Annotated in this window: 50 protein-coding genes, 1 pseudogene and 1 other annotated feature (2 of these 52 running past the window's edge); of the genes and pseudogenes, 17 read left to right on the top strand and 34 right to left on the bottom strand. The window is 60.0% G+C overall.

Features of this window, described 5'->3' with window-relative positions; genetic code table 11:
- The 3 genes in view from rsmA to apaH are tightly spaced (at most 12 nt apart) and all read left to right on the top strand, a layout consistent with a single transcriptional unit that may run on beyond the window.
- A protein-coding gene (gene rsmA / locus WFM45_RS19985; RefSeq protein ID WP_004932881.1) for a 16S rRNA (adenine(1518)-N(6)/adenine(1519)-N(6))-dimethyltransferase RsmA crosses the window boundary here: on the top strand, positions 1-800 show its 3' portion. Its footprint begins 19 nt before the window's first position; the window shows 800 of its 819 coding nt (coding positions 20-819); its start codon lies off the left edge, out of view; its stop codon occupies positions 798-800.
- A gap of 12 nt (positions 801-812) precedes the next feature.
- Entirely contained in the window at positions 813-1,190 is a 378-nt protein-coding gene (gene apaG, locus WFM45_RS19980) for a Co2+/Mg2+ efflux protein ApaG (RefSeq protein ID WP_015376624.1), read from the top strand.
- Positions 1,191-1,192: 2 nt separating this feature from the next.
- Entirely contained in the window at positions 1,193-2,044 is an 852-nt protein-coding gene (gene apaH, locus WFM45_RS19975) for a bis(5'-nucleosyl)-tetraphosphatase (symmetrical) ApaH (RefSeq protein WP_015376623.1), read from the top strand.
- Between the two features lie 48 nt (positions 2,045-2,092).
- Here the strand turns inward: apaH and WFM45_RS19970 are convergent, their stop codons facing one another.
- The 4 genes from WFM45_RS19970 to WFM45_RS19955 form a co-directional block, all read right to left on the bottom strand.
- Positions 2,093-3,982 carry a PhoX family protein gene (locus tag WFM45_RS19970; protein WP_088381233.1) on the bottom strand — a complete coding sequence of 630 codons (1,890 nt, stop codon included), beginning with the start codon at positions 3,980-3,982 and terminating at the stop codon, positions 2,093-2,095.
- A 180-nt stretch (positions 3,983-4,162) separates the two neighbouring features.
- On the bottom strand, positions 4,163-4,645 hold the full coding sequence (folA, locus tag WFM45_RS19965; RefSeq protein ID WP_004932893.1) for a type 3 dihydrofolate reductase: 483 nt from the start codon (positions 4,643-4,645) through the stop codon (positions 4,163-4,165).
- A gap of 143 nt (positions 4,646-4,788) precedes the next feature.
- On the bottom strand, positions 4,789-5,253 hold the full coding sequence (locus tag WFM45_RS19960; protein ID WP_015376621.1) for a threonine/serine exporter: 465 nt from the start codon (positions 5,251-5,253) through the stop codon (positions 4,789-4,791).
- On the bottom strand, positions 5,250-6,050 hold the full coding sequence (locus tag WFM45_RS19955; RefSeq protein WP_082997246.1) for a threonine/serine ThrE exporter family protein: 801 nt from the start codon (positions 6,048-6,050) through the stop codon (positions 5,250-5,252). The genes WFM45_RS19960 and WFM45_RS19955 overlap by 4 nt, the downstream gene beginning before the upstream one ends.
- Before the next feature lie 128 nt (positions 6,051-6,178).
- On the opposite strand from WFM45_RS19955, the gene WFM45_RS19950 reads away from it, so the two are divergent.
- Positions 6,179-6,793 (top strand): LysE family translocator, encoded by a 615-nt coding sequence (locus WFM45_RS19950; protein ID WP_336957006.1) that lies wholly within the window; start codon positions 6,179-6,181, stop codon positions 6,791-6,793.
- 35 nt (positions 6,794-6,828) lie between these two features.
- Here WFM45_RS19950 and kefC read toward each other — a convergent pair whose 3' ends face one another.
- The 8 genes from kefC to pvcA form a co-directional block, all read right to left on the bottom strand.
- Entirely contained in the window at positions 6,829-8,682 is a 1,854-nt protein-coding gene (gene kefC / locus WFM45_RS19945; protein ID WP_021505358.1) for a glutathione-regulated potassium-efflux system protein KefC, read from the bottom strand.
- Positions 8,675-9,232: a glutathione-regulated potassium-efflux system oxidoreductase KefF gene (gene kefF / locus WFM45_RS19940; protein WP_004932911.1), complete on the bottom strand. Its 558-nt coding sequence runs from the start codon at positions 9,230-9,232 to the stop codon at positions 8,675-8,677. Before kefF ends, kefC begins: the two co-directional genes overlap by 8 nt.
- Positions 9,233-9,403: 171 nt before the next feature.
- Positions 9,404-12,628: a carbamoyl-phosphate synthase large subunit gene (gene carB / locus WFM45_RS19935; protein WP_033631765.1), complete on the bottom strand. Its 3,225-nt coding sequence runs from the start codon at positions 12,626-12,628 to the stop codon at positions 9,404-9,406.
- Between the two features lie 16 nt (positions 12,629-12,644).
- Positions 12,645-13,793: a glutamine-hydrolyzing carbamoyl-phosphate synthase small subunit gene (carA, locus tag WFM45_RS19930; RefSeq protein WP_004932920.1), complete on the bottom strand. Its 1,149-nt coding sequence runs from the start codon at positions 13,791-13,793 to the stop codon at positions 12,645-12,647.
- 470 nt (positions 13,794-14,263) lie between these two features.
- A complete protein-coding gene (gene dapB, locus WFM45_RS19925) occupies positions 14,264-15,085 on the bottom strand; it encodes a 4-hydroxy-tetrahydrodipicolinate reductase (RefSeq protein ID WP_121976304.1) in 822 nt (273 codons plus the stop codon).
- A 263-nt stretch (positions 15,086-15,348) separates the two neighbouring features.
- Positions 15,349-16,608, bottom strand: coding sequence for a glycosyltransferase (locus WFM45_RS19920; protein ID WP_213929263.1), 1,260 nt, complete (start codon positions 16,606-16,608; stop codon positions 15,349-15,351).
- Between the two features lie 24 nt (positions 16,609-16,632).
- The gene (locus tag WFM45_RS19915; protein WP_016929131.1) at positions 16,633-17,496 is read right to left on the bottom strand and encodes a TauD/TfdA dioxygenase family protein; all 864 of its coding nucleotides are present in this window, start codon (positions 17,494-17,496) and stop codon (positions 16,633-16,635) included.
- 96 nt (positions 17,497-17,592) lie between these two features.
- On the bottom strand, positions 17,593-18,561 hold the full coding sequence (pvcA, locus tag WFM45_RS19910) for an L-tyrosine isonitrile synthase (RefSeq protein ID WP_033631761.1): 969 nt from the start codon (positions 18,559-18,561) through the stop codon (positions 17,593-17,595).
- A gap of 191 nt (positions 18,562-18,752) precedes the next feature.
- Here pvcA and WFM45_RS19905 point away from each other — a divergent pair, with 191 nt between their 5' ends.
- Positions 18,753-19,679: a LysR family transcriptional regulator gene (locus WFM45_RS19905; protein ID WP_004932941.1), complete on the top strand. Its 927-nt coding sequence runs from the start codon at positions 18,753-18,755 to the stop codon at positions 19,677-19,679.
- A 271-nt stretch (positions 19,680-19,950) separates the two neighbouring features.
- On the opposite strand, the gene ispH is transcribed toward WFM45_RS19905, so the two are convergent.
- The 5 genes from ispH to ribF form a co-directional block, all read right to left on the bottom strand.
- Positions 19,951-20,904, bottom strand: coding sequence for a 4-hydroxy-3-methylbut-2-enyl diphosphate reductase (ispH, locus tag WFM45_RS19900; RefSeq protein ID WP_048326109.1), 954 nt, complete (start codon positions 20,902-20,904; stop codon positions 19,951-19,953).
- Positions 20,885-21,355 carry an FKBP-type peptidyl-prolyl cis-trans isomerase gene (gene fkpB, locus WFM45_RS19895; RefSeq protein ID WP_004932949.1) on the bottom strand — a complete coding sequence of 157 codons (471 nt, stop codon included), beginning with the start codon at positions 21,353-21,355 and terminating at the stop codon, positions 20,885-20,887. The genes ispH and fkpB overlap by 20 nt, the downstream gene beginning before the upstream one ends.
- Before the next feature lies 1 nt (position 21,356).
- Positions 21,357-21,866, bottom strand: coding sequence for a signal peptidase II (lspA, locus tag WFM45_RS19890; protein ID WP_004932951.1), 510 nt, complete (start codon positions 21,864-21,866; stop codon positions 21,357-21,359).
- A gap of 13 nt (positions 21,867-21,879) precedes the next feature.
- Positions 21,880-24,696, bottom strand: coding sequence for an isoleucine--tRNA ligase (gene ileS / locus WFM45_RS19885; protein WP_060558555.1), 2,817 nt, complete (start codon positions 24,694-24,696; stop codon positions 21,880-21,882).
- Positions 24,697-24,852: 156 nt separating this feature from the next.
- Positions 24,853-25,791, bottom strand: coding sequence for a bifunctional riboflavin kinase/FAD synthetase (ribF, locus tag WFM45_RS19880; RefSeq protein WP_015376612.1), 939 nt, complete (start codon positions 25,789-25,791; stop codon positions 24,853-24,855).
- A gap of 390 nt (positions 25,792-26,181) precedes the next feature.
- Between ribF and rpsT the strand changes: the two genes are divergently transcribed.
- Complete coding sequence (gene rpsT / locus WFM45_RS19875; protein ID WP_004932960.1) at positions 26,182-26,445, top strand: 30S ribosomal protein S20; 264 nt, start codon at positions 26,182-26,184, stop codon at positions 26,443-26,445.
- 71 nt (positions 26,446-26,516) lie between these two features.
- On the opposite strand, the gene nhaR is transcribed toward rpsT, so the two are convergent.
- The 4 genes from nhaR to dnaK form a co-directional block, all read right to left on the bottom strand.
- Positions 26,517-27,416 carry a transcriptional activator NhaR gene (nhaR, locus tag WFM45_RS19870; RefSeq protein WP_004932962.1) on the bottom strand — a complete coding sequence of 300 codons (900 nt, stop codon included), beginning with the start codon at positions 27,414-27,416 and terminating at the stop codon, positions 26,517-26,519.
- 192 nt (positions 27,417-27,608) lie between these two features.
- Positions 27,609-28,775, bottom strand: a complete 1,167-nt coding sequence (gene nhaA / locus WFM45_RS19865) for a Na+/H+ antiporter NhaA (protein ID WP_049187973.1) — start codon at positions 28,773-28,775, stop codon at positions 27,609-27,611.
- Positions 28,776-29,011: 236 nt separating this feature from the next.
- Positions 29,012-30,136 carry a molecular chaperone DnaJ gene (dnaJ, locus tag WFM45_RS19860; protein ID WP_004932969.1) on the bottom strand — a complete coding sequence of 375 codons (1,125 nt, stop codon included), beginning with the start codon at positions 30,134-30,136 and terminating at the stop codon, positions 29,012-29,014.
- A 106-nt stretch (positions 30,137-30,242) separates the two neighbouring features.
- Complete coding sequence (gene dnaK / locus WFM45_RS19855; RefSeq protein WP_004932972.1) at positions 30,243-32,156, bottom strand: molecular chaperone DnaK; 1,914 nt, start codon at positions 32,154-32,156, stop codon at positions 30,243-30,245.
- A gap of 324 nt (positions 32,157-32,480) precedes the next feature.
- On the opposite strand from dnaK, the gene satP reads away from it, so the two are divergent.
- Positions 32,481-33,080 carry an acetate uptake transporter gene (gene satP / locus WFM45_RS19850; protein WP_048326269.1) on the top strand — a complete coding sequence of 200 codons (600 nt, stop codon included), beginning with the start codon at positions 32,481-32,483 and terminating at the stop codon, positions 33,078-33,080.
- Positions 33,081-33,124: 44 nt separating this feature from the next.
- On the opposite strand, the pseudogene WFM45_RS19845 reads toward satP, so the two are convergent.
- The 3 genes and pseudogenes from WFM45_RS19845 to tal form a co-directional block, all read right to left on the bottom strand.
- A pseudogene (locus WFM45_RS19845) lies at positions 33,125-34,431 on the bottom strand (MFS transporter).
- A 124-nt stretch (positions 34,432-34,555) separates the two neighbouring features.
- Positions 34,556-35,143, bottom strand: coding sequence for a molybdopterin adenylyltransferase (mog, locus tag WFM45_RS19840; RefSeq protein ID WP_004932980.1), 588 nt, complete (start codon positions 35,141-35,143; stop codon positions 34,556-34,558).
- 151 nt (positions 35,144-35,294) lie between these two features.
- Positions 35,295-36,248, bottom strand: a complete 954-nt coding sequence (tal, locus tag WFM45_RS19835) for a transaldolase (RefSeq protein WP_004932982.1) — start codon at positions 36,246-36,248, stop codon at positions 35,295-35,297.
- Positions 36,249-36,631: 383 nt separating this feature from the next.
- Here tal and WFM45_RS19830 point away from each other — a divergent pair, with 383 nt between their 5' ends.
- Both WFM45_RS19830 and yaaA read left to right on the top strand, forming a co-directional pair.
- Entirely contained in the window at positions 36,632-38,068 is a 1,437-nt protein-coding gene (locus tag WFM45_RS19830) for an alanine/glycine:cation symporter family protein (protein WP_004932985.1), read from the top strand.
- A 105-nt stretch (positions 38,069-38,173) separates the two neighbouring features.
- Positions 38,174-38,950 carry a peroxide stress protein YaaA gene (yaaA, locus tag WFM45_RS19825; RefSeq protein ID WP_004932988.1) on the top strand — a complete coding sequence of 259 codons (777 nt, stop codon included), beginning with the start codon at positions 38,174-38,176 and terminating at the stop codon, positions 38,948-38,950.
- Between the two features lie 46 nt (positions 38,951-38,996).
- On the opposite strand, the gene thrC is transcribed toward yaaA, so the two are convergent.
- The 5 genes from thrC to WFM45_RS19800 all read right to left on the bottom strand — a co-directional run bounded on the left by thrC (position 38,997) and on the right by WFM45_RS19800 (position 44,728).
- The gene (gene thrC / locus WFM45_RS19820; RefSeq protein ID WP_049277389.1) at positions 38,997-40,286 is read right to left on the bottom strand and encodes a threonine synthase; all 1,290 of its coding nucleotides are present in this window, start codon (positions 40,284-40,286) and stop codon (positions 38,997-38,999) included.
- 3 nt (positions 40,287-40,289) lie between these two features.
- Complete coding sequence (thrB, locus tag WFM45_RS19815; RefSeq protein ID WP_004932993.1) at positions 40,290-41,219, bottom strand: homoserine kinase; 930 nt, start codon at positions 41,217-41,219, stop codon at positions 40,290-40,292.
- Position 41,220: 1 nt separating this feature from the next.
- Complete coding sequence (thrA, locus tag WFM45_RS19810; protein WP_004932996.1) at positions 41,221-43,680, bottom strand: bifunctional aspartate kinase/homoserine dehydrogenase I; 2,460 nt, start codon at positions 43,678-43,680, stop codon at positions 41,221-41,223.
- A 24-nt stretch (positions 43,681-43,704) separates the two neighbouring features.
- Positions 43,705-43,822: a sequence feature (Thr leader region), on the bottom strand.
- Complete coding sequence (gene thrL / locus WFM45_RS19805) at positions 43,761-43,829, bottom strand: thr operon leader peptide (protein ID WP_086581142.1); 69 nt, start codon at positions 43,827-43,829, stop codon at positions 43,761-43,763. It overlaps the preceding feature by 62 nt.
- Positions 43,830-44,041: 212 nt before the next feature.
- On the bottom strand, positions 44,042-44,728 hold the full coding sequence (locus WFM45_RS19800) for a tRNA/rRNA methyltransferase (RefSeq protein WP_336956989.1): 687 nt from the start codon (positions 44,726-44,728) through the stop codon (positions 44,042-44,044).
- A 629-nt stretch (positions 44,729-45,357) separates the two neighbouring features.
- On the opposite strand from WFM45_RS19800, the gene arcA reads away from it, so the two are divergent.
- Positions 45,358-46,074 (top strand): two-component system response regulator ArcA, encoded by a 717-nt coding sequence (gene arcA / locus WFM45_RS19795; protein WP_004933003.1) that lies wholly within the window; start codon positions 45,358-45,360, stop codon positions 46,072-46,074.
- A gap of 51 nt (positions 46,075-46,125) precedes the next feature.
- Here arcA and creA read toward each other — a convergent pair whose 3' ends face one another.
- Complete coding sequence (gene creA, locus WFM45_RS19790) at positions 46,126-46,605, bottom strand: protein CreA (protein ID WP_004933005.1); 480 nt, start codon at positions 46,603-46,605, stop codon at positions 46,126-46,128.
- Positions 46,606-46,947: 342 nt separating this feature from the next.
- On the opposite strand from creA, the gene robA reads away from it, so the two are divergent.
- Complete coding sequence (gene robA / locus WFM45_RS19785) at positions 46,948-47,817, top strand: MDR efflux pump AcrAB transcriptional activator RobA (protein WP_015376605.1); 870 nt, start codon at positions 46,948-46,950, stop codon at positions 47,815-47,817.
- On the opposite strand, the gene gpmB is transcribed toward robA, so the two are convergent.
- A complete protein-coding gene (gene gpmB, locus WFM45_RS19780; protein WP_004933012.1) occupies positions 47,814-48,461 on the bottom strand; it encodes a 2,3-diphosphoglycerate-dependent phosphoglycerate mutase GpmB in 648 nt (215 codons plus the stop codon). The two genes, robA and gpmB, sit on opposite strands and share 4 nt — an antisense overlap.
- A 101-nt stretch (positions 48,462-48,562) precedes the next feature.
- Between gpmB and yjjX the strand changes: the two genes are divergently transcribed.
- A complete protein-coding gene (gene yjjX / locus WFM45_RS19775; RefSeq protein ID WP_004933015.1) occupies positions 48,563-49,081 on the top strand; it encodes an inosine/xanthosine triphosphatase in 519 nt (172 codons plus the stop codon).
- 11 nt (positions 49,082-49,092) lie between these two features.
- Here yjjX and trpR read toward each other — a convergent pair whose 3' ends face one another.
- Together trpR and sltY are read right to left on the bottom strand one after the other, a co-directional pair.
- Positions 49,093-49,422, bottom strand: a complete 330-nt coding sequence (gene trpR / locus WFM45_RS19770) for a trp operon repressor (RefSeq protein ID WP_016929152.1) — start codon at positions 49,420-49,422, stop codon at positions 49,093-49,095.
- A gap of 54 nt (positions 49,423-49,476) precedes the next feature.
- Positions 49,477-51,405 carry a murein transglycosylase gene (gene sltY / locus WFM45_RS19765; RefSeq protein WP_033631751.1) on the bottom strand — a complete coding sequence of 643 codons (1,929 nt, stop codon included), beginning with the start codon at positions 51,403-51,405 and terminating at the stop codon, positions 49,477-49,479.
- A 639-nt stretch (positions 51,406-52,044) separates the two neighbouring features.
- Here sltY and WFM45_RS19760 point away from each other — a divergent pair.
- From WFM45_RS19760 to ettA, 4 genes are all read left to right on the top strand, one after another.
- Positions 52,045-52,650, top strand: a complete 606-nt coding sequence (locus WFM45_RS19760; protein ID WP_015376603.1) for a YfiR family protein — start codon at positions 52,045-52,047, stop codon at positions 52,648-52,650.
- Positions 52,647-53,894: a diguanylate cyclase domain-containing protein gene (locus WFM45_RS19755; protein WP_033631750.1), complete on the top strand. Its 1,248-nt coding sequence runs from the start codon at positions 52,647-52,649 to the stop codon at positions 53,892-53,894. The genes WFM45_RS19760 and WFM45_RS19755 overlap by 4 nt, the downstream gene beginning before the upstream one ends.
- A gap of 38 nt (positions 53,895-53,932) precedes the next feature.
- Positions 53,933-54,430: an OmpA family protein gene (locus tag WFM45_RS19750; RefSeq protein WP_015376601.1), complete on the top strand. Its 498-nt coding sequence runs from the start codon at positions 53,933-53,935 to the stop codon at positions 54,428-54,430.
- A gap of 142 nt (positions 54,431-54,572) precedes the next feature.
- Positions 54,573-56,240: an energy-dependent translational throttle protein EttA gene (ettA, locus tag WFM45_RS19745; protein ID WP_015376600.1), complete on the top strand. Its 1,668-nt coding sequence runs from the start codon at positions 54,573-54,575 to the stop codon at positions 56,238-56,240.
- A gap of 30 nt (positions 56,241-56,270) precedes the next feature.
- Here ettA and WFM45_RS19740 read toward each other — a convergent pair whose 3' ends face one another.
- Positions 56,271-57,182, bottom strand: a complete 912-nt coding sequence (locus WFM45_RS19740; RefSeq protein WP_048326088.1) for a LysR family transcriptional regulator — start codon at positions 57,180-57,182, stop codon at positions 56,271-56,273.
- Positions 57,183-57,279: 97 nt separating this feature from the next.
- Between WFM45_RS19740 and WFM45_RS19735 the strand changes: the two genes are divergently transcribed.
- A protein-coding gene (locus tag WFM45_RS19735; protein ID WP_311265688.1) for a zinc-binding alcohol dehydrogenase family protein crosses the window boundary here: on the top strand, positions 57,280-57,671 show its start. 610 nt of this gene lie beyond the right edge of the window; only the first 392 of its 1,002 coding nucleotides appear in the window; its start codon is at positions 57,280-57,282; its stop codon lies off the right edge, out of view.

Below are 57,671 nucleotides of genomic sequence, written 5' to 3'. Positions count from 1 at the left end.
AAGGGCACTTTGCCCGCAAACGCTTTGGACAAAACTTTTTAACCGATCAGTTTGTCATCGATAGCATTGTCTCCGCCATTCACCCGCAGCCGGGCGAAGCGGTGGTCGAGATCGGCCCCGGCCTCGGCGCCTTGACCGAGCCGGTTGGCGCACGCATGGACCGCATGACGGTGATCGAACTGGACCGCGATCTGGCCACCCGGTTGGAGAACCACCCGCGGCTGAAAGACAAGCTGACCATCCGCCAGCAGGACGCCATGACGGTGAATTTCGCCGAACTGGCCGAGGAAGCTGGCCAACCGCTGCGCGTATTTGGTAACCTGCCGTACAATATTTCGACGCCGCTGATGTTCCACCTTTTCAGCTATACTCAGGCAATCCGCGACATGCACTTTATGTTGCAAAAAGAGGTGGTCAACCGTCTGGTGGCCGGCCCGAACAGCAAGGCCTACGGGCGTTTGACCGTGATGGCGCAGTACTACTGCAACGTCATTCCGGTGCTGGAAGTGCCGCCGACCGCGTTCGCGCCGCCGCCGAAGGTCGATTCCGCCGTGGTGCGCCTGGTCCCGCACACCGAGCTGCCGAACCCGGTGGGCGACGTGCGCATGCTGAGCCGCATCACCACGCAGGCGTTCAACCAGCGGCGGAAAACCATCCGCAACAGCCTGGGCGACCTGTTCACGCCGGAGCAGCTGACGGAGCTGGGCGTCGATCCTTCGCTCAGAGCAGAGAATATTTCTGTGGCGCAGTACTGCAAGCTGGCGAACTGGCTGTCAGCCAATCCGGCGCCGCAGCAATAAGGAGTTGTCGTCATGATTGATTCGCCCCGCGTGTGTATTCAGGTTCAGAGCATCTATGTGGAATCACAGTCGATCCCTGAAGAAGAGCGTTACGTCTTCGCCTATACCATCACCATCCGCAATCTGGGGCGGACCAACGTGCAACTGCTGGGCCGTTACTGGCTGATCACCAACAGCAACGGCCGCCAAACCGAAGTCCAGGGCGAAGGCGTGATCGGCGAACAGCCCGTCATTCCGCCCGGTGGAGAGTTTCAGTACACCAGCGGCGCCATTCTGGAAACGCCGCTGGGCACCATGGAAGGCCATTACGAAATGGTTGACCATCAGGGTCAGCCGTTCCGCACCGCTATTCCCGTGTTCCGCTTAGCCATTCCAACGCTGATCCATTAATTATGTCGACATACCTTATCGGCGACGTTCACGGCTGTTTCGATGAACTGAAGTCGCTGCTGGCTCAGGTTGCGTTCGATCCCGAGCGCGATCAACTGTGGCTGACCGGCGATCTGGTGGCGCGCGGCCCCGCCTCGCTGGACGTGCTGCGCTACGTGCGTTCGCTCGGTCCGGCGGTGCGCATGGTGCTGGGCAACCACGATCTGCACCTGCTGGCGGTCTACGCCGGCATCAGCCGCAACAAACCCAAAGATCGCATCACCCCGCTGCTGGAGGCGCCTGACGCCGACGAGTTGATCAACTGGCTGCGCCGCCAACCGGTGCTGCAGGTGGATGATGAGCAAAAGCTGGTGATGGCGCACGCCGGCATCACCCCGCAGTGGGATATCGACACCGCGAAAATGTGCGCGCGCGAAGTGGAAGCGGTATTGAGCAGCGACAGCTATCCGCTGTTCCTCGATGCCATGTACGGCGACATGCCGAACAACTGGGCGCCGGAGCTGAGCGGCCTGGCGCGCCTGCGTTTCAGCACCAATGCGTTCACGCGCATGCGCTACTGCTTCCCCAACGGCCAGCTCGACATGATCTGCAAAGATGCGCCGGGCAGCGCGCCGGCGCCGCTGAAGCCGTGGTTCGAACTGCCGCGCCTGGTGGATCCGGAATACACCATCATCTTCGGCCACTGGGCCTCGCTCGAAGGCAAGGGCACGCCGGAAGGCGTGATCGGGCTGGATACCGGCTGCTGCTGGGGCGGCGACTTGACGATGCTGCGCTGGGAAGACCGTCGTTACTTCACGCAGCCCGCCAATCGCGGCGAGGCGTCTGACCACGCCGGCAGACTGGCCGCATCTTGAAAATACAAAGGCGGCCCCGTGGCCGCCTTTGTTTTCTATATTATCGCCTTACGCCCCAATCACCCCGCCATCTTCACGCGTGATCATCAATACCGATGAACGCGGGCGCGGGCTGTTGTTCGGGAAGTGCGAATCGCCCTCTTCTCCGGGATGCTGTACGTTGACGAACATCGTCTTGTAGTCCGGGGTGAAGGTGATGCCGGTCAGTTCGCAGGACTTCGGCCCCACCATGAAACGGCGGATCTCGCCGCTGACCGGATCGCCCACCAGCATCTGGTTGTTGCCCTGCCCGACATAATCGCCCTTGTTGCTGTACTTGCCGTCGGTGAGGATCCACAGGCGGCCGGCGCGATCGAAGCCCAGCCCGTCCGGGCTGTTGAAGGTGTTTTCCGCCGTGATGTTCGGCGTGCCGCGGTTGACGCCTTCGGGGTGGGCGATCGGGTTGCCGCACAGCGCATAGATGTCCCAGGCGAAGACGTCGGCGGTGGCGTCGCCGCCCTCGTCCCAGCGAATGATTTGGCCGTAGATATTGTTCGGTCGCGGGTTGGCAGCGTTCAACGGCATCCCTTCCTCGCCGCGCTTGCTGTTGTTGGTCAGCGTGCAGTACGCGCGGCCGTCATGCGGGTTCACCGCGATCCACTCCGGGCGATCCATTTTGGTGGCGCCGACCTGCTGCGCCGCCTTGCGGGCGAAGATCAGCACTTCGGCCTCATCGCGGAAACCGTTCTCCGGCGTCAGGCCGTTCTTGCCGAACTCAAGCGCAATCCAGCGCCCTTTGCCCTTCAGCGGTGTGCCGGCTTCATCGCCGTCGAACTGCGCCACGTATAGCGTCCCCTCGTCCAACAGCGTGCGATTGTTGGCCGGATTGGCGGCGTCGACCACGCCTTTGGAGACGTACTTATAGATATGTTCGCCGCGCTCGTCGTCGCCCATATACACCACCAGACGGCCGTCTTTGGCCACGGTCACCGCCGCGTTTTCATGTTTGAAACGGCCGAGCGCAGTGTGCTTGATGGGCGTCGAGGTCGGATTCAACGGATCGATCTCGACAATCCAGCCGTGGCGGTTGAATTCGTTAGGGTTCTTCGCCACATCGAAGCGCTCATCATAGTCCGGCCAGTTGCGCTCCGGTTCGCTGGCCTTCAGCGTGTAGCGCTTCTGTTCCGGCGTGGTGCGATAATCGGCCTGACGGGTGCCGAAATAGGTATCGAAGTTTTCCTCGCAGGTCAGATAGGTGCCCCACGGCGTCTTGCCGTTGGCGCAGTTGCCGAAGGTGCCCAACACCTTGCGGCCACTCGGATCGGCGGCGGTCTGCAGCAGCGAGTGCCCGGCGGCCGGGCCGCTGAACTGCATTTCGCTGTTGGCGGTGATGCGGCGGTTATAGCGCGACGGGCGCTCCACCTCCCAGCGCTGGCCGTCGCCAACCCGCTTGACCGCCACAATGGAGACGCCGTGCGCCGCCTGCGATTTGCGCACCTCTTCCAGGCTGGTGGCTTTGGCGCCGCCGTGGGCGAACAGATACTGTTCGTTGACGTATTCGTTATTGATGGCCATCACGCCGTGATTGTCATCAATAGGGAAGAAGCTCATGCCGTCATTGTTGTCGCCAAACTGTTTTTCCTGATCGGCGGCGCTGTTGTTGCCCTGCGGATCGAAGGCCGGCGCGCCGTCCACCAGCGGCTCGCCCCAGGAGATCAGCACCTCCGCGCGGTAGCCCGGCGCGATGGTCACCTCGTCGGCGATAGATGCGGCGATGCCCTGAAAGCCCAGCAGCCTGTTCGGTGGCAGATCCTCGGCCAACGCCTCGGCGGAGACCGACCAGATGCCACCGCCGAGAAAGCCGGCCAGGCCGACGGCGCCGGCGCTGCCGAGCAACAGCTTGCGGCGAGTGGGATCGATCAGGCGGTCGGCGTCTAATTGCTCAATTTGCTTGGTCATAACGTGGTTACCTTTTTAGTTATGGCGCCGCGGTCAAGATTCACCAGAGTTGCCGTGGCGCTCGGAGTTGGGCTTCATACTAATCAGGTAATGTGACGGAAAGGTTACGAATGACCGGCGTAAAAAGACCGGGGGCGCAATTGCTTGCGCCCCCGGGGATAACTGGCTAACGCGCTGAGATCAGCGGCGCTGCAGGATTTCGAAACAGTAGCTGTGCGAGTTCAGATTGTCGGCGTCGTGGAACTCGCTGAACGTGGTTTCCCACTCGTCCGGCTCGTAATCCGGGAAGTGGGTATCGCCGCCGACTTCGGCGTCGATGTGCGTCAGGTACAGACGGTCGGCGCGCGGCAGCAACTGGGTATAGATGCGCCCACCGCCGATCACCATCACTTCTTCCACCTCGCCCGCGGCGGCCAGCGCCTCATCCAACGAGGTTACCCAGGTCACCCCGGCTTCGCTGCCCGGGCGGCTGCTCAAAACGATATTGTGGCGGCCCGGCAGCGGGCGGCCGATGGACTCGAAGGTCTTGCGGCCCATAATAACCGGCTTATTCAACGTGTTGCGTTTAAACCACGCAAGGTCCGCCGGCAGGTGCCACGGCATGGCGTTTTCCATGCCAATAACGCGATCCGCCGCCAAGGCAGCGATCAGGCTGATAATCATTGTTTAACCCTGTGTAGGCAGCAAAATTGGTGACACTATACGTAAAGGCCTGAGTGCCGTCGATAGGCTAATCAAGCAAGATGAATATATAAGATAGCTCTTATCAGCATATCTAATAACCAACGTTCTTCCGCCGGGAAATTTCACACGCCGGGGCGTTTGCGGTACAGCCACAGGCCCGGTAACGACAGGCCGATCGACAAGGCACCGACGATAAAACTGGCCTTAAGGAAGTTGGTGATCATGGTCTCCATCAGGGCCTCGCTGTAGCCCAGATGCGAGATCTCCACCACAGTTATCATCGCGGTATAGGCGGAAATGCCGGGGAACATCGGGATCACCGCCGCCACGGTGAACACCTTCGGATGCGCCAGCAGCCAGCGCGACCAGTAGATGCCGATGATGCCGATCAGGATCGCCGCCAGCAGCGAGGCCCACTCGATGTTCATGCCGGCATGCATCATCAGCATGCGCGAGCCGCGCCCGATAGCCCCGAGCAATGCGCAATAGCGCAGCGCGCGCAGCGGCACGTTAAACACCATGGCGAAGCCCAGCGCCGGCACCGCCGCCAACAGCATTTCCTGCAACAAGGCCCACAGCAGATTCATGACCACCCCCGCAGATCCCACAGCGACATCGCCATCACCACGCCGATACAGGTCGCCAGCGTCAGCAGGCTGGCCATCGCCCAGCGCGCCAGCCCGGTATTCACATGCCCCTTGAACATGTCGGCCACCGCGTTGATCAGCGGGAAGCCCGGCACCAGCAGCAGCACGCTGGCGGCCATCGCCACGCTCGAGGTGTCTTTAAACGCCGGCAGGCGCAGCAGCAATCCGGAGATCGACGTCGCGACAAATGCCGTCAGGCAGAAATTGATCAGCGGATTCATCTGGCGGGCGGTGAGGATCTGGCGCACCAGCATCGCGGCGCCGCTGGCGATAAAGGTCACCAGGAAGGCGTCGCCGCCACCGCCGTTGAGCATGCTGAAGCACCCGCAGGACAGCCCCACCATCAATACCACCAGCCAGCGCGGGTAGCGCAGCGGCCGGATCCTTTCAAAGCGGCGCGCCACGTCGTGCGCATCCGCCAGGCGATGCTCGGCGAGGATCACGATATGCTGCACTTCGGTCACCACCTGCATATTGATGCCGCGATCGACGTTCTTGCGGGTGGTGGTCAGACAGGCGCCGTGGCTAAGAGTGGTCAATACCACCGCATTGGCGGAGATCGAACTTTCCACGCTGTCCATGCCCAGCGCCAGTCCCAGGCGAGTTGATAACTGTTCCACCACCGTGCTCTCGGCGCCGTGCTGCAACAGCAGCAACGCACATTGAATGCACAGTCGGGTGATTTCACGCTGTTGCCGGTGCGGTTCCGGTCTGTCTGTGGCGGTAGTCTGCTGCATGGTGCTCCGTCGCGGGCGGTAGATGAATTATTATCATAGAGTCTAACAATACCTCATTGGGTTGATGCGCATCAGAGGAAGCGGCGTTATTATCGCCAGATTGCTGCCTTTTGCGCGAGACGTCTCCCATGCTTGAAACTTCGTTGTTCGTCGCCGGCATTGCCGCCCTCGGCATGCTTTCCCCCGGCCCGGATTTTTTCCTGGTGATCAAAAACGCCGCCCGCTACCCGCGGCTGGCCGCCATGATGACCGCCTTCGGCGTGATCTGCGGCGTCGCCACCCACATGTCCTATTGCGTCGCCGGGCTGGCGGTGGTGATCACCACCACGCCGTGGCTGTTCAACCTGCTGAAATACGCCGGGGCAGTCTATCTGGTGTGGATCGGCATCCAGGCGCTGCTGTCGCGCGGCGGCGGCAAAATGAACGTCAGCAATCTGCCGCAGCAGCAGGTCAGCCTGAAGAGCGCCTTTGCGCAAGGCTACCTGTGCAACCTGCTGAATCCGAAAGCCACCCTGTTCTTCCTGGCGGTCTTCACCCAGGTGCTACAGATCGATTCCGGTCTGGGTGACAAGCTGTGGTACGCGGGGATTATTCTCGGCCTGTCGGTCATCTGGTGGCCGCTGCTGGTATTTTTGATCCAGAGCGGGCCGGTGCGCCGCGGGCTGGAAAAGTCGCAGAAGATCGTCGACAAATTGCTGGGCGGCATGTTGATCGCCTTAGGCATCAAGGTGGCGCTGAGCTAAGCAAAAAAAGGGGCGCCATCACGGCGCCCCTCCCCTTATCCTTTGGCTTCCACCACTTCATCCTCCGGCGCCTTGCCGTCGATACTGCCGCGCCAGCCGGTTTGCTGCACCCGCGCCAGCCGATTCTGATCCTGCTCGATGGCCGCGCTGAGCATCTCCTTGGCCCGCTGCAGGCTGGCGATACGGAATTCAGTATCCTGGTAATTATCCAGCGTATCTTCCAGCATCTTCAGGTTATAGCGACGGAACGTGTCCGCTTTCTCGCGCGCCTCATAGGCGTCCAGCCCCAGCAGCTCCAGCGTTTCACGGCCGACGCGCAGCGAGCTTTCGAAGGTTTCGCGCTCCGGTTTTTCCACCCCCAGCTGCCGCAACTGATACCAGTGATCGACGTCGCGCGCCCGCGCCACCACCTTAAGATGCGGGAAGTGCTGCCTGGCCAGCTCGGTTAACGCCAGGCTGTCCTCCACGTCGTCGATGGCGTTGATCAGCACCTTGGCGTGAGCGGCGCCGGCGGCCTCCAGCAGATCGGCGCGCGTGGCGTCGCCGTAGAACACCTTGGTATCGAATTTACGCAGCGTTTCGATATGGTCCGGATCGTGATCCAGTACCACGGTGTGCACGCCGTTGGCCAACAGTAAACGACCGGCGATCTGGCCGAAACGGCCGAAGCCGGCGATGATCACGCTGGCATTCTCATCATCAATGACGTCAGCCGGGCGATCCTCTTTCGGCGCATTTTTCTCCAGCTGCGCGGCGATCACCAACAGCAACGGGGTGGCCGCCATCGACAGCGCCACCGCCAGCGTCAGCGACTTGGCCCATTCAACCGGCAAGACGCCGGCCAGCTGTGCGGCGCTGAAAATCACGAAGGCGAACTCACTGCCCTGCCCCAGCAGAATGGCGAACAGGCCGCGCTGGCGCTTCGGCACGCCGAGCAGCGGCCCAATCAGCCACAGCAACGCCGCCTTGATCAACATAAAGCCCAGCAGCAACGAGGCGATCAGCAACGGATGATGGAACAGCGTGCCGAAGTCGATCGACATGCCGACGCCGATGAAGAACAGCCCCAGCAGCAATCCCTTGAACGGCTGAATATCGCTCTCCAGCGCGTGGCGGTATTCCGAGCTCGCCAACAGCACCCCGGCGAGGAACGCCCCCATCGCCATCGACAGCCCGGCCATCTCCAGCAGGATGCCGAAGCCGAACACCAGGAACAACGCCACGGCGCTGAACACTTCGCGCATGCCCGAACGGGCGACGAAGTGCAGCAGCGGACGGGTGACGTAGCGGCCGAGCAACACCACCATCGTCAACGCGCCCACCACCTTGGCCGCCGACAGCATGAAAGCGCCCAGCGTGGTGGTGGCGCCGCTGCTGGCCAGCAGCGGGATCATCGCCACCAGCGGGATCGCCGCGATATCCTGGAACAGCAGCACCGCAAACGCGCTGCGGCCGATCGGCGACGGCGTCAGATTGCGTTCACTCATCGCCTGCATGGCGATGGCGGTGGATGAGAGCGCCAGCGTCAGGCCAATCAGCAACGCCACCTTCCAGTTAAGGCCAAGGAAGTAACAGAAGGCGCTCAGCGCCAGGCCGCAGCCCACCATCTGAATGCTGCCGCCGCCGAACACCGAGGCACGCAGCGTCCACAGCCGTTTAGGATCCAGCTCCAGGCCGATGATAAACAGCATCAGCACCACGCCGATCTCGGCGAAGGTCAGGATCGATTCGGCGTCCGACACCAGCTTCAGCCCCCAGGGGCCAATGATGCAGCCGGCGATCAGGTAACCGAGCACCGAGCCCAGTCCCAGGCGCACCGCGATCGGCACAAACAGCGCCGCGGAGCCGAGGTAGATCAGCCCTTCGATCATCATGTGGTGATTATCCATGGCTGGCCTCCCGGGTTTCCGCTTCGGCATGTTCCATCAGGTAGTCGACCAGCCGCTGGCGGTAGGCTTCGCCGGCGGCGAGCAGCGCCGGCTCGTTGCAGGTAAAGGTATTGTGCACGGCGAAATAAGGCAGCCAGGTCATGCCGCAATAGATCGCCGTGGCCTGTAGCGGCTGCGCCAGCGCGGCGAAGTTGGGGAAGTCGCCCAGCTCGAAGTGGTGCTCGTCGCCGCCGCTGGTCACCGCCCACAGGCAGTCTTTACCCACCAGCGCATTGCCGTCGTGGCCGTAGGCCCAGCCGTGCTCCAGCACTTTGTCGATCCACAGCTTCAACAACGGCGGGAAGCTGTACCACTGCATCGGATGTTGCAGCACCACCAGGTCGGCGCGCTCCACCGCCCGCTGCTCGGCGTTGATGTCGATATTGAAATCGGGGTACAGCTCATACAGCGAGCGCACCTCCACCTCGGGGAGATCCTTCACCGCCTGCAGCAGGCGGTGATTGGCATGCGAATGCCGGGGATACGGGTGAGCATAAATTATCAGAATCATTGTTATCGTCGTTCCTTCGTTCCTTGCCAATACACCAAGCATATACCAATCACACAGAGTGACAGTTTGCCCACTGATTGATAGCGGAAATTTTTAACGCCAGCCGACAAATTCGCTGAATAAAAAAGGGCGCTGCATCTGCAGCGCCCCTTACGTTGCGTTATCGCGCGGTTACTTGCCGATGCGCGCGTGCATTTCCTGTACCGACGTCACCTGCTCGGTCGGATCCGCTTTCAGCGCCATCGCGGTGGCGAAGCCGCCGTTCAGCGTGGTGTCGTAGTGCACCTTGTACTGCAGTGCGCTGCGGCGAATCAGCTTGGAGTCCTCAATCGCCTGACGGCCTGCCGTGGTGTTGACGATGTAGGTGTACTCGCCGTTCTTGATACGGTCCTGAATGTGCGGACGCCCTTCGTGCACCTTGTTGACCAGGCGCGGGTTGATGCCCGCTTCGCCCAGCACCACCGCGGTGCCGTGGGTGGCGTCCAGCTCGAAGCCCTGCTTCAGCAGGCTGGCGGCCAAATCGACCACGCGGGCTTTATCGCCTTCGCGCACCGACAGCAGCGCGCGGCCCTGCTTCTTCATGCCCGAGTTGCTGCCCAGCATCGCTTTGGAGAAGGCTTCCGCGAAGGTGCGGCCCACGCCCATCACTTCCCCGGTAGAGCGCATTTCCGGCCCCAGAATCGGGTCGACGCCCGGGAATTTGTTGAACGGCAGCACCACTTCTTTCACCGAATAGTACGGCGGGATGATCTCTTCGGTCACGCCCTGCTCGACCAGCGTTTTGCCCGCCATCACGCGCGCGGCCACTTTGGCCAGCGGCACGCCGGTCGCTTTGGACACGAACGGCACGGTGCGCGCGGCGCGCGGGTTGACTTCAATCAGGTAGACTTCGTTGTCTTTCACCGCGAACTGCACGTTCATCAAGCCGCGCACCTGCAGCTCGAACGCCAGTTTTTCCACCTGGCGACGCATCACGTCCTGAATTTCCTGGCTCAGGGTGTACGCCGGCAGCGAACACGCGGAGTCGCCGGAGTGCACGCCCGCCTGCTCGATGTGCTCCATGATGCCGCCAATCAGCACGCGTTCGCCGTCGCAAATGGCATCGACGTCCACTTCCACCGCGTCGTCCAGGAAGCGATCCAGCAGCACCGGCGCATCGTTGGATACGCTGACCGCAGTCTGGAAGTAGCGGCGCAGGTCGGTTTCGTCGTAAACGATTTCCATCGCCCGGCCGCCCAGCACGTAGGAAGGACGCACCACCAGCGGATAGCCGATGGCCGCCGCCTTCTCCACCGCCTGTTCGATGGCGGTCACGGTGGCGTTGGCCGGTTGCTTCAGACCCAGACGGTTGACCGCCTGCTGGAAGCGCTCGCGGTCTTCGGCGCGGTCGATGGCGTCCGGACTGGTGCCGATAACCGGCACGCCTGCGGCTTCCAGCTCGCGCGCCAGCTTCAGCGGAGTCTGGCCGCCATACTGCACGATCACGCCCTTCGGCTTCTCGATGCGCACGATTTCCAGCACGTCTTCCAGCGTTACCGGCTCAAAGTACAGGCGGTCTGAGGTGTCGTAGTCGGTGGAGACGGTTTCCGGGTTACAGTTGACCATGATGGTCTCGTAGCCGTCTTCACGCAGCGCCAGCGAAGCGTGCACGCAGCAGTAGTCAAACTCGATGCCCTGGCCGATACGGTTCGGCCCGCCGCCCAGCACCATCACTTTCGGCCGGTCGTTGGTCGGGTTGGACTCGCACTCTTCTTCATAGGTGGAGTACATATAGGCGGTGTCGGTGGCGAATTCCGCCGCGCAGGTATCCACGCGCTTATACACCGGATGCAAACCGTAGCTGTGGCGCAGCTTGCGAATTTCGCTCTCGGCGACGCCGGCCAGCTTGGCCAGACGCGCATCGGCGAAGCCTTTGCGCTTCAGAGTGCGCAGGAACTCTTTGTTCAGGCCGTTGATGCCCGCCTCGGCCACCTGCTCTTCCAGGCGCACCAGCTCTTCAATCTGCACCAGGAACCAACGGTCGACGTTGGTCAGGTTGAACACGCCGTCTACCGACAAACCGGCGCGGAAGGCGTCGGCGATGTACCAGATGCGGTCGGAACCGGCGTCTTTCAGCTCGCGGCGGATTTTGGTCAGCGCTTCCGGATCGTCCAGGCTCACTTTCGGATCGAAGCCGGTGGCGCCCACTTCCAGACCGCGCAGCGCTTTCTGCAGCGACTCCTGCTGGGTGCGGCCGATGGCCATCACTTCACCGACCGACTTCATCTGGGTAGTCAGGCGATCGTTGGCGCCGGCGAACTTCTCGAAGTTGAAGCGCGGGATCTTGGTCACGACGTAGTCGATGGACGGCTCGAACGACGCCGGGGTGCGGCCGCCGGTGATGTCGTTCATCAGCTCATCGAGGGTGTAGCCCACCGCCAGCTTGGCGGCAATCTTGGCGATCGGGAAGCCGGTGGCTTTCGACGCCAGCGCCGAAGAGCGCGACACGCGCGGATTCATTTCGATAACGATCAGGCGGCCGGTTTTCGGGTTGACCGAGAACTGCACGTTGGAGCCGCCGGTTTCGACGCCGATCTCACGCAGCACCGCCATCGAGGCGTTGCGCATGATTTGGTATTCCTTGTCGGTCAGGGTCTGGGCCGGCGCGACGGTGATCGAGTCGCCGGTGTGGATGCCCATGGCGTCGAAGTTTTCGATGGAGCAGACGATGATGCAGTTGTCGTTCTTATCACGCACCACTTCCATCTCGTACTCTTTCCAACCGATCAGCGATTCATCGATCAGCAGCTCGTTGGTCGGCGACAGATCCAGGCCGCGTTCGCAGATCTCTTCGAACTCTTCGCGGTTGTAGGCGATGCCGCCGCCGGTGCCGCCCATGGTAAAGGAAGGACGGATGATGCACGGGAAACCGACGTCAGCGGCCACCGCCAGCGCTTCTTCCATGGTGTGCGCGATGCCGGAACGCGCGGTATCCAAACCGATTTTCTTCATCGCCACGTCGAAACGGCGACGGTCTTCGGCCTTGTCAATCGCATCGGCGGTGGCGCCGATCATGGTAACGCCGAACTCGGCCAGCACGCCCTGACGCTCCAGTTCCAGCGCACAGTTCAGCGCCGTCTGGCCGCCCATGGTCGGCAGCACCGCATCCGGGCGCTCTTTTTCGATGATCTTGCGCACCACTTCCCAGTGGATCGGCTCGATGTAGGTGGCGTCGGCCATTTCTGGGTCGGTCATGATGGTCGCCGGGTTGGAGTTGACCAGAATGACGCGGTAACCCTCTTCGCGCAGCGCTTTACACGCCTGGGCACCCGAGTAGTCGAACTCACACGCCTGGCCGATAACGATCGGGCCAGCGCCGAGGATCAGGATGCTTTTTATGTCTGTACGTTTTGGCATTTTTTACTGCTCCTGATTATTTGGCGTTAGAACGGTAAGTCTCAATCAGTTCGATAAAGTGATCGAACAGCGGCGCGGCATCGTGCGGGCCTGGGCTGGCTTCCGGGTGCCCCTGGAAGCTGAACGCCGCTTTGTCGGTGCGGTGAATGCCCTGCACCGTGTGGTCGAACAGCGATTTGTGCGTCACGCGCAGGTTCGCCGGCAGATTGTTCTCATCTACCGCAAAGCCGTGGTTCTGCGCGGTGATCATCACGGTGTTGTTGTCCAGATCCTTCACCGGGTGGTTGCCGCCGTGGTGGCCGAGCTTCATCTTCATGGTTTTCGCCCCGCTGGCCAGCGCCAGCAGCTGGTGGCCCAGGCAGATGCCGAACACCGGAATGTCGGTTTCCAGGAACTGTTTGATGGCGGTGATGGCGTAGTCGCACGGCTCCGGATCGCCCGGGCCGTTGGACAGGAAGATGCCGTCCGGATTCATTTTCAGCACCTCGTCGGCCGGGGTCTGCGCCGGCACCACGGTCAGGCGGCAGCCGCGATCCACCAGCATGCGCAGGATGTTGCGCTTGGCGCCGTAGTCGTAAGCCACCACGTGGAACGGCAGTTCCGCGGCGGTTTTGGCTTCGGGCAGGTCGCCTTCAAGCGTCCAGCTGCCTTGCTGCCAGCTGTAGGCCTCTTGGGTGGTGACCTCTTTCGCCAGATCCATGCCCTTCAACCCCGGGAAACCTTGCGCCTTGGCCAGGGCCAGCGCGGCGTCCGGCGAATCGGCGGCGATGATGCAGCCGTTCTGGGCGCCCTTCTCGCGCAGCAGGCGGGTCAATTTGCGGGTATCGATATCGGCGATCGCCACGATGTTGTGACGCTTGAGGTAGTCGGACAGGCTTTCTTCGTTGCGGTAGTTGCTGGCGATCAGCGGGAGGTCGCGAATGACGAGGCCTTGGGCGTGTACTGCGGAGGATTCTTCGTCGGAAGCATTGGTGCCGACATTGCCGATATGAGGATAAGTAAGAGTAACGATCTGGCGGGAATAGGAAGGATCAGTGAGGATTTCTTGATAACCGGTCATCGACGTATTGAAGACCACTTCCCCCACTGCCGTTCCCTCTGCCCCGATGGCCCGACCGTGGAATTGGGTTCCGTCTTCCAGAACCAATAGCGCTGACTTTATCAAAACACCCTCCAAGGAATAATCAATCACAATATTTGCATATTAATTCAGATATCGAGATCTAAATCAATGCAAAAACCGTCCGCGAGGCCAATTTTTGGCAAATTGGGCGCATTTTAATGATGAGTGCCTGGCTTGTCTACCCAAACTGCCGTTTTTTGTTTTATTTTTGCAGTTCTCGGCGCTCATGCGGCTTGAGCGCCGATAAAAACACAGAAAACCGGGGCTGGAAAACGGTTGCGGGGAAGAATGACGGAAAATAGCGCCGGAATGGGACAAAAAAGACGCTGAAAAAGCCGATAGTGGAAAAAAAGGAGATGATTAGCAAAGTAAATACAGACAAATAACAGCTTTGGCAATGAAATAAAATAAACATGATATTTATCATGTTAAAAAAAAGGACAATAAAATTATTGCCCGATTATCATAGCATTATGATCAATACAACCACATCACGATGGTATGCAAATCAATTATAACTGGTCCAAATTCAACACGTCGCGCATATCAAATAAACCTTTATCCCGGTTATGTAACCAGGTAGCCGCGCGCACCGCACCGCTGGCAAAAGTCATGCGGCTGGAAGCCTTATGGGTAATTTCCACCCGTTCACCGATGTCGGCGAACATTGCGGTGTGCTCGCCGACGATGTCGCCGGCGCGAATGGTGGCAAAGCCGATGCTTTGGGGATCGCGTTCGCCGGTATGGCCTTCGCGCGCATAGACCGCACAGCTTTTCAGATCGCGCCCCAGCGCGCCGGCGATCGCTTCACCCATCGCCAACGCCGTGCCCGACGGCGCATCCACTTTGTGGCGGTGGTGCGCCTCGACGATTTCGATATCGGTATAGTCGCCCATCACCTGCGCGGCCTTCTCCAGCAGTTTCAGCACCAGGTTGACGCCGACGCTGAAGTTGGCGGCGAACACGATGCCGATATGCTGCGCCGCAGCGCGGATCGCCTGCTTGCCGGCGTCATCGAAGCCGGTGGTGCCAATCACCATCGCCTTGTGGTGCGCCACGCAAAAATCCAGGTAGTTCCGGGTGCTTTCCGGGCGGGTGAAGTCGATCAAAATGTCGAACTCGCTCGCCACTTTCTCCAGGCTGTCGCTTACCTTAACGCCCAGCGCGCCAATGCCCGCCAGCTCGCCGGCGTCGACGCCGATCAGGCTTGAACCCGGGCGCGACAGCGCCGCGCCCAACACCACGCCTTCCGCCTGCTGCACCGCCTGGATCAACTGGCGGCCCATCCGGCCGCCGGCGCCCGCAATCGCAATGCGGATTTGTGAATCACTCATGCTTGCTCTCTTCTTGATTTGACGCCTATCCCATTAGGCTATCGATTCAGGGTAACTGCCCCGCTGCAGCGCCGCCAGAGGATTCATTTCATAATTAGAAAATTATGATATTCCCCCGTTTTCATCAGCGGCGCTGTCGTGAGATTAACATTCAACCGATTTGGCGGCCTGCGACGATTGTACATAATCATGCAGTTTCCATGGCAAAAAAATGCAGAAAAAAGGCGCCGAAAACGGCGCCTGGAGAAAGGATCACAGCGAGGTCAGGCGGTAATGGCGGCCACTTCGTTGGCGATCGCCGTCAGCGCATCGTGGCGGGCATAGTCCTCACGCACCAGTGCCGCGCGCTGGCGATAGATCGGCTGCTGCAGAATGCGCGTCGCCGCCGCCAGGATCTGTTCAGGGCTTGGCGTGCTGGTGTGCAGGCTGATGCCGCAGCCGGCGGCGACCACGCGCGCGGCCGCCTCCAGTTTGTCTTCGCCGGTGCCGGCGACGATCAGCGGCACGCCGCTGTTCAGCGCATAGTTGATCGAGCCGTAACCGCCGTTAGTGATCAGCAGCGCCGTCTCCGGCAACCAGCGTTCGAAGGAGATAAACTCCCGCACTCTGGCATTGGCCGGCAGCGCGTCCATCAGCCCTTCGGTCGCCCGCCCGCCGGTGGTGGCCAACACCCGCACCGGCAGATGCGCCAGCGCCTGCAGCGTCGGCACGATCAGCTGATGCAGATCGACATTGGCCAGCGTGCCCTGAGACACGATCACCAACGGCCGACGATCGTCCTCCTCCCACAGCGCCTCTTCCGCGGCCGGTTGACCACCGCTGCGCAGCGGCCCGACGAAGCGCACGCCGCTCGGCAGGTCGTCGCGCTCATATTCCAGCGCCGTGGTGGCCAACTGCAGGAAACGCTCGCAGCCGCCGATCAACGCATCGGTGAACGGGCGATCCAGCGCCCGTCCCCCCGCCTGCACCAGCGCCACATCGAAGCTCTGCTGCACCTCATCGAGCAGCACGCGCGTTTCTTCATCCACCAGCTGCTCACGGGTCAGCGCCTGCGGCAGCAGCGCCGGCGGGATGCGCGGGCCATAGAAAATGGCGTCGCGCGAGGAATACGACAGCGGCGTGACCCCGATACCGAAGACCGGCGGCCGTTCGGCGGACTGCAGCAGCGGCAACACGCCGTAGAAGCAGTTCTCCACCATCAGCAGATCGGTCTTTTCGGCGGCGATGGCCGCACGCAGCTGACGATCCAACAGCGGGATCGGCGCGGCGAAGAAATCTTTCAGCGCCAGCGCCATCTGTGCATTGCCCGGCGGCAGCGCGGCGCGCTCGGGGAAGTGCTGCTCCAGGTGACGGTAATCGAAGTCCACCTGCGCGTCGAACGGCACGAAGCTCGCGCCCACCGCCTCGGCGCGTTCGCGGAACAGCGCGCCGGTCATCACCCGCACCTGATGCCCTTGGGCAATCAGGTGGCGAGCGATGGCCAACATCGGGTAAACGTGCCCCGGAGTGGCGACCGCCGCCATCAATATCCTTGCCATAATGCTCCTTTACGCTTCTGCGTTAGCCGGCTTCAGCGCCAGATTGGCGCACACCGGGTTGCTCTGAATATGCACGCGCTGCAAATGACGCGCGGAACGGGCGGTGAAGCCCTCACGCCCATGCAGCAGCGAGAAGTTGTCCGCCACCACCACGTCGCCCTGTTGCCATTGGTGGGCATAATAGTGACGCGGATCGTACAGATGCTGCTGCAGAGTGTGGTGGAACTGTTCCTGCTGTTGTTCCGGCACGCCGTGATATTCCAGCGCATGTTGATTGAGGAATTTTTTCCCCTCCGTCGGCGGTTCATTGTAGCGCATGATCAAGCCCCTGCCGTTCGGGTGCTGCACCACCAGCGGCGAACAGACTTCACCGCCGTAGTGCACCACCTGCTTGATGCGGTAGGTGATCGAGACCGACAGCCACTGATCCAGCAACGCTTCGTCCGCATTGGCCAGCAAGCGCGTGGTGTCGACGAAGGTCGTGCACCCGCCTTCGTCCGGCGACGGCGCCGCCACGCAGTGGAACAGCTGGAACTCGGGAATAGTCGGCTTATACATGCCATCCCAATGCAGCGGGACGTAGCTGCTGTCGAAAATATGATCCTTGGCGTCCGGATGTTCCTTCACGTCCAGCACCGCGCCAAACGGCCACATCATGATCTCGCCCCACTGCTCGGCGTAGCGCGTCAGAACCTCCCCATCGCTGAAACCGGAGTCGAATCCGCGCAGCACCAGCAAGTGATGCTCCTGCGCCAGCGCCCGCAGCGCTGCCACCGGCAGTTCGCCGATCTTTTGCCCCGGATGCTGCGGCGTCAGGATCGCGCCAAACGGGGTATTCGGTTGAATATGGCAATTAAGCGGTTGGTTATTCATCGGTGATTCTCCTTGCATCGAATGTGCTGCTCACACGGCAACGTGCCGTCAAAAACGCGTCCGCCAGGATTTCGGGCGCAAAAGCCTGCAGCGGCCTCAGGCCATCTGCGGTTGTTCGATCAGGTAATGGCTCGGCGTGCCGCGGATCTCCACCAATTCGCCGTTCAGGCTCTGCGCATCTTTACGCTTCATCAGCACAAACTGGCCGTTCACGTTGGCTGCCACGCCATGCCACGGCGTCAGCCAGTCGTCTTTGGTCGGCATCATGTGGATGCCTATCTTCAGGCTGTCGGCCGGCTGCGGGTGAATCGACAGGCGGATCGCCGCCGGGAAATGCTGGGCCAGCAGGTTGCCCCAGGCCCAGCTGCGCTGGATAACACCGCAGGCGCGCCGTTTGGCGTCTTTTTGCAGCGCGGCGTTGGAACCGCTGTAGCCCGGCAGCTGGCTGTCTTCATACAAGAAGCGCGTGATGGCGCGATACAGCATTAATCCCTGCTCGTCCTGCATCAGCTGGCGCTTGATCGCCTCTTCCGATTCGGCATAGCCGTCCACCAACAGCCGGCGCAGCAGATCGTAGTCATCGGTATGCTCCGCCAGGCCTTTGACGTCGCCGAGGTTGAATACGCTGAGATGCGTCGCGCCCACTTCATGCAGCAGGCTTTCAATCTCACGTTGATAATGGTTGATCGCTTCGTCGCTGACGCGGATCAGATCGCCGAACACGTGGCCGTCGGAACAGATAACGATATGCGCGCCCGGCGGGTAATAGAGTTGAATGCGCTGGCACAGCGAGTTCAGGAAGATCAGCGACAGCCGCTCCGCCATGTCCGGCGCCGCGCCTATCACCTTATTGGCGTTGGGTGACTTGGTCGGAAAAGCTGGCAGCACGAATTCGATGCGCTGGTCGTTTTCAATGAATGCCCGAATGCGCGGCAATTGCACCTGAGTGACCTGCCGCTCTTCTTCAGCCAGAGAAGCATCGTCGGCGATGAGGCGACGTCGATATTGCAATAATTCACGTAGGATTTTTAATGCTATTTCTTCTTTTTTCTGTGCGCTATCCACAATGAGCTCCTGTTGCGATGTGGCGCGGGTGTATTATTGGCAAGCGCAATAAGATTTATCAAAAAGAGATAAAGCGCATGCAAAATAATAATCAGCCCGTCGTTTATATGCTTCAGGCAATATAGGAAAGATGGTGCTATATTATTAGCCCGTATAAATCACAATCTAGGTTAAGTTGTGCTTAACAAACTATGAGCAATATTTTAAAACGCATGGCCATTTTCTCAAAAGTGGTCGATTGTGGCGCATTCAGCATGGCGGCAAAAGAATTGGGCATGACGACATCGGCCGTCAGCCAGCATATTCGCCAGCTGGAGGAACATCTGGGCATTCAATTACTGTTGCGATCGACGCGCTCATTGAGCCTGACCGAAGCCGGATTGTGCTTTTATGAAGATTGTCTGCTGATGATCCACGCCGCCGAGCGCGGGCAACAGCGGATCGCCGCGCTGCGCGGCGAGCTGGTCGGTGAACTGCGCGTCGCCACCTCGACCGAATTCGCCACCCATTATCTGGTGCCGGCGCTGCAGAGCTTCCTCGACGAACACCCGCGCATCACGCTGCGGTTGGAAATCCACGATGAGAGAATAGACCTCATCGCGCAACGCATCGATCTGGCAATACGCGGCGGCGCGCTGGCTGACTCCAGCTACGTCTCAACGCGGCTGGCGCGCTGCCGCGAAGTGCTGTGCGCTTCCCCGGCCTACCTGGCACACCACGGAGTGCCGGATTCGCCGCAGGCGCTGACCCATCATCATTGGGTCACCTTTACGCCGCTCGGCAATCCGCAGTTTGTTCGCCTGATCCATCGCGACGGCGGCGAGCACCGCATGCGCATGACCGGGCGACTGTTCACCAACAGCGGCATGGCGATGAAGGAGCTGGCGCTGACCGGCAAAGGCATCATTCGCAATTTCTTCGCCAACGTCGAGCGAGAGTTGCGCAGCGGCGAGCTGATTGAAATATTGCCCGACTGGCGATTACCGGAAATTAATTGCTATGCCATTATGCCGCGACGGGAGATCCAGCCATTAAAAGTCCGGCGATTGCTGGAACATATGAAGCTCTATTTAAAGGAGAAAGGATTAAACGACCTAGAACAGATTCGACAAGAATAAAATAAGAAACATCTGCAAGACTACTATTGTAATTATTGTAATCACGTTGACGACACCAGGCCCTATTTAGATTGCAGCCTAATGATATTCTATTTAATGACTTCATTCAGCCTATATAATTAATGACGCCACCGCTATTTCAAATACTCAGAATAAATTTGACTTTAGTTAGCAGAAAATTTGAATATACTCAGCATTTTATTTTTAATGCCGTTGGCATTCCAAAAAAAACGGGAAGCCTAAGCTCCCCGTTGTCATTCACTCACGCACCTCAGTCAATCTGACGGACGTCCACGCGTAGCTCTTTCGGCACTTCGAACACGATGTTCTCTTCACGCCCGCTGATTTCATGCACGTCCAGGCCGCCCAGCGCTTTCAGGCGAGAGATCACCTCCTGCACCAGCACATCCGGTGCCGAGGCGCCGGCGGTAACGCCAATATTGCGTGCTTCGCTCAGCCAGCTTTCCTGAATATCCGCCGCCGAATCGATCAGATAAGCCGGTTTGCCGACGCGCTGCGCCAGTTCCGCCAGGCGGTTAGAGTTGGAGGAGTTCTTCGACCCCACCACCAGCACCACGTCCGCATCGCCGGCCAGGTTGCGCACCGCTTCCTGACGGTTGGTGGTGGCGTAGCAAATGTCATCCTTACGTGGCCCGATAATATTCGGGAAACGCTGACGCAGCGCGTCGATCACGTCCGAGGTATCATCCACCGACAGCGTAGTCTGCGTCATGAAGCACAGGTTGTTTTCGTCCTTCACCTGCAGCTTCCACACGTCATCCGGCGACTCGACCAGGTACATGCCGCCCTGCGGATTGCTGTACTGGCCCATGGTGCCTTCCACCTCCGGGTGCCCGGCATGGCCGATCAGAATCGCTTCGGTGCCGCGGCGGCTGGCGCGCGCCACTTCCATATGCACCTTGGTCACCAGCGGACAGGTGGCGTCGAACAGCATGGTCAGATCGCGCGCCTTGGCTTCGGCGCGCACCGCCTGAGAAACGCCGTGCGCCGAAAAGATCAGGATAGAGCCGTCCGGCACTTCGGCGATCTCTTCGATAAACACGGCGCCGCGCTCACGCAGGCTGTCGACCACGTAGCGGTTGTGCACCACTTCATGTCGCACGTAGATCGGCGCACCGTACAGCTCCAGCGCACGTTCCACGATGCTGATCGCACGATCAACCCCGGCGCAGAAGCCGCGCGGGTTAGCCAGCAATATTTGCATGCGTCTCCTCCTGCTGCGGATCGATCTCCAGCACTTCGATATCGAAGGTCACCGGATGGCCCGCCAGCGGATGGTTGAAATCGACGGTGATCGAATCTTCCGCCACCGCGCGCACCACGCCCGGCATTTCACTGCCGTCGATGGCGGTAAACAGCATGATGGTACCTACGTCCGGCACGCCGGTTTCCGCGAAGTCGCGGCGCGAGAAGAACTGGACCAGATCCGGATTCTCCGCGCCGAACGCCGCTTCCGGCTGCAGGGTAAAGGCGCACTTGTCGCCCGCGCGCAGGCCGAGCAGTTGCTCTTCCAGCGGCGCCGACAGGCTGCCGTCACCCAGGCGGAACAGCGCCGGTTTGCCGCTGCTGCGGGTGGATTCGGCGGTCGAACCGTCTTCCAGTTTCAGCGTGAAGTGAACCAGCACCGCGCTGTCACTGATAACCTGAGCCGTCATATTACTCACCTTTACTCTTTGCGCCTTTACTCGCCGGCGACAGGAAACCTTCCAGCACGATCATCGCCGCACCCACGCAGATAAAGCTGTCCGCCAGATTGAAGGTCGGGTAGTGCCAATCACCGACGTAGAAGTCGATGAAGTCGACCACGAAACCGTGCCACAGGCGATCGAACAGGTTGCCCAACGCCCCGCCGATAATAAAGGCGTAGGCGATGTTGTTCAGCTTCTGCTGCGCGGTGCTGCGGTACATCATCACCAGCAGCACCGCGACGATAGCGATGGCGATGCCGGCAAAGAACCAGCGCTGCCAACCGCCATGGTCGGCCAGGAAGCTGAACGCGGCGCCGTAGTTGCGCGCGTAAAACAGGTTGAACGACGGGATCAACGGCTGGGACTGGCCCAGCGTAAAGTTAGCGAGGATCCACTGTTTGCTGCCGAAATCCAGCGCCAGCACCGCCACTACAACCCACAGCCAACGCAGGCCGGTCGAACAAATTGGTTTACTCATCAGGCGCAAGTTCTCAGGCAAAGTTACGCTTCTCGCCGTCACCGGCGACGTTGCTCACACAGCGGCCGCAGATGTCTGCATGCTCCGCCACCAGGCCGATATCGGTGGTGTAATGCCAGCAGCGCGGGCACTTCTCACCTGGCGCTGTGCTGAAGGCGATCTTCAGCCCTTTCAGCAGCTCGGAGGCCTGCGCATCGGCTGGCGCATCCGCCAATGGCGCAACGCTTGCCGCAGAGGTCAACAACACAAAGCGCAGCTCATCCTGCAGGCTATTCAGACGCGCCGCCAACTCGCTGTCGGCATACAGCGTCACCGCCGCTTCCAGCGAACCGCCGAGGCGTTTGTCGGCACGCGCCTGCTCCAGCACCTTGTTCACTTCACCGCGCACTTTCAGCAGCTCAGCCCAGAAAGCGTCGTTCATCGGCTCGCCTTCCGCCAGCCCGAACAGACCGTCGTACCACTCTTCAGTGAACACGTACTGCGCGCGTTTGCCCGGCATGAAGCCCCAGATCTCGTCTGCGGTGAACGACATGATAGGCGCCATCCAGCGCACCAGCGCTTCGACGATGTGATACAGCGCGGTCTGGCAGCTGCGGCGAGCGACGCTGTCGCTCTTGGCGGTGTACTGACGATCCTTGATGATATCCAGGTAGAAGGAGCCCATCTCGACCGAGCAGAACTGCATCAGGCGCTGCACCACTTCGTGGAAATCGTAGTTGGCGTAAGCCTGCTCGATATCCTGCTGCGCCGCCAGCGCGCGGCCGACCGCCCAGCGATCCAGCACCACCATGTCTTCCGGCGCCACGCAATCGGTGCTTGGCTCAAACCCGTTCAGGTTGGCCAGCAGGAAGCGCGCGGTGTTGCGGATGCGGCGATAAGCGTCGGCGGAACGCTTGAGGATCTCGTCGGACACCGCGATCTCGCCGGTGTAATCGGTCGACGCCACCCACAGACGCAGAATGTCGCCGCCCAGCTTGTTCATCACGTCCTGCGGGCTGACGGTGTTGCCGATCGACTTGGACATCTTGCGGCCCTGTCCGTCGACGGTGAAGCCGTGGGTCAGCACTTCCTTGTACGGCGCTTTGCCCTTCATCGCGGTGGAGATCATCAGCGATGACATGAACCAGCCGCGATGCTGGTCGGAGCCTTCCAGATACATGTCGGCGCCGTGGCCGTTAAACTCAGGGCGCACGTCGACAACCGAGGCGTGGGTGGAACCGGAATCGAACCACACGTCCAGCGTATCCGGCACTTTCACGTAGTCGGCGGCTTCCGCGCCGAGGATGTCGGCCGCGTCCAGATCCCACCAGGCCTGAATGCCGTCTTGCTCGACGCGTTTGGCCACTTCTTCCATCAGCTCAACGCTGCGCGGGTGCAGCTGTTCGGTCTCTTTGTGCACGAACAGCGACATCGGCACGCCCCAGGTGCGCTGACGCGAGATGCACCAGTCCGGGCGGTTGGCGACCATCATTTCGATGCGCGCCTGGCCCCAATCCGGGATCCACTGCACGCCCTTGATCTCTTCCAGCGACTGCTGACGCAGGCCTTTCTGATCCATGCTGATGAACCATTGCGGCGTGGCGCGGAAGATGATCGGCGTCTTGTGGCGCCAGCAGCACGGATAACTGTGCAGGAACTTCTCGACGTGCAGCAGCGCGCCTTTGTCACGCAGCAGATCGACGATCAGATCGTTGGCCTTGAAGACGAACTTGCCGTCCAGCAGCGGGTAGGTGCCGGTCAGGTAGCAGCCGTTCGGCCCTACCGGGTTGGCCACTTCCAGGCCGTATTTCTGGCCGATCACGAAGTCGTCCGGGCCGTGGCCCGGCGCGGTATGCACCGCACCGGTACCGGCGTCCAGCGTCACGTGCTCGCCGAGGATCGCCGGCACGTCGAAGTCCATGAACGGGTGTTTGAAGCGCAGCAGCTCCAGATCGGCGCCTTTGCAGCTGCCCAGCACTGTCCACTCGGTGATGCCGGCGCGTTTCATCACGCTTTCCACCAGTTCGGCCGCCAGGATCAGGCACTGGCCGTCAACCTGCACCAGTTGATAGGTGAAGTCCGGGTGCAGCGAGATCGCTCGGTTGGCCGGCAAGGTCCACGGCGTGGTGGTCCAGATAACCAGCGAGATGGCGCCGTTGAAGTGGCTCACGCCGAACTTGGCCGCCACGGCAGCCGCGTCGGCCGCATGGAAGCTCACGTCGATCGACGGCGAAGTCTTGTCGTAGTACTCCACTTCCGCTTCCGCCAGCGACGAGCCACAGTCGGTGCACCAGTGAACCGGCTTGGCGCCTTTCAGCAGGTGGCCGTTGCTGATGATCTTGCCCAGCGCGCGGATGATGTTGGCTTCGGTTTTGAAGTCCATCGTCAGGTACGGTCGATCCCAGTCACCCAACACGCCCAGACGGATGAAGTCCTTCTTCTGGCCTTCAACCTGCTCGGCCGCGTACTCGCGGCACTTCTGGCGGAACTCGGCCGCCGTCAGCTTCTCGCCCGGCTTGCCGTACAGTTGCTCAACCTTCAGTTCGATCGGCAGGCCGTGGCAGTCCCAACCCGGCACATAAGGCGAGTCGAAGCCGGCCATCCCTTTCGACTTGATGATAATGTCTTTGAGAATCTTGTTAACCGAGTGACCAATGTGAATGCTGCCGTTCGCATACGGAGGGCCGTCATGCAAAATGAAGGTTTTTTTGCCCTTTTTGGCAGTACGAATCATCCCGTACAGATCCTGTTCATACCAACGTTGCAGCATGCCAGGTTCGCGCTTGGCGAGATCGCCGCGCATCGGGAACCCTGTTTCCGGCAAGTTCAGGGTATTCTTGTAGTCACTCATGAGATTCTCGTTTCCGTTTTCGGCTATTTACCCGTCACACTTCAAGCTGCATCTTTGTCGGCCGCCCTTTCTCACCCGAATCACTTGCCTGTGCAAGCTCATCGGGGTTCGCGCGGTTGCCGCCGCGATGCAACTCGAATTGTTTAGGGTAAACGATTAAACCAGTGTTTTTAACCCGAAGAACTTCCGGGCCGTCACCACATCATTGGCGATTTGCTGCTTCAGGGCATCGAGCGAAGCAAACCGCTGTTCATTGCGCAATTTTGCGCGGAGCACCACCTCAATATGGCGCCCGTAAAGATCCATTGTGACATCCAGCAGATGCACTTCCAGCTGCTGGCGCACGCCGGCGACGGTCGGGCGCGTGCCGATATTGGCCACGCCCGGCAGCGGCTTCGGCCCCAGGCCGTACACTTCGACCGCATACACTCCTTTCACCGGCGCCACCAGACGCTTGAGCGGCAAATTGGCGGTCGGGAAGCCGATGGTGCGCCCCAGCTCGTCGCCGTGCACCACGCGCCCGGAAATGCTGTACGGGTGGCCCAGCAGGGTCTCCGCCAGCGGCAGATCGTCCTCGCTCAGCGCAGTGCGGATCGCGGTGCTGCTGATGCGCCGCTCGCCTTCGCGGAAGGTCGGGGTGCTGACCACGTCGAAGCCGTACTCTTTTCCGGCCTGCTGCAATAGCGGAAAATCGCCCTGACGCCCGGCGCCAAAGCGAAAATCATCCCCCACCATCAGGAATTTGACGCCCAGTTTTTCCACCAGCAGCTCGGCGACGAACGCCTGCGCGGTGTTGGCGGCGAAACGCGGATCGAACTTGACGCACAGCAGGTAATCGACGCCCGCCTGCGCCAGATAGTTGGCCTTGTCGCGCAGGCGCGTCAAACGGGCCGGCGCTTTGTCTGCGGCGAACATCTCCAGCGGCTGCGGCTCAAAGATCATGACCATCACTGGCAGCCCGAGGCGTTTCCCCTGTTGCTTCAACTGTTCCAGCAACGCCTGATGGCCGCGATGCACGCCGTCAAAGTTGCCGATGGTGAGCACGCAACCATGGTGGCGCGCCCGGATATTGTGAATGCCGCGAATTAGCTCCATAGCTGGCTCAAAACAGTGGAAATCGGCGGATTATACCTTGTACAGCCGGTAAGGTTAACCCGCGATTGGTGCCTTTATGTAATAGACATACCATACCGGAGATAATCTGCGCGTGAAACGGCTTCGCCGCAGTTTATCCGGCGCTGCCGGGGCGATTCTCGACCGCGGCCAACGGCTTGCGCCCGCCGCGGCAAATCATTGGCGAATTTTCTCGCGAAACACTGTATTCCCAAGAGCGAAGCTGGTAAAATCCTGCGCCATCACAACGTAGCGAGTGCCGCCTGTACAAACGGCGCTTATTTGCACAAATCCATTGACAAACGAAGGCTAAAAGGGCATATTCCTCGGCCTTTGAATTGTCCTCAATAGAATATATTTGGGAGTTGGACCTTGGCTAATATCAAATCAGCTAAGAAACGCGCCGTACAGTCTGAGAAACGCCGCAAGCATAACGCAAGCCGTCGCTCAATGGTGCGTACCTTCATCAAGAAGGTAGACGCAGCTATCGCAGCTGGCGACAAAGAAGCAGCACAAAATGCATTCCTGGTAATGCAGCCACTGGTGGACCGTCAGGCAGCTAAAGGCCTGATCCACAAAAACAAAGCAGCGCGTCATAAGTCAAACCTGACTGCACGCATCAACGCAATGCAATAAGCATTTCGTTATCTGCTTGATAAAAAAACCGGCTCAGGCCGGTTTTTTTACGTCCTGCGTTCAGTGAACCGCTAGCAGGAAAACAGCGCCGAGAAGTCTTTGTTGCAGACGCGCTGCACCGCCGGATGCTGGATCATGCGCTCGGCGAAGATGATGTAATACTCCTCCTGCACGCTGTCGATGCGCCCAATCTCCACCACGTTGTCATCGTTGTAGGTATCCTGCGCATACAGCGTCGGCGCCACGAAGATCGCATTGTGGTACATGCCAAAGGCCTTCATCAGCGCCGCATCGTCGAACTCGCCCAGAATTTCCACCTGAATGCCCTGCGTATTGAACCAGTTGAGCAGCTTGCGCCCCAGCATCGAACGGCGGCCGGGGATCAGCAGCTTGCGCTGCTCCAGGCAAGCCGGGAACGGCAGCTCCGGCGCCGGCTGGCGACAGAAAAAGCTGATGCCGCACTCGCCCAGCTTCAGCGAGAACAGCCCTTCCTGCTGGCTGGAGTCCACCGGGCAATCCGACAGGATCATATCCAGCTTGTGCTGGCTGAGCTGCTCCAGCAGCATCTCGTGCGTCGATTCAAAGCAACGCAGGTGGATCTGCTCGTTGTCCACCACCACCGCCGTTTCCAATACTTGGCTGACCAGCCGCTTCGACAGCGCGTCCGCCACGCCGACGTCGAACAACAGGTTGGACTCTTTGCGGTAGTTGACGATATCCAGCATTTCCTGGCTGAGCATAAACATCTTGTCGGCATAGCGGAACACCAACTGCCCCAGCTCCGAAGGCACCAACCCGCGCCCCTGGCGTTTGAACAGCTTGCCGTCCAACCGCTCTTCCAGCGCTTTGATCTGGCCGGTGATGGTCTGCGGCGTCAGAAACAACGCTTCGGCGGCACCGACCACGGAACCGGCCTTGCAGACCTGCCAGAAATAGTAAAGGTGATTAAAGTTGATATGCGACATCCTCACGAGCGGCTCTCCTTAACAACGTTTCGCAGCGGCAAACGGTGTGCCGTGACGAGCGACAAACTTCCTTTCCCTGCTTCAGACAACGTATAGCCCCATTAGTCCCAACGAAGAACGGCCGAAGCTGCACATATTTTATACCGTACAGCTCCGACCAGCCATTTTATTATGTGCCCTTACCGGGCACATTCAGGATTAACGCACGCGCGGCAACGCCAGACGCAGTAATCCATACCCTACCACCGCCGCAGTGGTGGAGCCCAACAGGATCCCCAGGCGGGAATAGGTGCTGAGCGCCGCATCCGCATCGCCGAACGCCAGCGAGGCGATAAAAATCGACATGGTAAAACCAATGCCGCAAAGCACCGAAACGGCAAACACCTGTTTGAAGCCGATGCCTTCAGGCAAACGGGCGATGCCCATTTTCACCGCCAGCAGGCTGAAGAGGAAAATCCCCAGCGGCTTGCCGATAAACAGGCCAGCCGCAATCCCGACCGGCAGCAGCGACGTCAACCCATCCAGCGATACGCCCTGCAAAGAGACCCCGGCGTTGGCGAAAGCGAACAGCGGCAGGATCATAAACGCGACCCAAGGGTGCAGCTCATGCTCCAGCGTTTCCGACGGCGATGGCCCCTTTTTGACGTTCAGCGGGATCATAAAGCCGACAATCACCCCGGCCAGCGTCGCATGCACCCCGGACTTGAGGATCGCCACCCACAGCACCAGGCCGACCATCATATACAGCGAGGTCTTGCCCACGCCGCGCCAGTTCATCACCGCCAGCAGCACCGTCGCCGCCGCCGCCACGCCCAGCGCCACCATCGACACTTCGTGGGTGTAGAACAGCGCGATGATGATAATCACGCCCAGGTCGTCGATGATCGCCAACGCCAGCAGGAACACTTTCAGGCTGGTCGGCACGCGGTTGCCCAGCAAGGCCATGACGCCCAGCGCAAAGGCGATGTCGGTCGCGGCCGGGATCGCCCAACCCTGGCGAGTGACTTCATCCGCGCCGTTGAACAGTAGGTAAATCAGCGCCGGCGCCAACATGCCGCCCAGTGCGGCGATCGCCGGAAACACCGCTTTGTCGCGCCCGGACAGCGAGCCTTGCATCAGCTCGCGCTTGACCTCCAGCCCCACCACCAGGAAGAAGATGGCCATCAGGCCGTCGTTTATCCACAGCAGCAGCGGCTTAGCGATCTCCAGCGAAGCTACCTTCACCATCACCGGCAGGTTAAGGAATGCCTGATAGATCCCCTGCGCCGGGGTATTGGCCATGATCAGGGCGACGATCGCCGCCGCGATCAGAATGATACCGCCCGCGGCTTCCTGACGTAAAAATTGACGAATGATGTTAGTCACAGTACGTCTCTCCAAATCTGTGCAGGACATAGCGCCCTGCGAACCACAGTCATGAAGTGAGTATAGAGGGCGTTTTAGTTCGAAAAAATAAGTTTATAAATGCTAAATAACTCGAAAAAACCGATAAAAAGCACGAATAAGTCACATTTACGTTGTGGAATTAGCGGTTCGGCGCGCAAATAAAAACCCCGGGACAGAAGCCCGGGGTTCGCACATAAGCCAACAGAAACAACAGGTTAGCGAGTCAGATCGTCAAAGAACTTTTTCACCCCGTCGAAGAAGCTCTTCGAGCGCGGGCTGTTCTTGTCGCCGGACGGGCCACCCAGGCTCTCTTCCAGCTCACGCAGCAGCTGCTTTTGCTTGTCGTTCAGATTGACCGGGGTTTCCACCACCACGCGGCACAGCAGGTCGCCCTGGCTGCCGCCACGCACCGATTTCACGCCCTTGCCGCGCATGCGGAACAGCTTGCCGGTTTGGGTCTCCGAAGGCACCTTCAGTTTCACCCGGCCGTCCAGCGTCGGCACTTCAATCTCGCCGCCCAGCGCCGCCATGGCGAAGTTGATCGGCACTTCACAGTACAGGTTGTTGCCTTCACGCTCGAAGATCGGGTGCGCCTTCACCTGCACCTGAACGTACAGATCGCCCGCCGGTGCGCCGTGTTCGCCGGCTTCACCTTCACCCGCCAGGCGAATGCGGTCGCCGGTATCGACGCCGGCCGGAATTTTCACCGACAGCGTCTTGGATTTTTCTACCCGGCCGTGGCCGTGGCACTTGTTGCACGGATCTTTGATGATCTGACCGCGGCCATGGCAGTGCGGACACGCCTGCTGCACGGTGAAGAAGCCCTGACGCATCTGCACCTGGCCCTGGCCGTGACAGGTTGGGCAGGTAACCGGTGAGCTGCCCGGCTTGGCGCCGCTGCCGTGGCAGACGTCGCACTCTTCCAGCGTCGGGATGCGGATCTCTTTGGTGACGCCACGTACCGCTTCCTCGAGGGTCAGCTCCATGTTATAGCGCAGATCGGAACCGCGGCTGGCGCGCTGACGGCGGCCTCCGCCGAAGATGTCGCCAAACACGTCGCCAAAGATATCGCTGAAGTCGGCGCCGCCGCCAAAGCCGCCGCCGCCCATGCCGCCCTGTTCAAAGGCCGCGTGCCCATACTGGTCGTAGGCCGCGCGTTTCTGGTCGTCGGTCAGAACTTCGTAAGCTTCTTTAACTTCTTTAAACTTGGTTTCGGCGTCTTGTTCCTGGTTGCGGTCAGGATGGTATTTCATCGCCAGGCGTTTGTACGCCTTTTTGATCTCACGTTCATCCGCCGTCTTGCTGACGCCGAGAATCTCGTAATAGTCTTTCTTCGCCATTCTTTCGCTTACCCTTAACATGCGTGCACGGGCGCAGAGTTGCCTCGACGCCCGTGCTGGTTTCCGGGAGCGGCACCTCGGCCGCCCCGTGCCCGCTTAAGGGCGATTATTTTTTGTCTTTAACTTCTTCGAACTCGGCGTCAACCACGTCGTCGTCTTTCTGCGCCGCGTTGTCCGCGCCGGCGTCAGCACCCTGCTGAGCCTGCTGCGCCTGAGCCATTTCCAGCAGTTTGCCGGAAACCTGCACCAACGCCTGGGTCTTCGCTTCGATCTCGGCTTTATCTTCGCCTTTCACCGCCGCTTCCAGATCTTTCAGCGCCGCTTCGATCGCCGTTTTGTCTTCCGCCGGCAGTTTGTCGCCCGCTTCTTCCAGTTGCTTGCGCGTGCCGTGGATCAGGTGATCCGCCTGGTTGCGAGTCTGTACCAGCTCTTCGAACTTGCGGTCCGCTTCAGCGTTCAGCTCGGCGTCGCGCACCATTTTCTGGATTTCGTCTTCGTTCAGGCCAGAAGATGCCTTGATGGTGATCTTCTGCTCACGGCCGGTGTTCTTGTCTTTGGCAGACACGTGCAGGATGCCGTCGGCATCGATATCGAAGGTCACTTCGATCTGCGCCATGCCGCGCGGCGCCGCCTGGATACCGTCCAGGTTGAACTGGCCCAGAGATTTGTTATCGCTGGCGCGCTTACGCTCACCCTGCAGCACGTGGATGGTTACCGCAGACTGGTTGTCTTCAGCGGTAGAGAACACCTGGCTGTGCTTGGTCGGGATAGTGGTGTTTTTGGTGATCAGCGGCGTCATCACGCTGCCCATGGTTTCGATACCCAGCGACAGCGGGGTCACGTCCAGCAGCAGAACGTCCTTCACATCACCGGCCAACACGCCGCCCTGTACCGCAGCGCCCACGGCAACCGCTTCGTCCGGGTTCACGTCTTTACGCGGTTCTTTGCCGAAGAAGTCTGCGACTTTCTTCTGCACCATTGGCATACGGGTCTGGCCGCCCACCAGGATCACGTCCTGAATGTCGGAAACCGACAGGCCAGCGTCTTTCAGCGCCACTTTCAGCGGCTCGATGGAGCGCGCCACTAGATCTTCAACCAGCGACTCGAGTTTGGCGCGAGTCACTTTGATGTTCATGTGTTTTGGACCGGTCGCGTCTGCAGTGATGTACGGCAGGTTAACGTCGGTCTGCTGAGCGGAAGACAGTTCGATCTTCGCTTTCTCAGCGGCTTCTTTCAGACGCTGCATCGCCAGCGGATCGTTGCGCAGATCGATGCCCTGATCTTTCTTGAACTCTTCCACCAGGTAGTTGATCAGACGGCTGTCGAAGTCTTCGCCACCCAGGTGGGTGTCACCGTTGGTCGCCAGCACTTCAAAGGTTTTTTCGCCGTCAACGTCGTCGATTTCGATGATGGAGATATCGAAAGTACCGCCGCCCAGGTCATAAACCGCGATGGTGCGGTTGCCGACTTCTTTGTCCAGGCCATAGGCCAGGGCCGCCGCGGTCGGTTCGTTGATGATGCGCTTGACTTCCAGACCCGCGATGCGGCCGGCGTCTTTGGTCGCCTGACGCTGGGCATCGTTGAAGTATGCCGGTACGGTGATAACCGCTTCAGTTACCGGTTCGCCCAGGTAATCTTCCGCCGTTTTCTTCATTTTTTTCAGCACTTCCGCAGAGATCTGCGGCGGAGCCATTTTCTGGCCTTTCACTTCCAGCCAGGCGTCGCCGTTGTCGGCTTCGACGATTTTGTACGGCATGATCGCTTTGTCGCGCTGCGCTTCTTCATCCTGGAAGCGGCGACCGATCAGGCGCTTGATGGCGAACAGGGTGTTTTCAGGGTTGGTGACTGCCTGACGCTTAGCCGGCTGGCCAACCAGAGTTTCACCGTCCTGGGTATATGCGATAATAGAAGGAGTGGTGCGGTCGCCCTCGGCGTTTTCCAGCACGCGTGCCTTGGCACCATCCATAATTGCTACGCAAGAGTTGGTAGTACCCAGGTCGATACCAATAATTTTGCCCATCTAAACGTCTCCACTAAAAAATTCATAATCAGTCAGGTTGCTAACCTATATGCGGGCGATTTTTTGCTTTTCAACTGCCCGATATCTCAGTGCGACCCGCGGTTAGCAGCTGCGGTTGCAAATAAGATGGGGCCATCCAACCCGGCATCAAGGGGCAAGGCGAAAAAAATTTCTTTTTTTATCGTCATTCAGATCATTGTTTCCGGTTGCGGGGATCATTATGATGCGCGCGCTCTGGTGGAAAACTTCGATTTTTTGGCCATTCAGACCATTTATGATTTTAATTCGCTGTTTCCGTTAATTTTCTGTTATCGCAGAGGACTTATGCACACCAACAAGTTGGCGAATCCCGGCCCTCTCGGCCTGATGGGCTTCGGGATGACCACCGTCTTGCTGAACCTGCACAACGCGGGCTTTTTCCCACTGAACTCCGCCATCATCAGCATGGGGATTTTCTTCGGTGGCCTGGCCCAGATCCTGGCCGGTCTGCTGGAGTACAAGAAGGGCAACACCTTCGGCATGACCGCCTTCACCGCCTACGGCAGCTTCTGGCTGAGCCTGGTCGGCCTGCTGCTGCTGCCGCGTCTGGGCCTGGCAGAGGCCACTGAAGCCCACGTGCTGGGCATCTACCTGGCGCTGTGGGGCATCTTCACCCTGTTCATGTTCTTCGGCACCCTGGGCGCCAACCGCGTGCTGCAGTTCGTGTTCGCCAGCCTGACGCTGCTGTTCGCCCTGCTGGCCGTCGGCAACATCACCGGCAACCACACGCTGCTGACCTTCGCCGGCTATGAAGGGATTATCTGCGGCGCCAGCGCCATTTACCTGGCGATGGCCGAAGTACTCAACGAGCAATACGGCCGCACCGTGCTGCCGATTGGCGAACCGGCTCCGGCGCGCGTCGCGGCCTCACCGGTCACGGCGTAATCGCCCGCCCCTGATGAAAAAGCCCTGCACTGCAGGGCTTTTTTTTAGCTGTAGGAGTCGGCTCGCCGCTCCCCGGCTTCGCTGTTCAGGTCACGATGCAGGTAGAAGCCGAGCAGCAGCCCGATGAGCGACAGCGCCAACACATAGTAAGCGGGCGCTAACGGGGTTAATTTCATGATCAATGTCACAAAAATAGGGGTTAAACCGCCAAAAATAGCGTACGAGACGTTATATGAGAACGAGATACCGGTAAACCGCACTTCCGCCGGGAATGCCCGCACCATCACGTACGGTACGGCCCCACCACGCCTACGCTGAACCCCACCAGAGCATAACAGGCGAACAGCATTTCCGGGCGCACGCCCACCGTCTGATAGAACAGCCAGCTGCAGCCGGCCAGCAGTACACTGCCGACCACCAGCGTTTTGCTGGCGCCGAAGCGATCGGCCGACAAACCGGCGACGATGCAGCCGGCGATCAACATGATGGTGGCGATGCTGTTGGCCTGCAGCGTCAAGGCCGGCGCGATGCCGAACTGCTTTTGCAGATAGGTCGGGGTCATCAGGATCACCACCACGATGCCGGCGGAGAGCAGCCAGGTCAGCAGCATCGACACCGCCACTTCCCGTTTGTGGTTGAGCACCACCGATTTCAGCGGCAGCTCCTCGGCCAGCGCTTTACGCGCCTGCATCTCGATAAAGATCGGCGTTTCCTGCAGCCAGCGGCGCAGGTACATCGCCACCAGGCCGAACATGCCGCCAAGCAGGAATGGAATGCGCCAGCCGCCGCCGGCAATGCTCTGCGGGCTGAGCGTGGTGTTGATCACCGTCGCCACCACCGAGCCCAGCAGGATGCCGACCGTCAGCCCGGCGGTCAGCGTGCCGCAGGCGAAGCCGATGCGCCGGCGCGGCACGTGTTCGGCGACGAAGACCCAGGCGCCCGGCACCTCACCGCCGATCGCCGCCCCCTGCAGCACGCGCATCAGCAGCAGCAACAGCGGCGCGGCGATGCCGATGCTGGCGTAGGTCGGCAGCAGGCCCATCGCCAGCGTCGGCAACGCCATCAGCAGAATGCTCAGGGTAAACATCTTTTTGCGGCCGACCAGATCGCCGAAGTGCGCCATCACGATGCCGCCCAGCGGGCGGGCCAGATAGCCGGCGGCGAAGATGCCGAAGGTTTGCACCAGCCGCAGCCATTCCGGCATGTCCGCCGGGAAGAACAGATCGCCGACCACGGCGGCGAAGAACACAAAGATGATGAAGTCGTAAAACTCCAACGCGCCGCCTAACGCGGCCAACGTCAGCGTTTTGTAGTCTTGCCGGTTCAGCCGGCGATTAGTGTCGTGAGGCATAGGGCACCGTCGGTAAAGGCTGTAAAAGTAAAAGCCGCAGGCTTTCTGTAAAAGAATCCTTACTATAGCGGCAAATTATTTTCACACCAGACGGACTGAGGCCGATGTCGCAGAACGCTGAAATTTAGAGGTTTATCTCGCGACGCGCGCTCTTTGGCCGAAATGCTGCTACCACCGCGGCATGCGTTTCGACGTAAGGCCCGTCGAGCAGCTGAATGCAGTAAGGCACGCTGGCGAAGATGCCGTGCACCACCGCATTGCCCTGCTCATCCTTTACCCCTTCCAGCGTTTCCTTGATCGACTTCGGTTGGCCGGGCAGGTTGATGATCAGCGCCTGTTTGCGGATCGCCCCCACCTGGCGAGAAAGAATTGCCGTTGGCACATAGTGTAGGCTGATCTGACGCATTTGCTCGCCGAAGCCGGGCATCACGCGATCGGCGATCGCCAGCGTGGCGTCGGGGGTGACGTCGCGGCGCGCCGGCCCGGTGCCGCCGGTGGTCAGCACCAGATGGCAGCCCATTTCGTCCACCAGTTCGCACAGCGTCTGTTCAATTTGCGTCTGCTCATCGGGGATCAGCCGGGTTTCCAGCTTGAAGGGCGTCGCCAGCGCGCCGCTCAGCCACTCCTCCAGCGCCGGAATGCCTTTATCCTGGTAAACGCCGCCGGAAGCGCGGTCGGAAACGGAAACCAAACCAATACGTAAAATATCCATGCGTAACCTCTACAGCCTGATGGGGTTCGAACGGGTTCGTCTCCCGTTCTGTTGTCATTGCCGAGAGTATAAGGGCTTCCCCCGCCTGCGGGGGCGTCGGGCATAAAAAAAGGTGGCCTGAGCCACCTTTTTACTGCGCGATCTGCGGGAATTACAGCAGGTCGGCGATCATTTTTTCCAGTTTGCCCTGGTCTACGGCGAACTTGCGGATGCCGTCGGTCAGTTTCTCAACCGCCATCGGATCCTGGTTGTGCTGCCAGTAGAACTCAGGTTCGGTCAGTGCGGCAGGACGCGCCTTCACTTCACCGGTATAAGACAGTTTGCGCTCCAGCGCGCCTTCGCTCTCCGCCAGCTCTTTCAGCAGCGCAGGCGCGATGGTCAGGCGGTCGCAGCCGGCCAGTTCGATGATTTCGCCGACGTTGCGGAAGCTGGCGCCCATCACCACGGTGTTGTAGCCGTGCTGTTTGTAATACTGGTAAATTTCGGTCACGGAGATCACGCCCGGATCTTCGTGCGGGGCGAACTCTTTCTTGTCGCCGTTGGCTTTGTACCAGTCGAGGATACGGCCGACGAACGGCGAGATCAGGTAAACGCCGGCTTCGGCACAGGCGCGAGCCTGAGCGAAGGAGAACAGCAGCGTCAGGTTACAGTTGATGCCTTCTTTCTCCAGCTGCTCCGCCGCGCGGATGCCCTGCCAGGTCGAGGCCAGTTTGATCAGAATGCGATCGTTGCTGATGCCGGCTTCGTTGTACAGCTTGATCAGGCGCTTGGCCTTGGCCACGCTGGCAACGGTGTCGTAAGACAGGCGTGCATCCACTTCGGTGGAGATGCGCCCCGGAACCAGTTTGAGGATCTCCAGACCGATGTTGACCGCCAGCTTGTCGGCGGCATCGGCGATTTGCTGCTCGCGATCGCTGCTCTGGCCGCGCGCCCAGGCGATGGCTTCGTCAATCAGTTTGCGGTATTCAGGAATTTGGGCTGCATTGAGGATCAGCGAAGGGTTGGTTGTGGCGTCCTGCGGTTGATACAGCTTCATTGCCGCGATATCACCCGTATCTGCAACCACTGTGGTCAGCTGGCGCAGGGAAGTTAATTTGTCGGTCATGTTGGCATTATCTCATCGTTTGTGCATGAACTTTTGGCATTGTTCAACCATGCCCTACCCTGATAATAACATGCGCCAAGCCCGGTGCAAGGCTGGAAAACCGCGGCGCACAAGCATCTGTTTTATCCTTGGGCGAGCAACCGTTTACGCCGATATCTTTCGCCATTACCGAGCGGATGGAAAGGCAATAACGTGCTATTGTCCGAATAAATTATGTTAAATTCGAAAAAATTGATGCAATTCGTCCGCTAATCTGCGAAAAATCTTAATCGACTGACGCCGGACAGATTCCAGCTAAGCTCTTGTAAAAAATAGGCCAATGTTTTTCACCTGCGGTGGATGCTGCAAGGTGCGCATTAAATTTCGATAAGAGGAGGGATCCATTGACGGACCTGATGAATTTTATAAACAACATTTTGTGGGGGTCGGTGCTGATTTATCTGCTGCTCGGCACCGGCATTTACTTCACGCTGCGCACCCGCTTTATCCAGCTCCGCCACTTCAGCCACATGTTCTCGGTGTTGAAAAACAGCAATAAAAGCGACAGCGCCGGCATCTCCTCTTTCCAGGCGCTGTGCACCACGCTGGCAGCGCGCGTCGGCACCGGCAACCTGACCGGCGTCGCCATCGCCCTGACCGCCGGCGGCCCCGGCGCCATCTTCTGGATGTGGGTGGTGGCGTTTATCGGCATGGCCACCTCATTTGTGGAAAGCTCGCTGGCTCAGCTCTATAAAACCAAAGACGATAACGGCAACTACCGTGGCGGCCCGGCCTATTACATGGAAAAAGGCCTTGGCATGCGCTGGATGGGCGTGTTGTTTTCGATCTTCCTGATCATCGCATTCGGTCTGGTGTTCAACGCCGTGCAGGCCAACTCCATCGCGCAAGCTTCCGCCGTCGCCTTCCACTTACAGCCGCTGCACGTCGGCATCGGTCTGGTGCTGCTGAGCGGCGTGGTGATCTTCGGCGGCATCCGCTCCATCGCCAAAGTGGCCGAGCTGGTGGTGCCACTGATGGCCGGCGCCTACCTGCTGCTGGCTCTCTGGGTGATTGGCCATAACATCGAGCACATGCCGGCGATCCTGACGCTGATCTTCAAAAGCGCCTTCGGCCTGCAGGAAGCCGCGGCCGGCGCCGTCGGTTACGGTATCTCCCAGGCGATGACCCAGGGCGTGCAGCGCGGCCTGTTCTCCAATGAAGCCGGCATGGGATCGGCGCCCAACGCGGCGGCATCCGCCTCGCCTTATCCGCCGCATCCCGCTTCACAGGGCTACGTGCAGATGCTCGGGGTATTTATCGACACCATCGTCATCTGCAGCGCCACCGCGGCGATCATCCTCTCCTCCGGCATTCTCGATCAGCCGACCGACAGCATCAGCGGCATCGATCTGACCCAGCGCGCGCTGTCGACCGCCGTCGGCAGTTGGGGCACGCCGTTCGTCGCTATCGCCATCTTCTTCTTCGCCTTTACCTCGATCATCGCCAACTACGCCTATGCCGAGAGCAACCTGGTGTTCCTCGAACACAATCATCCGGGCGGCCTGCTGATTTTCCGCTGCGTGGCGCTGGGCATGGTGATGTTCGGCGCGCTGGCGGAGCTGCCGCTGGTGTGGAAAATGGCGGATACCTCCATGGCGCTGATGGCGATCACCAACCTGACGGCGATCCTGCTGCTGTCGCGGGTGGCGCTGAAGCTGGCCGACGATTACCATCGCCAGCGCCGCCTGGGCAAACTGCCGACCTTCGATGCCAACCGCTACCCAGAGCTGAAATCGCAACTGGAGCCGGGCGTGTGGGACGACAAGCAGCCGCCGCGCTGAGTATTCCGGGGCGTGTGCGATGCACGCCCCGCCTATTGGACTGATTGCCCCTTTTTTCCGCGCTTTTTGCTACAGTATGCGCACTTGGATAAACAGGATCTGGCCATGCTCGTTATTATTTCCCCTGCAAAAACGCTCGATTACGACAGCCCGCTGGCGACAGAACGCTTCACGCAGCCCGAACTGCTGGACAAATCTCAGCGGCTTATCAAAATTTGCCGCGCGCTGACGCCGGCGCAAATCGCCAGCCTGATGAGCATCAGCGACAAGCTGGCCGGGCTCAACGCCGCGCGCTTTAGCGAATGGCAGCCGAAATTTACCCCGGACAACGCCCGCCAGGCGCTGCTGGCGTTCAAGGGCGACGTTTACACCGGCCTGCAGGCGCAGGATTTCAACGAAGCCGATTTCGACTTCGCCCAGCAGCATCTGCGCATGCTGTCCGGCCTATATGGCGTGCTGCGCCCGCTCGATCTGATGATGCCGTACCGGCTGGAGATGGGCATCAAGCTGGAAAACCCGAAGGGCAAAGATCTGTACAGCTTCTGGGGCGATCAGATCACCCAAAAGCTCAACGAAGCGCTGGAGCAACAGGGCGACGACGTGGTGGTCAACCTGGCCTCCGACGAGTATTTCAAAGCGGTGAAACCGGCCAAGTTGCACGGTTCGCTGATCAAACCGGTGTTCCTCGACGAGAAGAACGGCAAGTTCAAGGTCATCAGCTTCTACGCCAAGAAAGCGCGCGGGTTGATGAGCCGCTTTATCATCAAAAACCGCCTGACGCGCAGCGAGCAGCTGGCGGACTTCAACCTGGAAGGCTACGCCTTCGACGAAGCCGCCTCGCAGGGCAACGAGCTGGTGTTCAAACGCCCGGAACAAGCATAAAAAAAGCCGTCGCAAGACGGCTTTTCGCATTTTACCCTGCCGAACTTCAGGCCGGCAGCCCCATCAGGAACGTGCGCAGCTCGCCGAAACTGGCCGGCAGCGTGTGCGACAGCAGCGGCAGATCGGCCCGCAACGCCAGCGCTTTCGGCAACGGCAGTTCCTGGCCGAGGATAGCTTCCACACTCTCTTTAAACTTGGCCGGATGCGCGGTGCCGAGGAACAGACCGAACTCCCCTTCCTGCAGCTGATCGCGCAGCGCGCGGTAGGCGATGGCCGCGTGCGGTTCGGAGATATAGCCCAGCTCGGCCAGCTCACGCATCGTGTCTTTGGTGGTCTCGTCGCTGACCGCCGCGTGACCCAGCTCTTTCAACTGCCAGACCTTGCGACGGAACAGCTCTTCCACACGCGGCCAGTTGTTTGGCTGGCTGACGTCCATGGCGTTGGACAGCGTCGCGACCGTGGCGTGCGGCTGCCACTGGCCGCTGGTCAGGAAGCGCGGCACGGTGTCGTTGGCGTTGGTGGCGGCGATGAAGCGCTTCACCGGCAGGCCCAGCGATTTGGCCAGCAACCCGGCGGTCAGATCGCCGAAGTTGCCGCTCGGCACCGAAATCACCAGCTGATTGCGCGCTTCCTGCGGCAGCTGCGCCACCGCCTCGAAGTAGTAGCAGATCTGCGCCAGCAAGCGACTGATGTTGATCGAGTTGGCCGAGTTCAGGTGCAGCGCGTCTTTCAATTCCTGATCGTCGAACGCCTGCTTCACCAGCGCCTGACAGGCGTCGAAGTCGCCGTCGATCGCCACGGTGTGGATGTTGCCGCCCAGGGTGCAGAACAGCTTTTCCTGCAGCGGGCTGATTTTGCCCTGTGGATACAGGATCACCACCCGTACGTTTTTCAGGCCGTAGAAGGCATGCGCCACCGCGGCGCCGGTGTCGCCGGAGGTGGCGGTCAAAATGGTCACCGGCTGATCGCCGGCCACTTCCGCCAGCATCTGTGCCATAAAGCGGCCGCCAAAGTCTTTGAACGCCAGCGTCGGGCCGTGGAACAGCTCCAGGCAGGAGACGTCTTCCGTCACTTTCGCCACCGGCGCCGGGAACTCAAAGGCGGCCTGTACGCGTTTCTTCAACGCCGCTTCCGGCACCTCTTCGCCGATAAAGGCCGACAGAATACGGCTGCTGCGGGTGACAAAGTCCTGCTCCAGCAGCTGGTCGATCTCGGTCAGTTCGAACGCCGGCAGCTCCAGCGGGAAGAACAGCCCCTGCTGCTTGCCCAGGCCTTGTTTGATCGCCTGCGCGAAGCTGACCTGCTCGTTGTGATCCTTAAGGTTGTACAGTTTCATGCGTTATCCCAGTAGTCGAGCGCCTGCGGTATCCAGACGGCAAATATGAACAAAACCTTCGTCGTTTTGCAGATAGTGTTGTTGCAGCCAGGCGGCCATGCGTTGCGCGGTGGCGCCGTCGTTGCAGACGGCGAACAGCGTCGGGCCGGAGCCGGAGATGCCGCAGGCCAGCGCGCCGATCTCCTGCGCCGCCTTGCGCGCTTCGGCGAAGCCCGGCAGCAGCCGGGTGCGGTACGGCTCGGCGATCACGTCCTGCATTAATTTGGCGGCCAGCTGCGGCTGCCGGGTGTGGCAGGCGTGAATAAAGCCGGCCAGATAACGGCCGTGGCTGATGCAATCCTGGCGGCGGTACTGCGCGGGTAAAATGGCGCGCGCTTCGGCGGTGGAGACCTTGATGCCCGGATAGGCCATGACCCACAGCCAATCATCGAAGCACGGCACTTCCTGGCTGATGATGCCTTCTTCTTCCAGCATCAGCTGCAGGCCGCCCAGATAGCAGGGCGCCACGTTGTCGTAATGCACGCTGCCGGAAATGCGGCCTTCCAGCTCGCCCATCAGACCGAGCAGCGTCGTCTTATCCAGCGGCCGATCGCAAAATTCGTTCATCGCCATCAGCCCGGCCACCACCGAACAAGCGCTGGAGCCCAGCCCCGACCCGATCGGCATGTTCTTTTCCAGCCGCATCGCCACCGGCACTTCGCGGCCGATCTCCTGGCAGAAACGCTCCCAGCATTGATAAACGATGTTCTCTTTCGGCTCGGCCGGCAGCTTGCTGACGAAGCGCCCGGCGTTTTGCAGACTGAACGTCTCGGCGGCTTCCACGCTGACGCAGTCGCCCAGCAGCGTGCCGTCGATCGGCGAAACCGCCGCGCCCAGCACATCAAAACCGACGCTGACGTTACCGATCGAGGCCGGTGCATACACCTTAACCATATTAAACTCCCAACTTCCATGACAGTGTGCGCAGCAGATCGGCGAACACGCCCGCTGCGGTCACATCGTTACCGGCGCCGTAGCCGCGCAGCACCAGCGGCAGCGGCTGATAATAACGGCTGTAGAAGGCCAGCGCGTTCTCGCCGTTCTTCACTTTATACAACGGATCGTTGCCGTCCACCGCCTCGATGCGCACCTTACAGCGCCCTTCGTCGATCAGGCCGACATAGCGCAGCACCTTGCCTTGCTCGGCGGCATTGGCCACGTTGCGCGCGAACTCTTTATCCAGTTCCGGCAGCCGCGCCAGGAAATGCTCCACGTCGCCCGACGCGTCGAAGGACGGCGGCAGCACCGGCTCGACCTCGATATCGCTCAGCTCCAGCTTGTAACCGGCTTCGCGCGCCAGGATCAGCAGCTTGCGCGCCACGTCCATACCGGACAGATCGTCGCGCGGATCCGGCTCGGTGTAGCCATTGGCTCTGGCCTGCAGAGTCGCCGCCGACAGCGACAGCCCTTCGTCCAGCTTGCCAAAAATAAAGGACAGCGAACCGGACAGGATGCCGGAGAAACGCACCAGCTCATCGCCGGCGTTCAGCAGGTTTTGCAGGTTCTCGATCACCGGCAGACCGGCGCCGACGTTGGTGTCGTAGAGGAACTTGCGGTGCGAACCGGCGGCGGCGGCGCGCAGTTGCTGATAATAGTTCATCGACGAGGTGTTGGCCTTTTTGTTCGGCGTTACCACATGGAAGCCGTCCGCCAGGAAGTCCACATACTGATCGGCCACCGCCTGGCTGGAGGTACAGTCGACGATCACCGGGTTCAGCAGGTGATACTCCTTCACCAGCCGGATCAGGCGGCCGAGATTGAACGGCTCCTGCGCGCCGGCCAGCTCGTCCCGCCAGCTGTCCAGCGCGATGCCGTGCACGTTGGTCAGCATCACGCGCGAGTTGGCGATGCCGCACACCCGCAGATCGATATGTTTTTGCTTCAGCCACGGCTGCTGGCGGTAGATCTGTTCGATCAGCGCCCCGCCGACGCCGCCAACGCCGATGACGAACACTTCGATCACCTGATCAGTGTTGAACAGCATCTGGTGGCTGACGCGCACGCCGGTGGTGGCGGAATCATTGCTGACCACCACCGAGATTGAACGCTCGGAAGAACCCTGGGCGATGGCGACGATATTGATGTTGGCGCGCGCCAGCGCGGAGAAGAAGCGCGCTGAAATGCCACGCAGGGTGCGCATGCCGTCGCCGACCACCGAGATGATCGCCAGGCGCTCCATGACGTCCAGCGGATCCAGCACGCCATCTTTCAATTCCAGATAGAACTCCTCCTCCAGCGCGCGGCGGGCGCGCTGCAGTTCGCCCTGCGGCACACAGAAGCTGATGCTGTATTCGGAAGAGGATTGGGTGATCAACACTACCGAAATGCCGGCGCGCGACATCACGGCGAACACCCGCGCAGCCATGCCGACCATGCCTTTCATGCCCGGGCCGGAGACGTTGATCATCGCCATATTATTCAGGTTGGTGATGCCTTTCACCGGCATATCGGCATCGGTGCTGTCTTTGCCGATCAGCGTGCCGGGAGCCTGCGGGTTGGAGGTGTTTTTTATCAGGCAAGGGATTTGGAATTGGGCAATCGGCGTGATGGTGCGAGGGTGCAGCACTTTGGCGCCGAAATAGGAAAGCTCCATCGCCTCCTGGTACGACATCGATTTCAGCAGCCTGGCGTCCGGCACGGTGCGCGGATCGCAGGTATACACGCCGTCGACGTCGGTCCAGATTTCGCAACAGTCGGCGCGCAGGCAGGCGGCCAGCACCGCGGCGGAATAGTCGGAGCCGTTGCGGCCCAGCACCACCAGCTCACCCTTGTCGTTACCGGCGGTGAAACCGGCCATCAGCACGATGTGGTCGGCCGGGATCGCCGCGGCGGCGATGCGCAGCGTGGACTCGGCGATATCCACGGTAGACTCCAGGTAGTGGCCCTGCGCCAGCAGTTTCTCCACCGGGTTGATCACCGTGACCGGATAACCCTTGGCGCGGAACACCCCTTCCATGATGGCGATGGAGAGCTTTTCGCCGCGGCAGATGATCGCCGCGTTGACGCTGTCCGGACACTGACCCAACAGCGAGACGCCGTGCAGCACCTGTTTGAGCTGCGCGAACTCCTGATCGACCACGCCTTTCAAACGATCGTATTCAAAGCCCGGCAGCGCCTGCGCCAGTCCGCTCAGCAGGTCGGCAAAGATCCGCTCGGCGTCGCTGATATTCGGCAGAATGTCCTGACCCGCCACCGTTTTGTCGATCATTGCCACCAGATGGTTGGTGATCTTTGCGGGGGCGGACAAGACCGTGGCTACCTGTCCCTGACGCGCATTACTCTCCATGATGTCGGCGACGCGCAGAAAACGTTCTGCATTCGCCACCGAGGTTCCGCCAAATTTCAGCACTCGCATGTGTGATCTCTCCGAATTTAAGCCGAAAAAAAAGCCCGCACTGATTAGGTGCGGGCTTTTTTCTGTGTTTCCTGTGCGCGTCAGCCCGCCCCGTTACCTGTGGTATCGGTGGTGGTAATAATTGTGGTTTTCAGGCTGATGTTGCGCATGTTGTCTGTCTGTCTCATGAAATACTCTGTCCCCTCTATTGGTTAAAGCAATCGCTATCCCAAGTCAAACTATTTCTTTTTTTTGCTTATTTTCCGTTCAGCGGCGGTAATGCGCGATGCAACAGGTGAAAAGCAAAATGACAGAACAAAAAAACAACTTAAAGCCGATTTACTAGTGGATCACGCTGGGTAACCGTCTGATGGAGCCGCTATCACTTGGCGAGTTTTTTTTCGATGTCGTGCAGCAGCGTATGCAGCATCGCCGTATCTCGCTGTTGCAGCGCGCCGAGGCGCTGGTGCAGCCAGTCGCGCAATTTTTGGTCATCGCCGACCTCCAACGCGTTCAACAAGGCATCGGCGCGGCGGCGCAGCGCCTTAAGCTGCCCTTCCGACGCCGCCGTTTCCTGTGGCGTATTGACACCCATCAGGCTAGCCAACTGATAGCAGTACACCATCACCGCCTGGCCCAGGTTAAGCGACGGATAGTCCGCCTGCATCGGCACGCCGGTCAGCAAGTCCGCCAACGCCAGCTCTTCGTTGGTCAAGCCGGAATCTTCGCGGCCGAACACCAGCGCGGCCTGGCCGACCCACTGCTTACGTTCGCTCAGCTGTTCCAGCAGTTCGGGCGGCGTACAGTAGTAGTGAAAGCGCGCGCGGCTGCGGGCGGTGGTGGCGACGGTAAAATCCACGCCCGCCAGCGCCTGTTCCAGCGTGGCGAACGTTTGCACGCCGTCGAGGATCTCGCCGGCACCGTGCGCCACCCAGCGCGCCGCCGGCTGCAGGTGCGCCTCGCTGTCGACGATGCGCAACGACGTGAAGCCCATGGTTTTCATCGCGCGCGCCGCCGCGCCGACATTTTCCGGCCGCGCCGGAGCCACTAAAACAATATGAAGCTGCATCACTCTTCCACCGAAGGCGGGCCTGCGTTTTTGACGATGGCGCAGCGCCCGCTTATATTTACAATTACGTAACAATAAACGCGTTAATAGCAACAAACAAGATTAAACGGCTCGTTGAGCTAATAAACCCATCGTAATAGTCATTATTCGCGCTTATGTTTTACTGTGTTTATTTATCAATAAGTTAAAACAACGCGATGATCAATAAGCGAATAATTGTATCCTATCGGGCCGGATAATGCTGAATCGTTCACAGAATTTGAGGTTCTGTGACTTAAACTGGCATTTCTGTAAGTGTTTTTCACAAATCTGTTAACGTGCTACAATTGAATTTGATATATGTCAACAAAGCGTAGTTTTGTTGGGTGATGAATTCGGCACGCGCTGTTATATTGCTGTTAATGGGGTTAGGATATGCGCCGTTTCGGCACCCAAGGGGTTGTAGGGAACAGCATCCCCACCAGGCTAGCGATCTTGTTGACATGAGATGGAAAGTGCATCAAGAACGAGTTTACGTACTTTAGTCATTTGCTGAGAGGGAACGTGGCGCTATCTCTGCCCTCCTCTAAGAAAACAAAGACTTCTGTACTTCCGATTTTCTATTTTGTTGGCAATTTTAGGTAGCAAATATGCAGACCCCGCACATTCTGATTGTCGAAGACGAGTTAGTCACTCGTAACACCCTGAAGAGCATTTTCGAGGCGGAAGGCTACATTGTTCATGAAGCCAATGATGGTGCAGAGATGCACAATATCCTGTCTGAAAATGATATCAATCTGGTCATCATGGACATCAACCTGCCAGGCAAAAACGGCCTGCTGTTGGCGCGCGAACTGCGTGAACAGGCCAGCGTCGCCTTGATGTTCCTGACCGGTCGCGATAACGAAGTGGACAAAATCCTCGGCCTGGAAATCGGCGCCGACGATTACATCACCAAGCCGTTCAACCCGCGTGAGCTGACCATCCGCGCGCGCAACCTGCTGTCGCGCACCATGAACCTGGGCAGCCTCGGCGAAGAGCGCCGTCTGGTCGAGAGCTACAAGTTCAACGGGTGGGAGCTGGACATCAACAGCCGCTCTTTGATCAGCCCGGCCGGCGAACAGTACAAGCTGCCGCGCAGCGAATTCCGCGCCATGCTGCACTTCTGCGAAAACCCGGGCAAGATCCAGTCGCGCGGCGAACTGCTGAAGAAAATGACCGGCCGCGAGCTGAAGCCGCATGACCGCACCGTGGACGTCACCATCCGTCGCATTCGCAAACACTTCGAATCGACGCCGGATACGCCGGAAATCATCGCCACCATTCATGGCGAAGGCTACCGCTTCTGCGGCGATCTGGAAGAGTAATTCCGGCCTGCCGTCATGAAAACGGGGTTCAGCATGCTGAACCCCGTTTTTTTATTTCGTCTCAGCCCACGGCATGATCGGCACCGCGCTCAACGCGTTCTTCGGCGAACCGTCGATCACCTTGTCGGAATAGCTAAGGTAAATCAACGAATTGCGCTTGGCGTCATAGAAGCGCACCACCTGCAACTTCTTGAACACCAGCGAGGTGCGTTTCTGGAACACCACATCGCCTTCCGCCTTGCCGTTTTTGATCTTGTCGCTCAGCTCGATAGGCCCCACCTGCTGGCAGGAAATGGCCGCGTCGGCGGTGTCTTCCGCCAGCCCCAGGCCGCCTTTGATGCCGCCGGTTTTGGCGCGGCTGATATAACAAGTTACATTTTTAACATCCGGATCGTCGAACGCTTCCACCACGATTTTGTGGTCCGGCCCCAACAATTTAAACACCGTATCAACGGAGCCCACCTGCTCCGCCTGCGCGCTGCCAACGGTTGCGCAAACCAAACCGAATAAAAATATCCAGCTTTTTTTCATTTACTTAACTCCGGTATAACCTTGCCGCAAAAATAGGTTCGGCGGTCGCCATTATTTATGTCTAAGCTCACGGAATCGGTTTTTTACGGGTCCGCACCGTCCGTTTTAGCACAGAGCGTGACAAAAATCTTTGAGAGTCGCGGAGTAAAAAAATTGCTATGATGCGGCGTCGTTATTTCTTTGCGCCCACTACGGTGTACCCCAATCCAACTCTGGCGCGGCATGCGCAGCAGAGGCAAAGAGTGCAACGCATAATGGCTCATGGATCGGTCTGATAGCGCAGCACCAGCGTGACGAATCAACAGTTCGGGTTCCTACCCCCAAGCTTTACGAGGAAGATCTATGGATCAAGCCGGTATCATTCGTGATCTGCTTAGCTGGCTGGAAAGCCATTTGGACCAACCCTTGTCGCTGGATAACGTGGCGGCCAAGGCAGGCTACTCCAAATGGCATCTGCAACGGATGTTCAAAGATATTACCGGTAACGCCATCGGTGCTTACATCCGGGCAAGGAGGCTGTCCAAAGCCGCCGTCGCGCTGCGTTTGACCAGCCGGCCGATTTTGGATATCGCCCTGCAATATCGCTTCGACTCGCAGCAGACCTTCACCCGCGCCTTCAAAAAACAGTTTGCGCAAACGCCGGCGCTGTACCGCCGCGCCGAAGACTGGAATGCATTCGGCATCTGTCCGCCGATCCGTCTGGGAGCCTTCACCTTGCCGCAGCCGGAATTCGTCTCGCTGCCGGACAAGCAGCTGGTCGGCCTGACCCAAAGCTACTCCTGTACGCTGGAACAGATCACCACCGTGCGCACCGAACTGCGCTCACAGTTCTGGCGTCAGTTCCTCGGTGACGTCGAAACCCTGCCGCCGGTGCTGTACGGGCTGCATCACTCGCGACCGAGCCAGGAGAAGGATGACGAACAGGAAGTGCTGTACACCACGGCGCTGGAGCCGGATCAGGTGCCTGACAAGGTACAGGAAGGCCAGCCGCTGGTGTTGCCGGGCGGTGAGTTTGCGATGTTCAGCTACGAAGGGCCCACCGAGGGACTGCAAGACTTTATTCTGACGGTCTACGGCACCTGCCTGCCGGCGCTCCAGCTGACGCGCCGCAAAGGGCACGACATCGAGCGCTTCTATCCGAAAGGCGAGCGCCGTCCGCATCAGGCACCTATCGAGATCAAGTGCGATTACCTGATCCCGATTCGGCGTTAACGCTGCAGTTCGTCCAACGCGGGCATGTCCAAATGCGTGACATCGCCCGCCGTTTCCACGATCCAGCCGGAAGCCAGCCACGGGCTCTGCTGGTGATCGACGCGCGACAGTGAGCAGTTGCGCAAGCGCAGGCGGCGTTCCGCATAGGCCGGCAGCCCCAGCACCGTACTGATCAAACACCCCAACGCGATACCATGACTGACGAGCAGCGGCTTGCTGCCTTCAGGCAGCATCAGGCAACTCTCCAGCGCGGCGCGCATGCGCTCGCCCAGCTCCTCCATGGATTCGCCTTGAGGGATTCGGCCGTCAGGAGTACCATCGACCATCTGTTTGCGCCACTGCTCTTCCTGCGGCGTCAAACTGTCGATCAGGCGTTCTTCCAGAACCCCCATGTGCAGCTCACGCAAACGCGGATCGCTAATCACTTCGCAGCCACAGGCGTCGGCGATGATCTGTGCGGTGCGGCGCGTGCGCCCCAGATCGCTGGTAATGATGTGCGTAATGCCTTCTTTGCTGACGCGCCTGGCGACCAGACGGGCCTGGTGTTCACCCATGGCGGTTAACGGGCTGTCGGACTGACCCTGGATGCGGCGAGCCGCGTTCCATTCCGTTTCGCCATGGCGAACGAGGTATACCTGTAACATTTTTGTTTTCCGTTATACTGCGTGAAATTTGCATTTATCCCCGGCCCGGTGGCGCTTTTGCCGCTGCCCGGCGTATCGGCCAGAAGGATATCAAACCCGTTATGTACCATGTTGTCGCTGCAACTACCAACCCGGCAAAGATCAAGGCTATTCAACTGGCCTTCGATGATGTCTTTGGCGCAGGCCAATACCGCATTGAATCCGTTGACGTCGCCAGCGGTGTCTCGCTGCAGCCGATAGGCAATCACGAAACCCGCACCGGCTCGCGTCAACGCGTGATGGAAGCGCGCCAGGTCAGGCCCGAGGCCGATTTTTGGGTCGGCGTGGAAGCCGGGATTGAAGAGAATATGACCTTCGCCTGGATGACCATAGAGAACCCGCACATCCGCGGCGAATCCCGCTCGGCGAGCCTGATGCTGCCGGAGGTCATCTTACAAGGTATTCGCGCCGGTCGCGAATTGGGCAGCGAAATGGCGGCGATCACCGGTAACGCCGAGGTGAAGCGTCAGGGCGGCGCCATCGGCGTCTTCACCGACGGCCGGCTGAGCCGCACCAGCGTTTACCATCAAGCGTTGCTGCTGGCGCTGGTGCCGTTCCACAACGCCATCTATCAGCAATAGCGCAGAGCCTGCTAGGGCGCATCGTGCAGCAGCTGCTGCTCAAGCCACTGTTTCAGCGCGGGCGACGCCGCTTTCAGGCTGTTTGAACCGCGGGTGATGGTGGCGATCCCCGCGCCCAGTTCATTTTTCAGCTCGCGCTGGCTCATCTCGCCGCGCATCAATTCCTGAATGATCCGTACCCGGGTGCCCAGCGCGGTGCGCTCGTCCGGCGTCAGCATCAGCTGCAGCAGCGGTTGATGCAGTTCTTGCGCAAACGAATTCTGCAGCAGCGCGACGAAGCGCAGCCAATCCTCATTGCCTTGTTCTGAAAGAGCGGGGTCGTTTAATGATAATTGCGTCATGGCAGCCACCATACTATTTAACTAGTACAGCAGCATACCATAGGGTCGTCAAAATCAATAACGTCTCTGCCACTCGGCGTCGGTCAGCACCTTGGCCGGCCGGTGCGTCAGATAGCGGTAAAACGCATCATAGGCCAACACATTCTTGACGTAGCCGCGGGTTTCCGAGAACGGAATGCTTTCGATGAATGCCACCGGATCGATCCGCCCCGCGCTGTTGCCCAGCCAGGTGTTCACCCGCGACGGGCCGGCGTTATAGGCGGCGCTCGACAGAATGCGGTTGCGGCCGAACTGCTGATAGACCGACTCCAGATAGCTGGTGCCGATGGTGATGTTAGTCTGTGGATCGAACAGCTGGCTCGGGCCGACGTAACCGGGAATATTGAACATCTGCACCGTATGCTGCGCGGTGCGCGGCATCACCTGCATCAGGCCGGTAGCGCCAACCGGCGACTGCGCTTTCGGATTCCAGGCGCTCTCCTGACGCGCGATCGCCATCGCGTAGCTGGTGGTGATCCCTTTGTCATCGGTCGCGCGGCGGAACTCCTGCGGCCAGGCGACCGGGAAGCGCTCCTCCAGATGATCCCACAGCTTGCCGACGATGGTCGCCTGCACGCTCAGATCGGCCCATTTTTGCTCGAAGGCGTAGCGCGCCAGCGCTTCTTGTTCCGGCCGGCTGCGGCTGGCGACGTAAGAGCCCCACTCGCTGCGGGCCAGGTTGTCCATATTCCAGTACATCAGCTCGCGCACCCGGGCGACCTCCGGCCCGTCGACCAGCGACGTGCGCGGCTTGGCCGCCACCGCCACCATCACCGGATAAGTGGCGTTCAGCTTCTGCGCCGCCACCATCGGATAAAAGCCGCGTTCGGTCATCAGGTTACGCAACATCTCCTCGCCTTCGGCGCGTTTGCCTTCGTCCATCAGTTGACTGGCGCGCCAGTAGCGCCACTCATCCTTGTTGCGCGACTCTTCCGGCAGGCGGGCCAGCCAGGTCGCGACGCCCTGCCGATCGCCGTTGCCCAACGCCATGCGCACCCGGCGCTCCAACAGCGAAGGCGAACGGCTGCGCAGGATCACCCGATCGCGCCACTGCGCCTGCTCGTAGGTAGCGTCGCTGCCCATCAGGCGCCAGGCCACCGCCTCTTCCAACCCCAGCCGTTCGTCGTCGCTCATTTTCTGCAGCCGCGCGAGCGTCGGGATCATCGCCCGTGCGTTTTCCACATCCTGCCGCGCCAGGCGTTCAAAGGCGATGCCGGTAGCGGCGCGGGTAAAGTCAGTCGGCCCCACGCTGCGGGCGAAGGCTTCCACGGTGGTCGGATCGTTTTGCAAGCGCACCAGGGCGTTGCCCATGGTCTGATAGTCGGCCGGCAACTGGTTATAAAGGTTGCTGACCAGCGAACTGTTACCCTCTTTCAACGCCAGCTTCATGCGCGCCAGAATATCCAGCGGCGTTTGCTTGCCTGCGCCGCGCCAGACGCTGAACAGACGATCGCAGGCGCCCGGCAGCGTTTTGCCGTTCAGCCACAGTTCATCGGCACCGCTCCAGGCCGCCTGCTGGTCGCCGGTAGCCCATTTGGCGTAGTAATAGTTGCAGCGCGCCGCCACCGGTTTGGGCGGCTGCGCGCTGAAGGCCAACAGAGTGCGCCAGTCTTCGCGCCGCGCCAGTTCATTGACGAAGCGCGGCACCAGTGATTTCGCCGGCGGCAGCGTCGGGTGGCGTTTGATAAAGTCGTTCACCTCGGAGAACCCCGCCTGGCTCAGATCCTGTGTCAGCTCGCGGTATTCCAGGTAAGGATAAAGCGGGTAATCGCGCAGCGTCGGCATCAGCTGCGCCACCACGTCCATCTGATTGCCATCCCACGCCTGTTTGATCTGCTGGTAACGCTGACGTTGCGCATCCAGAGAATCCGCCAGCGCCGCGCCTGAAAACGCCGTCAGACACAGGCCCATTGCCAACAGCCGTCGCTTGTCCACCTTGACCATCCTCGCTCTTTCCTCACTGGTTATACCGCAGGAGCCGCCCAGCTCCCCCGGTGACCGCCGCACCACGGCGCCGCGGGACAAAATAAAGCCGGGCGCACGGCCCGGACGCGGATATCTACCATAGACAGCGCAATCGCTTATCCATTCAATACTGTAGAAGAAGAAGTGTATCGCCATGACGCGGGCCAGGTAAAAACGTTTACTTTGGCTGACAAATCAGGCCGGCGGGATATTTCCAGCCACCGGATTTTTATTAGCTGCCCCGGCGCTTATTGGAGAAGTAAAATACTTTTTAATTATTAGTCATCACATTATTTGATTTGTTATATGGCGCCACCGTTGCGCAAATCGCCTGACAGCGGGCTAAACGCGCCAACTTTGCAGAAAAGCGGTGGCAAACCCGGGTGGGCATTTTTATACTATCAAAAATAAGTAAGATAATTCCGAGAAAACAGCACATAAAGCGCCCAACGAAGACATCTTATAATACAATCCGCGCCAATTATGGGTTAGATAGTGTTCATTAGGCAGTGCGACTGACAGCTTTCAGCAAAACGATTGTCCCTTCAAGCGGGCCGGATTTTTCCTTGTCAGGCCACGGCCTGCGGGCAGTGGATCAGGCCGGAATGGCGGGTGAAGATGGTGAATAAGACCGCGATAGCGATGCGTTGCGCAAAAAGCCCCGAACCGGGCTTCCTTGACGCACGCCTGAATATCGGCCGCCTGCTGCTGATCGTTTTGTTGGTGCTGCTGACGTTGTCCGAGCCTGCGCACGCCGCCGCTGATCCCTATCAAAAGCGCACGCACGCCGTGACGACCGTAGTGGTAGGCATCATCAGCTACGCACGCTGGTCGCGTGAACCTAATCCGATCCGCTTGTGCGTGACCGCACCCACCCAGTATGCCGAAGGGCTGTTTGATCCGATCCTGCTGAGCGCGCCGCGTCCGATTAAAGCCGAGCGCGTGCCGTTCGATAGCCCAACGCTGAGTACCGGCTGTGATGTCATCTACTTAGGGAACATCACCGCCGCGCAGAGACAAAATTTCATGCAGCGTATTTCCGGCAACTCCATTCTCAGCATCAGCGAGAACGATAGCGAATGCTCCGCCGGCAGCGCATTTTGCCTGCAGATTGATGGGGACCAGGCCAGTTTCAAAGTCAACCTGGACGCTCTGGCGCGCAGCGGCGTGCGCGTTCACCCCAACGTGTTGCAGCTGGCACGCAAACAGGCGCCGCCGCTATGAGGCTGTTGCGTAGAAACCGCTCCGGCAATGCGCGCCCGACGCTGGGCCGAGTGCTGCAGCGGGTGCATCTTGGGCTGGCGCTGATCGCCGTCGGCACCGCCGGCATCTTTTTGACGCTGGTGGCGCTGTTTGCGCTGCGCGCCTATGCCAATCACAACCTGCACCTGATCGCGCGCTCCATCAGCTATACCGTCGAGGCCGCCGTGGTGTTTGAAGACCGCACCGCCGCGCGCGAGGCGCTGATGCTGATATCCTCCAACGAAGAGGTATCAGACGCACGGATCCTCGACAACAACGGCAAGATGCTGGCCAACTGGCGCCATCCTACCGATGGGCCGCTGCACGGCCTGGAGCAGATCGTCGCGCACTGGGCGCTGCCCGAACCCGTCATTCTGCCTATCACCCACGAGGGCAAGCAGGTCGGCCAGGTCTGGCTGAGCGGCAACGGCGGCAGCCTGCTGCGTTTCCTGTTGCGCGGCATGGTCGGCATGATCGCCTGCCTGGTGCTCAGCACCCTGTGCGCCCTGGTGCTGTCGCGCCGCATGCTGGTCGGCATCGTCAGTTCGCTGGACGACATCGCCAACGTGGCGCATGCGGTGCGCCGCGATCGCACCTTCGGCCTGCGGGTGCCGTCAGCGCCTATCGCCGAGCTGCATGAGCTCAGCAACGATTTCAACGGCTTGCTCGACGAGCTGGAGGCCTGGCAGGCCCATCTGAAGCAGGAGAACGACTCGCTGGCTCACCGGGCGACGCACGACAGCCTGACCGGCTTGCCGAACCGCGCCTTCTTCGAAGGGCGGCTGAGCCGCGCGCTGGGCGATATCGAACCGCCGGCGAAATTGGCGGTGCTGTTTATCGACGGCGATCGCTTCAAGGAGGTGAACGACAGTTACGGCCACGCCGCAGGCGATGCGGTGCTGACCACCATTGCCGGGCGCATTCGCGCGCAGCTGCGCGAGACCGATCTGGTCGCCCGCCTGGGAGGGGATGAATTCGCCGTGCTGCTGGCGCCGGTACACAGCACGGAAGATGTCTTGCAGATCGCTGACAACATCATCGACTGCATGACGCAACCGGTCATTCTGCCGAACGACGAGGCGGTCATCACCTCTCTGAGTATCGGTATTGCGCTGTACCCTGATCACGCGTCGACGCCTCAGGGTCTTTTGCACGAAGCTGACGATGCGATGTATCAGGCAAAGCATCGTTATAACGGAGGCTGGCGGCTGGCTATACATAAATAAGAGCCCCGGCTATAACACTTGAACTAGGGATTTTGACTATGATACAGCAACTTTTTAAAGGCCGTTTTTCACTGCTGACGATGATGTTCGTCGCTCTGCTGGCGCTCGCCGGCTGCCAGAGCAAACCGCAGGGCCTGACACCCGAGCAGGTCGCGCTGTTGCAATCGCAGGGCTTCAAACTGACCGATAACGGCTGGGAGTTCGGCCTGTCGGATAAGGTGCTGTTCGGCAACAACATCGGCAAACTGAACCCGGAAAGCACCGAGACGGTACAGAAGATGGGCCGTGCGCTGCTGAGCGTCGGCATCACCAAGTTCCGCCTGGACGGCCATACCGACAACTACGGTGAAGACAGCTATAACGATCAGCTCTCCCTGCGCCGCGCCGATGCGGTGGCCGATCTGCTGGCCAGCGTCGGCATTCCGCGCGCCAATATCGAAACCCGCGGCATGGGCAAGCGCGATCCCGTTGCCGATAACCGCACCTCCAGCGGCCGTGCGGAAAACCGCCGCGTCGCGATCGTCGTCACGCCATAAGCCACCAATATGCGCCTTTATCGGCGCATAAACGGTTATACTTAGCGATCGCTGAGCGATGTCTGGGATCCGAGATCGAAACGGGCTACACTCATGCCGCCAGACATCCTATAAATACTGATATAGAGAGGCTTAGAGCAACGTGGCTCAATACGTCTATACCATGCACCGCGTCGGCAAGGTGGTACCGCCGAAGCGTCATATTTTGAAAAACATCTCCCTGAGCTTCTTCCCTGGGGCCAAAATCGGCGTGCTGGGCCTGAACGGCGCCGGTAAGTCCACCCTGCTGCGCATCATGGCCGGCATCGATACCGATATCGAAGGGGAAGCGCGCCCGCAGCCGGGCATCAAGATCGGTTACCTGCCGCAGGAGCCGCAGCTTAACCTCGAACACACCGTGCGTGAGTCGGTGGAAGAAGCGCTGGCGGAAGTGGTCGGCGCGCTGAAGCGCCTGGACGAAGTGTACGCGCTGTACGCGGAAGAAGGCGCAGACTTCGACAAGCTGGCCGCCGAACAGGGTCGCCTGGAAGAGATCATTCAGGCGCACGACGGTCACAACCTCAACGCCCAGCTGGAACGCGCCGCCGATGCGCTGCGCCTGCCGGACTGGGACGCCAAAATCGCCCACCTGTCCGGCGGTGAACGCCGCCGCGTCGCGCTGTGCCGCCTGCTGCTGGAAAAGCCGGACATGCTGCTGCTGGACGAACCGACCAACCACCTGGACGCCGAGTCCGTGGCCTGGCTGGAACGCTTCCTGCACGATTTCGAAGGCACAGTGGTAGCGATCACCCACGACCGTTACTTCCTGGATAACGTGGCCGGCTGGATCCTCGAACTTGACCGCGGTGAAGGCATTCCATGGGAAGGCAACTACTCCTCCTGGCTGGAGCAGAAAGACGCGCGTCTGGCACAGGAAGCGTCCGCCGAAGCCGCTCGTCGCAAGTCGATCGAGAAAGAGCTGGAGTGGGTGCGTCAAGGCGCCAAAGGCCGTCAGTCCAAAGGCAAGGCCCGCCTGGCCCGCTTTGAAGAGCTGAACAACACCGAATATCAGAAACGTAACGAAACCAACGAGCTGTTCATTCCGCCTGGCGCACGCCTGGGCGATAAAGTGGTCGAAGTCAGCAACCTGCGTAAGTCCTATGGCGACCGCCTGTTGATCGACGACCTGTCGTTCTCGGTGCCGAAAGGCGCGATCGTCGGCATCATCGGCCCGAACGGCGCGGGTAAATCCACGCTGTTCCGCATGATGTCCGGCCAGGAGCAGCCTGATTCCGGCAGCATTGTGCTGGGCGATACCGTCAAGCTGGCGTCCGTCGATCAGTTCCGCGACAACATGGACGGTTCGAAAACCGTGTGGGAAGAAGTCTCCGGCGGGCAGGACATCATGCGCATCGGCAACACCGAGATGCCAAGCCGCGCCTATGTCGGCCGCTTCAACTTCAAGGGTGTCGATCAGGGCAAACGCGTGGGCGAGCTGTCCGGCGGTGAGCGTGGCCGTCTGCATCTGGCCAAGCTGCTGCAGGTTGGCGGCAACGTACTGCTGCTCGATGAACCGACCAACGATCTGGATATCGAAACCCTGCGCGCGCTGGAAAACGCCCTGCTGGAATTCCCTGGCTGCGCCATGGTGATCTCGCACGACCGTTGGTTCCTCGACCGTATCGCCACCCACATCCTGGACTACCAGGACGAGGGCAAGGTGGAATTCTTCGAAGGCAACTTCACCGAGTACGAAGAGTACAAGAAGCGTACGCTGGGCGCCGACGCGCTCGAGCCGCACCGCATCAAGTACAAGAAGATCGCCAAGTAATACCCAAGGCGCCGCATGCGGCGCCTTTTTTTACTCCCGCGCCAGCTCGCGGGCGTAGTCGTCGAACGCCGGATGCTGCAGCACCACATCGATGAAGCAGGCCAACGCCGCGGAATTCAGCTTGCGGCTCGGGTAGACCAGATATAGCTCATTCCCTTCTGCGCGCCACGCCGGCAGCACCTCCACCAACAGTTTCTGCGCCACCACCTCGCGGCTGAGAAACGCCGGCAGCAGCGTGATCCCCGCGCCGGCGATGGCGCATTCGCGCGCATACAGCAGATTGTCGGTGGTGTGCGCCAGCGGCAGCTGCCAACGGTAGTAGTCATCGCCGCAGCGCAGGTTCCAGGCCGTCCAGGCGCGGTGGGCGATGCAGCGATGCTGCTGCAGCTGTTGCGGATGTTCGATCGGCGGGTGCTGCGCCAAATAGGACGGTGCGGCCAACAGATAGCGCGGCGCATACCCGAGACGGCGGCCGATCAGCGAAGAGTCCTGTGGCTTGCCGGTGCGCAGCGCGGCGTCGTAACCTTCCTGCACCAGATCCACCATGGCATCGGACACCGACACCTCCAGCGAAACGTCCGGGTACTGGCGCTGAAAATCCGCTGCCAGCCGCGCCACCAGGGTCGCCCCCAGCCCGGCGGGCGTCGAGATGCGCAGGCGGCCGCTCGGGTTATCTCGCAGCCGCTGCAACGCCAGATCGGCCCGCTCGGCAGCAGACATCATGACCTGACAATGTTCCAGATAACGCTCACCGGCGAAGGTCAGGTTCAGCTGGCGCGTGGTGCGATTGAGCAGCCGTAGCCCCAGCGTCTGCTCGAGCTGGCTGATGCGCTGGCTGACGCTGGATTTCGGCAACCCAACGCGCTGCGCGGCGGCGGTAAAACTGCCGCACTCCGCCACCAGCGCGAACAACGCCATGTCCTGCAGTTGTTTGAATTCCATTGTTCACCTTAAACGAACACTCCGTTAGATATTGTCCATCTTATCACCCCACTGTCGCGGGTCTACACTGGGGGCATCATTTGAAAGGAGTACAATCATGTCGATAAAAGCCATTGCCGTAGACCCGCAGAACCCCGCCGATTTCATCGAAATCTCACCGGAGATGCCGGTTCCCGGCCAGTACGATCTGCTGGTGGAAGTGAAAGCGGCGTCGGTCAACCCGGTGGACACCAAAGTGCACGCCGGTCTGCAGAAAAACGGCCTGCAGCAGCCGCGCATTCTCGGCTGGGACGCCAGCGGCGTCGTGGTGGACGTGGGCAACGGCGTCAGCGGCTTCAAGCCCGGCGATGAAGTGTGGTACGCCGGCGACATCACCCGCCCCGGCAGCAACAGCAGCCACCAACTGATCGACTCACGCATCGCCGCGCACAAGCCGCGCAGCCTGAACTGGGCCGAGTCCGCCGCCATGCCGCTCACCGCCCTTACCGC

It is taken from the genome of Serratia sp. KG1D, from assembly GCF_037150675.1.
GTDB lineage: Bacteria > Pseudomonadota > Gammaproteobacteria > Enterobacterales > Enterobacteriaceae > Serratia > Serratia nematodiphila.
The sequence above is the reverse complement of the archived record's forward strand: the minus strand, read 5'-3'. Positions and strand labels throughout refer to the sequence as shown.

Bases quoted from the DNA above. Each gene is read 5' to 3' on its own strand.
- dnaJ (WP_004932969.1), bottom strand. From the start codon at position 30,136: ATGGCGAAGAAAGACTATTACGAGATTCTCGGCGTCAGCAAGACGGCG.
- ileS (WP_060558555.1), bottom strand. From the start codon at position 24,696: ATGAGTGACTACAAGAATACCCTGAACTTGCCGGAAACAGGGTTCCCG.
- thrB (WP_004932993.1), bottom strand. From the start codon at position 41,219: ATGGTTAAGGTGTATGCACCGGCCTCGATCGGTAACGTCAGCGTCGGT.
- mog (WP_004932980.1), bottom strand. From the start codon at position 35,143: ATGGATATTTTACGTATTGGTTTGGTTTCCGTTTCCGACCGCGCTTCC.
- dapB (WP_121976304.1), bottom strand. From the start codon at position 15,085: ATGAGTGATTCACAAATCCGCATTGCGATTGCGGGCGCCGGCGGCCGG.
- kefF (WP_004932911.1), bottom strand. From the start codon at position 9,232: ATGATTCTGATAATTTATGCTCACCCGTATCCCCGGCATTCGCATGCC.
- thrC (WP_049277389.1), bottom strand. From the start codon at position 40,286: ATGAAACTGTACAACCTTAAGGATCACAACGAGCAGGTCAGCTTCGCG.
- WFM45_RS19970 (WP_088381233.1), bottom strand. From the start codon at position 3,982: ATGACCAAGCAAATTGAGCAATTAGACGCCGACCGCCTGATCGATCCC.
- creA (WP_004933005.1), bottom strand. From the start codon at position 46,605: ATGAAAAAAAGCTGGATATTTTTATTCGGTTTGGTTTGCGCAACCGTT.
- yjjX (WP_004933015.1), top strand. From the start codon at position 48,563: ATGTACCATGTTGTCGCTGCAACTACCAACCCGGCAAAGATCAAGGCT.
- tal (WP_004932982.1), bottom strand. From the start codon at position 36,248: ATGACCGACAAATTAACTTCCCTGCGCCAGCTGACCACAGTGGTTGCA.
- sltY (WP_033631751.1), bottom strand. From the start codon at position 51,405: ATGGTCAAGGTGGACAAGCGACGGCTGTTGGCAATGGGCCTGTGTCTG.
- satP (WP_048326269.1), top strand. From the start codon at position 32,481: ATGCACACCAACAAGTTGGCGAATCCCGGCCCTCTCGGCCTGATGGGC.
- yaaA (WP_004932988.1), top strand. From the start codon at position 38,174: ATGCTCGTTATTATTTCCCCTGCAAAAACGCTCGATTACGACAGCCCG.
- lspA (WP_004932951.1), bottom strand. From the start codon at position 21,866: ATGAGTAAACCAATTTGTTCGACCGGCCTGCGTTGGCTGTGGGTTGTA.
- WFM45_RS19960 (WP_015376621.1), bottom strand. From the start codon at position 5,253: ATGAATCTGCTGTGGGCCTTGTTGCAGGAAATGCTGTTGGCGGCGGTG.
- apaH (WP_015376623.1), top strand. From the start codon at position 1,193: ATGTCGACATACCTTATCGGCGACGTTCACGGCTGTTTCGATGAACTG.
- folA (WP_004932893.1), bottom strand. From the start codon at position 4,645: ATGATTATCAGCCTGATCGCTGCCTTGGCGGCGGATCGCGTTATTGGC.
- apaG (WP_015376624.1), top strand. From the start codon at position 813: ATGATTGATTCGCCCCGCGTGTGTATTCAGGTTCAGAGCATCTATGTG.
- WFM45_RS19760 (WP_015376603.1), top strand. From the start codon at position 52,045: ATGGTGAATAAGACCGCGATAGCGATGCGTTGCGCAAAAAGCCCCGAA.
- WFM45_RS19800 (WP_336956989.1), bottom strand. From the start codon at position 44,728: ATGCAGCTTCATATTGTTTTAGTGGCTCCGGCGCGGCCGGAAAATGTC.
- ispH (WP_048326109.1), bottom strand. From the start codon at position 20,904: ATGCAAATATTGCTGGCTAACCCGCGCGGCTTCTGCGCCGGGGTTGAT.
- WFM45_RS19915 (WP_016929131.1), bottom strand. From the start codon at position 17,496: ATGAATAACCAACCGCTTAATTGCCATATTCAACCGAATACCCCGTTT.
- kefC (WP_021505358.1), bottom strand. From the start codon at position 8,682: ATGGATAATCACCACATGATGATCGAAGGGCTGATCTACCTCGGCTCC.
- fkpB (WP_004932949.1), bottom strand. From the start codon at position 21,355: ATGACGGCTCAGGTTATCAGTGACAGCGCGGTGCTGGTTCACTTCACG.
- robA (WP_015376605.1), top strand. From the start codon at position 46,948: ATGGATCAAGCCGGTATCATTCGTGATCTGCTTAGCTGGCTGGAAAGC.
- thrA (WP_004932996.1), bottom strand. From the start codon at position 43,680: ATGCGAGTGCTGAAATTTGGCGGAACCTCGGTGGCGAATGCAGAACGT.
- WFM45_RS19740 (WP_048326088.1), bottom strand. From the start codon at position 57,182: ATGGAATTCAAACAACTGCAGGACATGGCGTTGTTCGCGCTGGTGGCG.
- WFM45_RS19755 (WP_033631750.1), top strand. From the start codon at position 52,647: ATGAGGCTGTTGCGTAGAAACCGCTCCGGCAATGCGCGCCCGACGCTG.
- carB (WP_033631765.1), bottom strand. From the start codon at position 12,628: ATGCCAAAACGTACAGACATAAAAAGCATCCTGATCCTCGGCGCTGGC.
- ribF (WP_015376612.1), bottom strand. From the start codon at position 25,791: ATGGAGCTAATTCGCGGCATTCACAATATCCGGGCGCGCCACCATGGT.
- WFM45_RS19920 (WP_213929263.1), bottom strand. From the start codon at position 16,608: ATGGCGGCGGTCGCCACTCCGGGGCACGTTTACCCGATGTTGGCCATC.
- WFM45_RS19750 (WP_015376601.1), top strand. From the start codon at position 53,933: ATGATACAGCAACTTTTTAAAGGCCGTTTTTCACTGCTGACGATGATG.
- WFM45_RS19955 (WP_082997246.1), bottom strand. From the start codon at position 6,050: ATGCAGCAGACTACCGCCACAGACAGACCGGAACCGCACCGGCAACAG.
- gpmB (WP_004933012.1), bottom strand. From the start codon at position 48,461: ATGTTACAGGTATACCTCGTTCGCCATGGCGAAACGGAATGGAACGCG.
- dnaK (WP_004932972.1), bottom strand. From the start codon at position 32,156: ATGGGCAAAATTATTGGTATCGACCTGGGTACTACCAACTCTTGCGTA.
- arcA (WP_004933003.1), top strand. From the start codon at position 45,358: ATGCAGACCCCGCACATTCTGATTGTCGAAGACGAGTTAGTCACTCGT.
- trpR (WP_016929152.1), bottom strand. From the start codon at position 49,422: ATGACGCAATTATCATTAAACGACCCCGCTCTTTCAGAACAAGGCAAT.
- WFM45_RS19905 (WP_004932941.1), top strand. From the start codon at position 18,753: ATGAGCAATATTTTAAAACGCATGGCCATTTTCTCAAAAGTGGTCGAT.
- WFM45_RS19950 (WP_336957006.1), top strand. From the start codon at position 6,179: ATGCTTGAAACTTCGTTGTTCGTCGCCGGCATTGCCGCCCTCGGCATG.